Here is a 57,671-nt window from a genome sequence, read left to right on the forward strand (position 1 = left end):
AGCCCCACGCACTATTTCCGTCACGCCCTGAAAATGGTCGTCCACGACAACGGCTAAATTATAAGCAAATAAACCATCGCGACGGTGGATGATGAAATCCTCGCGCGCCAGGCGTTCATCTGCCTGAATGTCGCCCGATAATTGATCGTGGAAACGGGTCACAGGAAAATGCTGGACCAGGCGGACGGCGGCGTTTTCCGGGCCATGACCGAGCGTACGGCAATGGCCGTCATAGACGCCCCCCACGCTCTGAATACGCGCACGGGTACAGGTGCAATAGTACGAAAGCCCTTGCTCATAGAGCCACGCCAGACGTTCGCGATAAGCGTCGTGCCGCTTTGACTGCCAGAGAACCTCACCGTCCCAGTGAAGGCCGTAATGTTCCAGCTGACGCAGGATAGTTTCTGCTGCACCGGGAACTTCACGCGGAGGATCAATATCTTCGATGCGTACACGCCAGATACCCTGGTTTGCACGAGCTTGCAGGTAGCTGCCAAGGGCGGCTATTAAAGAGCCGAAGTGTAATTCACCGGAAGGAGATGGCGCAAAGCGCCCAATATAGTGTGATTCAGACATATCAACAGTAACAAGGCGGGAGAGACTCCCGCCTTTACAGTGAATACAGGGCTGGGATTAACCGGCCATCTGTTTTTCGCGGATTTCAGCCAGCGTTTTACAGTCGATGCACAGATCGGCGGTTGGACGCGCTTCCAGACGGCGAATACCAATTTCAACACCGCAGGATTCGCAGTATCCGAAATCTTCGTCCTCGACCTTTTTCAACGTTTTCTCGATCTTTTTGATCAGTTTGCGTTCGCGGTCACGGTTACGCAGTTCGAGGCTGAACTCTTCTTCCTGAGCGGCACGGTCTACCGGGTCCGGGAAGTTTGCAGCTTCATCCTGCATATGTGTAACGGTGCGATCGACTTCATCCCTGAGTTGATTACGCCATGCTTCAAGAATACGCTTGAAGTGCGACAGCTGGGCTTCGTTCATATACTCTTCGCCCGGTTTCTCTTGATACGGCTCCACCCCAGCGATGGCGAGAATACTCAGGGACGATGTTTTACGGTTTTGCCCTTCTTGCATGTTGCTTCTCCTTAACACGCACTATCGATCCCCGTGTTGGGGGAAAAATCAGGTCGCTATAAATAGCAGATGCTATTCCGAATGGCAATTATCTATACGTAACACTTGACAAGCCTGTGAGGAAAAGCGTATTTGCGCACGCGACCAGAACACATAATAATCAATCGACTACTCCCTTTATAAGACCACGGGGAGAGAGGATCTCAGAGTCATATTATCGGCAGAAAGTTCCGCTTTATAAGCGAAAACCTCCACCCCCTGCTTTTGTGCCTCATTCAACAATTGCGCGTACTTGGGATCGATATGGCGGGCAGGAGAAAATCTTTCAATTGCCGAGTGCAATACTGCAAACAGCAATACGGCGCGCTTGCCCGCCGCCGCTACACTCATCAACTCCCGCAGATGCTTTTGTCCACGCAGCGTTACTGCATCCGGGAAGTAGCCGTTTTCTTGTTCCGCTAACGTCACTGATTTTACTTCAATATAGCACTCAGGCCGATCTTCCGCCTGTAACATAAAGTCAATTCTGCTGCCTTCTTCGCCATATTTCACTTCGCTTTTTTGAACGCTGTAACCCACTAGTTCAGGAATATTCCCTTCGATCAGGGCTTCCTTAACTAATTGGTTCGCTCGCAATGTGTTGACACAAATAAATGCCCCTTGTTGCGTCTGCGTCATCTCCCAGGTATGGGGATATTTGCGTTTAGTATTTTCTGATGTCGAATACCAGATAGTGTCACCCGGGGTTGCGCAACCGGTCATGGCACCGGTATTGGGGCAGTGCAGCGTCAGCTGTTCTCCTTCAGGCGTCACAACGTCCGCGAGAAAGCGTTTGTAGCGTTGAATGAGCGTGGCGTGTTGAAGCGCGGGGCTAAACTTCATCGGAATTCCTTACGGTGTCGCCCAGCGTCCAGCGCTGTACAGGCGTGTATCGGGTGCGTCCTTTTGCAAAGACAGATTCAAAAAGCGCGAACGTCGTCACCGGAAAAGACCAGTGGAAACCCGGCGGCGGAATGGCCACGGCATGGCTGGCGTCGCGCAGCAGGGTAATATGGGGATGAAAAGGCTGCGGGCTTTGGTAGCAACCGCTGCGCGCGGCCTGCGCCCGGAGCATGTTGGCCAGCTGCAACAAACCGCGCGGCGGCTGGCGAGTGCCGAGCCATACCACCCGGGAGCGCAGCCACTGGCCGGCGTCATCCAGGTGCAGTGTAAACCCGGGCTGGCTAATACGTCCGGCCATCGACGCTAAGGCGCGCTGCTTTTCAGCGCTGACATCGCCCAGAAAGGCCAGCGTCAGGTGCAGGTTTGCCGCGACAACAGGTCGGCCTGCTTCCTGCGGGAAATGGCTTGCACGCCAGCGAACAATCTGGCGTTGAATAGTGGGGGGCAGCTCAATGGCGAAAAACAGTCGTTTCGACTCAGACATACAGGGGACTCGGTAATGATATGTGGCGATGCTACAATGTACGCCGACTAATGTTAACCCTCTGGAGCTGTTAGTGTCCTCATTGCCAGTCGCCGTCGTACTTCCTGAGCTGCTTGCTGCTTTACAACATGCCCCGCAGGTATTGCTTAACGCGCCCACGGGGGCGGGGAAATCAACCTGGCTACCGCTACAGATCCTCAAAGAGGCAAACCTCCACGGGAAAATCATCTTGCTGGAGCCGCGAAGACTGGCTGCGCGCAATGTGGCACAGCGTCTGGCAGAGCTGCTGAACGAGAAACCGGGTGAAACGGTAGGCTATCGAATGCGTGCCGAAACCTGTGTTAGCCCGACCACGCGGCTGGAAGTGGTCACCGAAGGCATTCTCACCCGGATGCTGCAAAACGATCCTGAACTCACCGGCATCAGTCTGGTCATTCTGGATGAATTCCATGAACGTAGCCTACAGGCCGATTTGGCCCTGGCGCTGCTGCTGGACGTGCAGCAAGGGCTACGTGACGATCTCAAACTGCTGATTATGTCGGCCACGCTGGATAACGAGCGATTACAGCAAGCCTTACCTGATGCGCCGGTTATCGCCTCTGCGGGGCGTGCTTTCCCGGTTGAACGTCGATATCAGCCGCTGACCACGCATCAGCGCTTTGACGAAGCCGTCGCGATTGCCACCGCAGAGCTACTGCGACAGGAGTCGGGCTCGCTGCTGCTGTTTTTACCCGGCGTGGGGGAAATCCAGCGCGTGCAGGAACAACTGGCAACCCGCGTGGGGAGCGATGTGGTGCTTTGCCCGCTGTACGGGGCGTTGTCGTTAAATGAACAGCGTAAGGCCATTCTTCCGGCCCCTGCCGGGCAGCGTAAAGTGGTGCTGGCAACCAATATTGCAGAAACCAGTTTAACCATTGAAGGCATTCGCCTGGTGGTGGATTGCGCCCAGGAGCGCGTCGCCAGTTTTGATCCGCGTACCGGGCTGACAAAGCTGCTCACGCAGCGGATAAGCCAGGCATCGATGATCCAACGCGCAGGCCGCGCAGGGCGACTGGAGCCCGGGATCTGTTTGCATCTCACCAGCGCAGAGCAGGCCGAGCGTGCGGTGCAGCAAAGTACCCCTGAAATTTTACAAAGCGATCTTTCCGGCCTTGTCATGGATCTGTTGCAGTGGGGCTGCCCGGACCCGGCTCAGTTGACCTGGCTGAACCCGCCACCTGCGGTGAACCTGGCGGCTGCCCGTACCTTGCTGACCCGGCTGGGGGCGCTGGATGGCACCCGCTTAACCACGCAGGGGCAGAAAATGGCCGCGCTGGGCAATGATCCTCGTCTGGCTGCCATGCTGGTGGCGGCAAAAGATGATGATGACATTGCCACGGCGGCAAAGCTGGCGGCGATTCTGGAGGAGCCACCGCGCGGCGGAAACAGCGACCTGGTGATGGCGTTTTCACGCAATCAGCCAAACTGGCAGCAGCGGGCGCAGCAGCTTTGCCGGCGGCTCAACAGCCGTGGCGGAACACCGGACAGAAGTCGTATTGCCAGCGCGCTGGCGCAGGCGTTCCCGGACAGAGTCGCCCGGCGTCGCGGTCTGGACGGGCGTTACCAGCTGGCAAACGGCATGGGAGCGATGCTGGACAGCGATGATGCCCTCACCCGGCACGAATGGCTTATTGCACCCCTATTATTGCAGGGCAGCCAGTCCCCGGATGCGCGGATCCTCCAGGCCATTGCGGTCGATATTGATGCCCTGACGCGGGCGTGTCCACAGCTGCTTCAGCAATCCGATACCGTTGAATGGGATGATGTGCAGGGGACGCTGAAGGCGTTTCGTCGCAGCCAGATAGGCAAGCTCACCCTCGGCGCAAAACCGCTGGCCAAACCGTCCGAAGACGAACTGCATCAGGCAATGCTTAACGGCATTCGGGAAAAGGGGCTGAGCGTGCTGAACTGGACGCCAGAGGCTGAGCAGTATCGCATTCGCCTGCACTGTGCGGCGCAGTGGCTGCCGGAAGATGACTGGCCCGCTGTTGATGATGAAACGCTTCTGGCTTCTCTGGAGCGCTGGCTACTGCCGCAAATGAGCGGTGTACACTCGCTGAAGGCACTAAAAGCTCTGGATGTTAAGGACGCGTTACAGAATTTACTGGACTGGTCATTACGTCAACGTCTGGATAGTGAACTGCCTGGGCATTACACTGTGCCGACCGGAAGCCGGATTGCCATTCGTTATCACGAGGATAATCCCCCTGCGCTGGCCGTCAGGATGCAGGAGATGTTTGGCGAGGCGAACACACCGTCCATTGCGAAAGGGCGTGTGTCACTGGTGCTGGAGCTGCTGTCTCCTGCGCACCGGCCTTTGCAGATAACCCGCGACCTGAGCGCGTTCTGGGCGGGTAGTTACCGTGAAGTGCAAAAAGAGATGAAGGGGCGTTACCCCAAACACGTATGGCCGGATGACCCGGCAAATACGGCACCGACACGGCGGACGAAGAAATATTCGTGAAAGGGGATGATGAGTGCGGCCTGATGCCCTCACCCCGACCCTCTCCCACCGGGAGAGGGAGAAAACAATTTTGAGAGATTTCTTCTTTCACGGTGATGTGGAAGAAAAGAGAATCTGGCCTTTGCGCCTGAATGTTGCGGAGAAAAAGCATGGCGGGGAATGACCGCGAGCCAATAGGACGTAAAGGGAAACCTGCGCGTCCGGCGAAAGAAAAGGTGAGCCGTCGTCGTAAAGATGAAGATTACGATGATGACTATGAAGACGATTATGAGGATGAAGATCCGATGCCGCGTAAAGGAAAAGGCAAAGGGCGTAAGCCTCGTGGAAAACGCGGCTGGTTCTGGCTGTTGGTGAAGCTGTTCATTGTTTTTGTTGTTCTGATGGCTATCTACGGCGTCTATCTGGATCAGAAGATCCGTAGCCGTATCGACGGTAAAGTCTGGCAGTTGCCTGCGGCAGTATATGGTCGCATGGTGAACCTTGAGCCAGATATGTCGATCAGCAAGAATGAGATGGTGAAGCTGCTTGAAGCCACACAGTATCGCCAGGTGTCGAAGATGACTCGTCCTGGCGAATTTACCGTGCAGGCGAAAAGCATCGAAATGATCCGCCGTCCGTTCGATTTCCCGGACAGTAAAGAAGGCCAGGTGCGCGCGCGTCTGACCTTTGATGGCGATCGACTGGACACCATCGAGAACATGGATAGCAACCGCCAGTTCGGTTTCTTCCGACTCGATCCGCGTCTTATCACCATGCTCTCTTCTGCGAATGGCGAACAGCGCCTGTTCGTGGCACGTAACGGCTTCCCGGATCTGCTGGTGGATACACTGCTGGCAACCGAAGACCGTCACTTCTACGAGCATGACGGTATCAGCCTTTACTCCATCGGTCGTGCGGTGCTGGCCAACCTGACAGCCGGACGTACGGTGCAGGGGGCGAGTACTTTGACCCAGCAGCTGGTGAAGAACCTGTTCCTCTCCAGCGAACGCTCCTACTGGCGTAAAGCCAACGAAGCGTACATGGCTGTGTTGATGGATGCGCGCTACAGCAAGGATCGTATTCTTGAGCTGTATATGAACGAGGTGTACCTCGGTCAGAGCGGTGATAACGAAATCCGCGGCTTCCCGCTGGCGAGCCTGTACTACTTTGGCCGCCCGGTTGAAGAGCTGAGCCTCGACCAGCAGGCACTGCTGGTGGGCATGGTTAAAGGTGCATCCATCTATAACCCGTGGCGTAATCCGAAGCTGGCGCTGGAGCGTCGTAACCTGGTGCTGCGTCTGCTGCAACAACAGCAGGTTATCGATCAGGAGCTGTATGACATGCTGAGCGCTCGCCCTCTGGGTGTGCAGCCGCGCGGTGGTGTTATCTCTCCTCAGCCTGCCTTTATGCAGCTGGTTCGCCAGGAATTGCAGAGCAAGCTCGGCGATAAAGTGAAAGATCTCTCCGGCGTGAAGATCTTTACCACCTTCGATTCAGTGGCTCAGGATGCGGCGGAGAAAGCAGCAGTTGACGGCATTCCGGCGCTGAAAAAACAGCGCAAGCTGAGTGACCTTGAAACTGCAATGGTGGTGGTTGACCGTAACACCGGCGAAGTTCGCGCGATGGTGGGCGGGGCAGAGCCGCAGTTTGCGGGCTATAACCGTGCAATGCAGGCGCGTCGTTCGATTGGTTCTCTGGCAAAACCGGCGACCTATCTCACCGCGCTCAGCCAGCCAAATCAGTACCGTCTGAACACCTGGATTGCCGATGCGCCAATCTCCCTGCGCCAGCCTAATGGCCAGGTGTGGTCGCCGCAGAATGATGACAAACAGTTCAGTGGCCAGGTAATGCTGGTGGATGCTCTGACGCGTTCTATGAACGTGCCAACGGTTAACCTGGGTATGGCGCTGGGTCTGCCGGCGATTACGGATACCTGGCAGAAGCTTGGTGTGCCTAAAGAGCAGCTGAACCCGGTTCCGGCGATGATCCTCGGTGCGTTGAACCTGACGCCAATCGAAGTGGCGCAGGCGTTCCAGACTATCGCCAGTGGCGGTAACCGGGCGCAACTTTCCGCCCTGCGTTCAGTCATTGCTGAAGATGGTTCCGTGCTGTATCAGAGCTTCCCGCAGGCGGAGCGCGCGGTTCCGGCGCAGGCAGCCTACATGACACTCTGGACCATGCAGCAGGTAGTACAGCGTGGCACGGGGCGTCAGTTAGGTGCTAAGTACCCTGGCCTGCATCTTGCGGGTAAAACCGGGACCACCAACAACAACGTCGATACCTGGTTTGCCGGTATTGATGGCCGTGAAGTGGTGATCACCTGGGTAGGGCGCGATAACAACCAGCCAACCAAGCTGTACGGCGCGAGCGGGGCAATGTCGATTTACCAGCGTTATCTGGCAAATCAGTCCCCGGTACCGCTGAATCTGGTTGCACCGGAAGATGTCGTTGATATGGGTGTGGATGATTCCGGTAACTTTGTCTGTGGCGGCGGGATGCGTTCATTGCCTGTCTGGACAACGAACCCGGATTCACTGTGCCAGCAGAGCCAGCCTCAGCAGCCTGGTAATCCATTTGATTCGAATTCTCAGCAGCAGCAACCGCAGCAGCAGCAACAACAGCCGCCGCAGCAGCAGAATGAGAAGAAGGACAGCGACGGTGTCGCAGGCTGGATCAAAGACATGTTCGGCAGTAACTAACGCCTTCAATACCCCCTTCCACGGAAGGGGCTATTTTTTTCACCTGTATCCTTCATTTTGTTAACCCCAGTTTTAACTTTGATTAACCCTTCGTTTTCTCTTGATTAATTCTTAAACCCTTAATTCTTGTAGGGCCGCATACTGCTTGCTATACCGCCAGCGTTTCACCTATTATGCTGCGGTCATAATAATAATTATCGTTTACGTTATCATTCACTTTTACATCAGAGATTCAACATGGCGCTTTCCAATACTGCTCAGCCAATCAACACGTCGCTGCGTAAAATCGCAGTTGTCGTAGCCACAGCGGTTGCCGGCATGTCCACTTTTGCACAGGCCGCCGAAACCCCAAATAAAGAAGAAACCATCACTGTGACTGCCGCTCCGGCCACGCAGGAAAGTGCATGGGGTCCAGCTCCAACGATTGCGGCAAAACGCACCGCAACGGCGACCAAAACCGATACACCTATTGAGAAAACCCCGCAGTCTATTTCCGTGGTGACACGTGAAGAGATGGACATGAAACAGCCGGGTACGGTGAAGCAGGCACTGGCCTATACGCCAAGCGTTTTTGCGACTCGCGGTGCATCTACCACTTATGACGTGGTTTCTATCCGTGGTTTCACCACTTCCAGCACCGTCAATACCAACCAATATCTGGATGGGATGAAGCTACAGGGCGATAACTATTCTGAAGCGTCCATGGATCCGTATTTCCTGGAACGCGTTGAACTGCTGCGTGGCCCGACCTCCGTGCTGTACGGCAAAAGCCACCCGGGTGGCGTGGTGAGCATGGTCAGTAAGCGACCAACAACCGAGCCACTGAAAGAAATCCAGTTCAAAATGGGCACCGATAACCTGTGGCAAACCGGGTTCGATTTCAGCGATGCCATTGATGACAACGGCGTGTGGTCCTACCGCCTGACCGGTCTGGGACGCAGTGAAAATGCGCAGCAGGAGATGGTGAAATCCACCCGCTATGCCATTGCGCCTTCCTTCAGCTGGCGCCCGGATGATAAAACAGACTTCACTTTCCTGAGCAACTTCCAGAGCGATCCGGATGCGGGTTATTATGGCTGGTTGCCGCGGGAAGGTACCGTTGTGCCTTACTATGATGCCAACGGCAAAGCGCACAAGCTGCCGACCGATTTTAACGAAGGCGAGGAAGACAACAAAATCTCCCGTCGTCAGAAAATGGTGGGCTACAGCTTCTCGCATCAGTTTGACGACACCTTTACCGTGCGTCAAAACCTGCGTTACACCAAAATCAACACGCTTTATCGTTCTGTCTACGGCAGCGGCTATATTGCACCAGCGCAAATCAGCCGCGCATACGTCCGTTCCGATGAAGATCTTAACTCCTTCACCGTTGATACTCAGCTTCAGTCCAAATTTGCGACCGGCGCCGTTGATCATACCCTGTTAACCGGTGTCGATTACCTTCGTATGCGTAATGACATTGATGCTGACTATGGCACAGCTGACCCGATCAGCATGACCAAGCCTGCGTATGGCAACCCAAATGTTGACGTGTACTACCTGTACAAAGTGCTTAACCGTCAGGAACAAACTGGCCTGTATGCTCAGGACCAGGCTGAATGGGATAAGTGGGTGCTGACCATGGGTGGCCGCTACGACTTCGCTAAAACCTCTGCGCTGACCCGTACCACCGGAACCACCGCAGAAATTAACGATCAGGCATTTACCTGGCGTGGCGGTATTAACTACCTGTTCGACAACGGTATCACGCCGTACTTCAGCTACAGCGAATCCTTCGAGCCGATTTCAGGAACCACGCAGGACGGTAAACCGTTCGATCCGGCGCGCGGCAAGCAGTACGAAGTGGGTGTGAAATACGTACCGAAAGATCTTCCGGTTGTCGTGACGGCGGCGGTATACCAGCTGACCAAAAACAACAACCTGACGGCCGACCCGGCGAACCCGACCAGCGGCTTTAGCGTGCAGGGCGGTGAAATTCGTTCACGTGGTTTCGAACTTGAAGCTAAGGCAGCCGTCAATGCCAACATCGATGTAACGGCATCTTATAGCTACACCGATGCTGAATATACCCACGATACCTGGTATGAAGGCCGTCGTCCGGCGGAAGTACCACGTAACATGGCCTCCCTGTGGGCGGATTATACCTTCCACGAGACGGCACTGAGCGGCCTGACCGTTGGTGCGGGCACCCGTTACATTGGTAACACGGTATCCTACTATTCAGCAGCATCTTCAAAAGCTTACCAGTCATTTAATGTCGCAGGCTATGCCCTGGCGGATGCAACGGTGAAATACGATCTGGCGCGCTTTGGCCTGCCTGGCTCTTCCGTTGGCGTCAACGTGAATAACATCTTTGACCGTGAGTATGTATCCAGCTGCTATAGCGAGTACGCTTGCTACTGGGGCGCAGGACGCCAGGTTGTGGCTACCGCGACCTTCCGCTTCTAATCTCTCTTTGGGCACGGTTTACCGTGCCCTGTTTATTTAAGTTGGCTGACATGCAGGATATTAAGACGCAATCCGACACCACCTTTACGCTCAATAATCTCTCCTTTCGCGTACCCGGGCGCACCTTGCTGCATCCGCTCTCTCTGACGTTCCCCGCAGGTAAAGTCACTGGGCTCATTGGTCACAATGGTTCCGGTAAATCAACGTTACTCAAGATGCTCGGACGCCATCAGCCTCCTTCAGAGGGTGACATTCTGCTGGACGGACAACCGCTTGATAGCTGGAACAGCAAAGCCTTTGCCCGCAAGGTGGCCTATCTGCCGCAGCAGTTGCCGCAGGCGGAAGGGATGACGGTGCGTGAACTGGTGGCGATTGGGCGTTATCCGTGGCACGGCGCGCTCGGGCGTTTTGGCGTGGCCGACAGACAGAAAGTCGAAGAGGCCATCTCACTGGTCGGATTAAAACCGCTGGCGCACCGCCTGGTGGACAGCCTTTCCGGTGGTGAACGTCAGCGCGCGTGGATTGCGATGCTGGTTGCCCAGGACAGCCGCTGCCTGCTGCTTGATGAACCGACCTCTGCGCTGGATATTGCCCACCAGGTCGACGTACTGGCGCTGGTGCATCGCCTAAGCCAGCAGCGTGGTCTGACGGTGATTGCCGTATTGCACGATATCAACATGGCGGCACGTTACTGTGACTATCTTGTCGCCCTGCGTGGTGGCGAGATGATCGCCCAGGGCACGCCGTCTGAACTGATGCGTAGCGAAACGTTAGAGCACATCTACGGTATTCCAATGGGTATTTTGCCTCACCCTGCCGGGGCTGCACCGGTGAGCTTCGTGTACTGATGCTGGATCCAATGATTAGCCGCCGTCGCTTACTGACGGCGATAGCGCTCTCGCCGCTGCTGTTAAAAATGAACACGGCGCGGGCTACCGCTATCGACCCCCATCGTATTGTGGCACTGGAATGGCTGCCGGTTGAGCTGATGCTGGCGCTGGGTGTTACGCCGTATGGCGTTGCTGATATCCCTAACTACAACCTGTGGGTGAACGAACCAAAACTGCCTGCGTCGGTTATTGATATTGGCCTGCGAACGGAGCCAAACCTCGAATTGCTCACACAAATGAAACCCTCGTTTCTGTTCTGGTCTGCGGGTTATGGCCCGTCGGAAGAGACAATGGCGCGCATTGCGCCCGGGCGTGGTTTCTCCTTCAGCGATGGCAAAAAGCCGCTGACGATGGCGAGAAATTCCATCAACGAGATGGCGCACTTCCTGAACCGCGAGGCGGCAGCGAAACAGCATCTCGACGAATTCGACGCTCTGCTCGACAGCCTGAAACCGCGGTTTGCTCGCCGCGGTGAACGCCCGCTTCTGATGGTAACCCTGCTGGATGCCCGTCATATGCTGGTGTTTGGGCAAAATTGCCTGTTCCAGGAAGTGCTTGATAGCTTTGGTATTCGCAACGCCTGGGACGGGGAGATGACCTTCTGGGGGAGTACGACCGTTGGGATCGACCGCCTGGCGGCGTTTCGCGATGTGGATGTGCTGTGCTTTGATCACGGCAACGAACGAGAAATGCAAAAACTGATGTCTACCCCGCTCTGGCAGGCCATGCCGTTTGTACGCGAGCAGCGATTCCAGCGGGTTCCGGCAGTGTGGTTCTACGGTGCAACGCTTTCGGCCATGCATTTTGCCCGTGTACTGGATGGCGCGCTGGGAGGCAAAGCATGAGTTCGCGTATCGCGCGTTTTCCGGCGCTGTTGCTGACGGTCATTTTCCTTGTCGCGCTGGCATTAACCGCCTTCAACCTGTCAACGGCACTCCCGCGAGGGCAGTGGGGCGCTGCGCTGACTGCGCCAGACATCGACAATATTCAGCAAATGCTCTTCCACTACAGCCTGTTGCCGCGTCTGGCCATTTCGCTGTTGGTGGGGGCAGGGCTGGGGCTGGTGGGCGTCTTATTCCAGCAGGTCTTGCGTAACCCACTGGCAGAGCCAACCACGCTTGGCGTGGCGACTGGTGCCCAGCTTGGGATCACCATTACGACACTGTGGGCGTTGCCCGGCGCGCTAACCTCGCAGTTTGCAGCACTGGCAGGTGCATGTGTGGTGGGTGCGCTGGTCTTTGGCGTGGCCTGGGGGAAACGTCTTTCACCGGTTACGTTGATCCTGGCCGGGCTGGTGGTCAGCCTTTACTGTGGGGCGATTAATCAGCTGCTGGTACTGTTCCATCACGACCAGCTGCAAAGCATGTTCTTGTGGAGTACCGGAACCCTCACCCAGACTGACTGGAGCGTTGTTGAGCGCCTGTGGCCGCAGCTGACTGGTGGTGTGCTGCTGACCCTGCTGCTGCTGCGTCCGTTAACGCTGATGGGACTGGATGACGGCGTGGCGCGCAACCTGGGCCTGGCGTTATCGCTGGCGCGTCTGGCGGCACTGACGCTGGCGATTGTGCTCAGCGCGTTGCTGGTCAATGCGGTAGGGATTATCGGTTTTATCGGGCTATTTGCGCCGCTACTGGCGAAAATGCTCGGCGCGCGGCGTCTGCTGGCGCGTCTGATGCTGGCCCCACTGATTGGTGCGCTGATCCTCTGGCTTTCCGATCAAATTATTCTCTGGCTGGCGCGCGTCTGGATGGAAGTGTCCACCGGTTCGGTGACGGCGCTTATCGGCGCGCCGCTGTTGCTGTGGCTGCTGCCGCGCTTGCGAAGCATCAGCGCCCCGGCAATGGATGCGGGCGATAAAGTGTATGCTGAGCGTCAATCGGTGCTGTGGTTTAGCCTGGTGGGCCTGGCCGTGCTGCTGCTGGCTTCCTTTGCAGCGCTCTCTTTGGGGCGCGGTGCAACCGGCTGGCACTGGGCTACCGGTGATTTGCTCAATGAATTGCTGCAATGGCGCTGGCCGCGGATCTTCGCGGCGCTTATTGCAGGAGTGATGCTGGCTGTCGCGGGGTGCATTATCCAGCGTCTGACGGGTAACCCGATGGCAAGCCCGGAAGTGCTCGGTATCAGCTCTGGCGCAGCGTTTGGTGTGGTGCTGATGCTGTTCCTGGTGCCGGGGAATGCATTCGGCTGGTTAATGCCAGCGGGGAGTATTGGCGCAGCAGCCACGCTGCTGGTCATTCTGGTCGCTTCGGGGCGTGGAGGATTTTCTCCTCACCGCATGTTGCTTGCCGGGATGGCGCTCAGCACCGCGTTTACGATGCTGCTGATGATGCTACAGGCGAGCGGCGATCCGCGTATGGCGAAGATCCTGACCTGGATTTCCGGTTCGACCTATAGCGCCACTGGCAGCCAGGTGGTTCACACCGGGCTGGTCATGATTGTGCTGCTGGCAATTGTACCGCTGTGTCGCCGCTGGATGACCATTCTGCCACTGGGCGGTGAAGCCGCCCGTGCGGTGGGGATGGCGCTGACGCCTGCGCGCGTGGCTCTGCTGCTGTTGGCAGCATGTCTGACGGCAACAGCCACCATGACCATTGGTCCATTGAGTTTCGTGGGATTAATGGCGCCGCATATCGCCAGAATGATGGGGTTTCGCAGGACAATGCCGCATATTGTGATGTCTGCTCTCACTGGTGGGGTGATGCTGGTCTTTGCGGACTGGTGCGGCAGGATGGTGCTGTTTCCGTATCAGATCCCGGCAGGACTGCTTTCCACCTTTATCGGTGCGCCGTACTTTATTTATCTGCTGAGAAAGCAGAGTCGGTAGGATGTGTTTCACCCTCTCCCTGTGGGAGAGGGTATCAGGCCGCATATAATTACAACTTCGCAAACACCTTACGTGCTGCGTCGATGGTGTTGTTGATATCTTCTTTGCTGTGCGCCACAGACATAAAGCCTGCTTCAAAGGCAGACGGCGCCAGATACACGCCTTCTTCCAGCATCAGGTGGAAGAAACGCTTAAAGCGTTCAACATCGCACTTCACCACGTCCTGATAAGAGGTCACGGTTTTTGCATCGGTGAAGAAGATCCCAAACATCCCGCCCACGTGGTTCACTACCAATGGAATACCTGTCTCTTCTGCGGCGTTCAGCAGGCCGTTTGCCAGCTGCGTGGTCAGGTCGGTCAAGGTTTTGTGGATACCCGGTTGCGCCACTTCGTTCAGACAGGCGAAGCCCGCGGCCATCGCGATAGGGTTACCAGAGAGCGTACCCGCCTGGTAAACCGGCCCGGTTGGCGCCAGCGCTTCCATCACGTCCTTACGACCACCAAACGCGCCGACCGGCATCCCGCCGCCGATGATTTTGCCAAGGCAGGTCAGGTCTGGTTCAACGTCGTAGTAAGACTGCGCGCCCGCCAGCGCCACGCGGAAACCAGTCATCACTTCATCGATGATCAGCAGTGCGCCGAATTCGTCGCACAGTGCGCGCAGGCCCGGCAGGAAATCAGGCTGAGGTGGGATGCAGTTCATGTTGCCAGCAACCGGTTCAACGATGATGCAGGCAATCTCTTGCGGATATTGCTCGAAAGCTGCGCGAACGGAGCTAAGATCGTTATAGGTGCAGGTCAGAGTGTGTTTGGCGAAGTCGGCAGGTACGCCCGGGGAGTTCGGCTGGCCCAGCGTCAGGGCGCCAGAACCGGCTTTCACCAGCAGACAGTCTGCATGACCGTGGTAGCAGCCTTCAAATTTGATAATTTTGTCGCGGCCGGTAAAACCACGCGCCAGGCGGATAGCGCTCATGGTGGCTTCCGTACCGGAGTTCACCATACGCACCATATCCATTGTCGGCACCAGTTCGGTCACCAGCTCCGCCATTTTGACTTCCATCTCGGTTGGCGCGCCGAAGCTCAGGCCGCGCTGAGCCGCTTCAATGACCGCATTGCGGATAGACGGATGGTTGTGTCCCAGCACCATCGGGCCCCAGGAGCCAACGTAATCAATATAGGCTTTGCCATCGACATCATACAGATACGCGCCGTCAGCACGTTCGATAAACAGCGGCGTGCCGCCTACACCGGTAAAAGCGCGCACAGGCGAGTTCACACCCCCCGGGATAAGCTCGCGGGCTGCACTGTAGAGGTTTTCAGACTTGCTCATTGCGTCATTCCTGGTTCGTAGAAATAAGGTAAGGTGGCTATTCTAAGTGATTCCCGGAAGGTTATGAAATTTTTGCCCCATTAATGCATAAACAATTGTTAAGGATTTTTCAGGGGACGCGGAAGCTGTGTCTGGTAAAATCCTTGCGGCGATTTGTATGATTAAAAAGAACAGGCAATGAAAGCAGACATCCCCTCATTTGAAGAACAACAATTTGCGCGCGCACGGCACCGTATCAGCATCAGGCGGCTGCTCAATCGCGACAAAACACCGCTGGCTATTTTGCTGGCCGCCGCCATGGTGGGTACGCTTGCCGGGCTGGCTGGCGTGGCCTTTGAGAAAGCAGTGAATGCCGTGCTCAACTGGCGCATTGCCACAGTGGCGGGGTATGCGGATAACGGATGGCTGGTCTGGGTGTCGGCGTTTGGTTTGTCTGCCCTTTTTGCCATGGCAGGCTATTTTCTGGTACGCAAATTTGCACCAGAGGCCGGTGGTTCGGGTATTCCTGAGATTGAAGGGGCGCTTGAAGAGCTGCGTCCGGTGCGCTGGTGGCGGGTGATCCCGGTTAAATTTATCGGTGGCATGGGCACTCTGGGGGCAGGAATGGTGCTCGGACGAGAGGGGCCAACGGTACAGCTCGGTGGGAACGTAGGGCGCATGGTGGGCGACATGTTCCGGATGCGCAGCGCCGAAGCACGCCATACATTGCTGGCAACCGGGGCCGCAGCCGGGCTATCCGCAGCGTTCAATGCGCCGCTGGCCGGGATCCTGTTCATTATTGAAGAGATGCGCGCCCAGTTTCGCTACAACCTGATCTCAATTAAAGCGGTGTTTACTGGCGTTATTATGTCGAGCATTGTCTTTCGCATTTTTAACGGCGAAGGTGCGGTGATTGAGGTGGGTAAACTCACCAATGCGCCGGTGAATACCCTGTGGCTCTATCTGGTGCTCGGCATGATTTTTGGTGTTGTCGGCCCGTTGTTTAACACCCTTATCTTACGCGCACAGGATATGTTCCAGCGTATTCACGGCGGAAATACTACCAAATGGGTTCTGGTGGGTGGCCTGCTCGGCGGGATGTGCGGCATCCTCGGCGTGATTGAACCGAACGCCGCTGGCGGTGGTTTTGGCCTGATCCCCATCGCGGCGGCGGGTAATTTCAGCGTTGGACTGCTGCTGTTTATGTTTATCTCACGCGTAATCACTACGATTCTTTGCTTCTCCTCCGGTGCGCCGGGAGGTATTTTTGCGCCAATGCTGGCGCTCGGCACCCTGCTTGGGACGGCTTTTGGCACAGCCGCCGCCGCGGGATTCCCGGCGTATCACCTTGATGCGGGAACATTCGCGGTTGCCGGAATGGGGGCGCTGCTGGCTGCTTCCTTGCGCGCGCCGTTGACCGGGATCGTGCTGGTTCTGGAAATGACAGACAATTACCAGCTCATTTTGCCAATGATCATTACCTGTCTCGGGGCGACACTATTAGCCCAATTCCTTGGTGGAAAACCGCTATACTCCACCATTCTTGCTCGTACCCTGGCAAAACAAGAGGCAGAACAGGCCTCGACGCAGAATACTTGAATGAATTACCAGGGTATTAGATAATGAAAAAAAGAATTGGGTGATTTTTGCCCAATCGCAGTAAGCAGTATTCATGGGAGCATAAGATGAGTGATGACGTAGTCGCTGTGCCGCTGGAATTTACCGAAGCCGCAGCCAACAAAGTGAAAACCCTGATTGCCGACGAAGACAATCCGGATCTGAAACTGCGTGTATATATTACCGGTGGCGGCTGTAGCGGCTTCCAGTATGGTTTTACCTTTGACGACCAGGTTAACGATGGTGATATGACTATCGAGAAACAGGGCGTTGCGCTGGTGGTTGACCCGATGAGCCTGCAATATCTGGTGGGCGGTGCGGTTGATTACAGCGAAGGTCTGGAAGGTTCGCGCTTTGTGGTAACGAACCCGAACGCGACAAGCACCTGTGGGTGTGGTTCTTCTTTCAGTATCTAAGACAAAAACGGTAACCTGATGGTTACCGTTTTGCTTTTACCTGCCATTCTCATCCAGCGCAAATGTTGGCAATTTAAGGTGCCAGCGTATTGCCGCTAAACGTATACCCAGCGTCACCACCATCCCCAGCATGGCTGAGATTTCCAGCGGTAAAGCAAAGGTATAGTAGGCCGTAGCGTGAACAATTCCGCCAGCAATGCAGGCTGTTGCGTAGATTTCTGTTCGCAGGATCATCGGGATTTCACGTGCCAGAATATCGCGGATGATCCCGCCGCCTACACCCGTTAAAACGCCCATGCAGATAGCGACCATTGGCCCCGTGCCCGCATTGAAGGCTTTATTGACGCCAATCCCGACAAACACCGCAAGACCCACGGCATCCAGTACCGGCAGTATCCATTTAGGCAGCCTGCGCGGCTGGCGCACCAGCGCAATCGTGAGCAGGCAAGTGACCATCGCCACCACCAGATCGGTAGGATCTTTTACCCAAAACACCGGGCCATTAGCCAGTGCCATATCGCGGATCGTTCCTCCGCCGACAGCCGTCACCACGCCCAATACCAGCACGCCAAACGGATCCATGCGTAATTTCCCGGCCAGCAGAACGCCGGAGATAGCAAAAACGGCTGTGCCAAGTATATCCAGCCAATACACGAGCATCGTTAAATCCTCGAACTGTTCAGGTCTATATCTACGTTAATGACTCTGTGCCAGTGCGGCGCAGAGCTGTTTTGCGGCGAGGATAATACGCGGGCTGGCGCGTTCAAACCAGTCACTGTTTAGTGGTATCACCGGTATTTTTAACTGGCCCTGCCAGAATTTTTCAACTTTAGGAATTTCGCTTGCACTCCCGACCACCACAATGGCCTGCGGTTGTCGCGCCAGAACTTGTTCCCGGCTGACCTGAGGCCATGGCACCCGGCTCGCAGCAAAGATATTTTCACCGCCACAGACCTCCAGCACCTGATTCTGGATAGAGCCTTGCCCGGTGGTAAACAGCGGCTGGCTACCAAATTGCAGGAAGACGCGTTTTTTCGTGGTCGTATCGTATTTCGCTTTTAATGCAGCATAGTCGCGAAGCATATTTTGAGCGGCAAGCTCAGCTTTTTGCGGCGCAGGGCTAAAAGGTGCCAGGTCGCGCAGCGCCTGAGCAACTTGCTCAATGCTGACCGCATCAATCCACATCACCTTAATTCCCAGCGAGCTCAGCTGGTTGACTTGCCGCTCTGCATTACCCCCGAGCCAGGCTAATACCACGTCTGGTTTAAGCGCCACAATGCGTTCAAGGTTCATACCTTGCCATGTCGAGACTTGCTCGATGCCTGCGGCCTGTGGGGGATAATCCGAAAAACTGCTTACGCCAACGGGCGTGATCCCGGCCGCAAAGGCCAGCTCAGTATTGGCGGGGGAGAGCGTAATCACACGCGGCGCAGCGTAAAGCCATGCCGGTGCGAGCAGAAGCAGGGCGCCCAGCGCCCTAAGGGTGTTCTTACCCACGTGCCAGTTTCTGCACCAGGGTTTCTACCATCACGGTAGATTGTTTTGCCGCAACGGCCAGGAACTCATCAAAGCTCAGGTGAGACTGCTGATCGGCAACGTCGGAGATGGCACGAACCACCACGAACGGTACGCTGAAGTTATGGCAAACGTGCGCAATGGCAGTGGCTTCCATCTCAACGGCAACCGCCTGAGGGAAGTTGTGACGAATTTTCGCCAGACCCACGGAACCGTTGATGAACGCATCACCGCTGACAATCAGACCGCGCACGGCGTTGAGGTTCAGTTCGGCAATGCAGCTTTCTGCTGCAGCAACCAGTTTGTCATCCGCTTTAAAACCTGCCGGGCAACCCGGAAGCTGACCATATTCGTAACCAAAGGCGGTGACATCGGCATCGTGGTAACGCGCTTCATCGGAGACCACAATATCACCCACTTTCAGCGTTGGCGCCAGGCCACCCGCAGAACCGGTGTTAATGATGACATCTGGCTTGCAGCGTTCCAGCAACAGTGTCGCGCCAAGCGCAGCAGCAACTTTACCGATGCCTGATTTCAGCAGAGCAACCTCAACACCATTCAGCTGGCCGGTATAGATCTCACAACCACCAAGAGAGAGGGTCTGACGGTTCTCAATTTTGTCACGCAGCAGCGTAACTTCTTCTTCCATTGCACCAATAATGCCGATTTTCATAGATTTACTCGCGATGTGCCTTGTTAAGATGCATAGTCTATCATGGGCTTTAGTGGAAGCGCATTTCTCACGCGGGGGAGCACATGGCGCAGATCGATTTTCGCACCAAAATTAACTGGCATCGCCGTTTCCGTTCTCCGCAAGGAGACAAGAGTGAACACGAGATCCTGCGCATTTTTGAAAGCGATCGTGGGCGTATCATTAACTCGCCCGCGATACGTCGCCTACAACAAAAAACCCAGGTGTTCCCGCTCGAACGTAACGCGGCAGTGCGCACCCGGCTGACGCACTCGATGGAAGTGCAGCAGGTGGGGCGCTACATTGCCAAAGAGATTTTAAGCCGTCTCAAAGAGCAGCGATTGCTGGAAACGTATGGCCTTGATGAGTTGACTGGCCCGTTTGAAAGCATCGTCGAGATGGCCTGCCTGATGCACGATATCGGGAACCCGCCCTTCGGCCATTTCGGTGAAGCCGCCATTAATGACTGGTTCAAACAGCGTCTTTTCCCCTCTGATGCAATAAGCCAGCCGCTAAGCGATGACCGTTGTATTGTCCGGGACCTGCGTTTACGAGAGGGCGAAGAAGCGCTTAACGAACTGCGACGTAAGGTTCGCCAGGATCTGTGCCACTTTGAAGGGAATGCGCAGGGCATCCGGCTGGTGCATACCCTGATGCGCATGAACCTGACCTGGGCGCAGGTGGGGTGCATCCTTAAATATACGCGCCCGGCGTGGTGGATGGGTGAACCCCCGGTATCACACAGTTATTTGATGAAAAAACCGGGCTATTATTTATCCGAAGAAGTTTATATTGAACGGCTGCGTAAAGAACTTTTACTGACGCCAAATGGCCGCTTTCCCTTAACCTGGATTATGGAAGCCGCAGACGATATTTCCTATTGCGTGGCCGACCTTGAAGATGCCGTTGAGAAAAGAATATTCAGCGTTGAGGAACTTTATCAGCATCTTCATGAAGCCTGGGGAAAACATGAAAAAGGTTCTTTGTTTGCTCAGGTTGTCGAAAATGCATGGGAAAAATCACGCTCAAATTCACTGAGCCGCAGCACAGAAGACCAGTTCTTTATGTATTTGCGGGTCAACACGCTAAATAAGTTGGTTCCCTACGCGGCCTCACGTTTTATTGATAATCTGCCGTTGATTTTTAGCGGGGAATTCAATCATGCGCTGCTGGAGGACGATAGCGATTTTAGCCAACTTCTTGAACTGTATAAGAATGTGGCCATGCGCCATGTGTTCAGCCATCCCGATGTTGAACAACTCGAGTTACAGGGTTATCGGGTGATCAGTGGTCTGCTGGAAATTTATCGGCCGTTGCTACAATTATCGGTCGACGAATTTAGCGAGCTGGTGGAAAAAGAACGCGTGCGTCGTTTACCGATTGAATCCCGGTTGTTCCATAAACTTTCGACCCGGCATCGTCTTGCTTATGTTGAGGCGATTAGCAAGATAGACCGCCATTCTGCTCAGTGGCCAGTGCTGGAATATTATTATCGCTGCCGCCTTATTCAGGACTATATCAGCGGGATGACGGATTTGTATGCCTGGGATGAATACCGCAAGCTGATGGCGGTCGAATAAATGCGGAGTTTTGTAAAGACGGCCAATAAATTTTTACTTTTTCCATAAACTTCATCCCGGAACTAAGCGGTATAAAACGAATCTGAGTTACACAGCAATTTTGCGTTATCTGTAAATCGAGATTGAGAAACATGAAAAAAACCACATTAGCAATGAGTGCACTGGCTCTGAGTTTAGGTTTAGCGCTGTCTCCTCTGTCTGCTTTTGCAGCCGAGACCGCGTCTTCGGCAGCAACCGCGCAGCAGATGCCAAGCCTGGCACCGATGCTCGAAAAAGTGATGCCATCGGTGGTGAGTATTAACGTTGAGGGCAGCACGACCGTCAACACGCCGCGGATGCCGCGTAACTTCCAGCAGTTCTTTGGCGATAACTCGCCGTTCTGCCAGGACGGTTCGCCATTCCAGAGCTCCCCGTTCTGTCAGGGCGGTGGCGCGGGCGATGACAGCCAGGGCGGTAACGGTGGCGCCCAGCAACAGAAATTTATGGCGCTTGGATCGGGTGTCATCATTGACGCAGCAAAAGGCTATGTCGTCACCAACAACCACGTTGTTGATAACGCCAGTAGCATCAAAGTTCAGTTGAGCGATGGGCGTAAGTTTGATGCGAAAGTCGTGGGTAAAGATCCGCGTTCTGATATCGCGCTGATCCAGATTCAGGATCCGAAAAACCTGACGGCGATTAAAATTGCCGACTCCGATGCACTGCGCGTTGGTGATTACACCGTGGCTATCGGTAACCCATTCGGTCTGGGTGAAACCGTGACCTCGGGTATTGTCTCAGCGCTCGGTCGTAGCGGCCTGAATGCGGAAAACTACGAGAACTTTATCCAGACGGATGCGGCGATTAACCGCGGTAACTCCGGTGGCGCGCTGGTTAACCTCAACGGTGAACTGATTGGTATCAACACCGCGATTCTGGCACCAGACGGCGGTAACATCGGTATCGGCTTTGCTATCCCGAGTAACATGGTGAAAAACCTGACCGCGCAGATGGTGCAGTATGGTCAGGTGAAACGCGGTGAACTGGGTATCCTCGGGACTGAGCTGAACTCTGAGCTGGCAAAAGCGATGAAAGTTGATGCCCAGCGCGGCGCATTCGTAAGCCAGGTGATGCCGAACTCGTCCGCCGCGAAAGCGGGTATCAAGGCGGGTGATGTCATTACTTCCCTGAACGGAAAACCTATCAGTAGCTTCGCCGCACTGCGTGCAGAAGTGGGTTCAATGCCGGTGGGCAGCAAAATTACCCTCGGCCTGCTGCGTGATGGCAAACCTGTAAACGTAAGCCTTGAGTTGCAGCAGAGCAGCCAGAACCAGGTTGACTCCAGCACCATTTTCAGCGGCATTGAAGGCGCTGAAATGAGCAACAAGGGCGAGGATAAAGGTGTGGTGGTGAACAACGTGAAAGCGAATTCACCGGCTGCCCGTATCGGCCTGAAAAAAGGCGATGTGATCATGGGTGCGAACCAGCAACCCGTGAAAAACATCGCTGAATTGCGCAAAATTCTCGACAGCAAACCTTCAGTGCTGGCGTTGAATATTCAGCGTGGCGACTCCTCACTCTATCTGCTGATGCAGTAATCCCCCTAAGCCCCTGCTCGTTGCTGAGCAGGGGTTTTCTCGTTTCTGTGACCCTTTCCACAAGTCCATACTTATTCCCCTGACTTTGTGCATTCGCACAATGCGGCAGTGATTGAACTCCCCTATGCTTGAGCTCTGCTCACAGGAGGGTTACATGGCTGGCTGGCATCTTGATACCAAAATGGCGCAGGATATCGTGGCGCGCACCATGCGCATCATTGATACCAATATCAACGTAATGGATGCCCGTGGGCGCATTATCGGCAGTGGCGATCGTGAACGCATTGGGGAATTGCACGAAGGTGCGCTGCTGGTGCTCTCTCAGGGGCGCGTGGTGGATATCGACGATGCGGTGGCGAAACACCTCCATGGCGTTCGCCAGGGCATTAACTTACCGCTGCGACTTGAAGGCGAAATTGTCGGGGTGATTGGCCTGACCGGGGAACCGGAATCGCTGCGTAAATATGGCGAACTGGTCTGCATGACGGCAGAAATGATGCTTGAGCAGTCGCGCCTCATGCACCTGCTGGCGCAGGACAGCCGGTTGCGCGAAGAGCTGGTCATGAATCTTATTCAGGCGGAGGAGCACACCCCTGCACTCAGCGAGTGGGCGCAGCGTCTGGGCATTGATCTTAATCAGCCGCGCGTAGTGGCGGTGATTGAGGTGGACAGCGGCCAGCTTGGCGTGGACAGCGCCATGGCGGAGCTACAGCAGTTGCAAAATGCGCTGGCAACACCAGAGCGCAACAACCTGGTGGCGATTGTTTCCCTGACCGAGATGGTCGTGCTCAAACCCGCGCTCAATCAGTTTGGCCGCTGGGATGCAGAAGATCACCGTCGCCGGGTTGATCAACTTATCGCCCGGATGAAAGAGAACGGCCAGCTTCGTTTTCGCGTTGCGCTTGGGAACTACTTTACCGGACCGGGCAGCATTGCCCGTTCGTGGCGAACCGCACGCACTACTATGATGGTGGGCAAGCAACGAATGCCCGAGAGCCGTAGCTACTTCTATCAGGATCTGATGCTGCCAGTCTTGCTCGACAGCCTGCGCGGTGGCTGGCAGGCCAATGAACTGGCGCGCCCGTTAGTGCGACTGAAAGCAATGGATAACAACGGCTTGCTGCGCCGTACATTGCAGGCATGGTTTCGCCATAACGTGCAGCCACTGGCAACATCGAAAGCGCTGTTTATCCATCGTAATACGCTGGAATACCGGCTTAACCGGATCTCGGAACTGACGGGGCTGGATCTGGGGAATTTTGACGACAGGCTGCTGCTGTATGTGGCGTTACAGTTAGATGAGCAGAGATGAGGGTTTCACCCTCTCCCTGTGGGAGAGGGCCGGGGTGAGGGCATCAGGCCGCACCCAACTTATTTATTGCGAGTTAACTTCTCAAGATCGGCTTCAATTTCGCTGATCTTGTTAGTGACGACGCTTTCCAGATGACGCAGGTCATCAAGGATCTTACGTTTGAGATCGACTTCGGTGCGATCGCGCTGGCAGATCTGATCGAGTTCATCGATCACATAGCGCAGGTTCGGGCTAATTTCCTGAACCTCTTTGTATCCCTGACCGATGCCATCGGCCACGACGGTCTTACGCTGGCGTGGGTATTTGAACTTCACGCTCTTGGCGAAAAACTCTCCTTTATCTTTGTGAAAATAGATTTTCAAAATATCGTTATTGGCTTCCTGACGGAGGCTGTAACGATCAATTTCATCAGGATTGGTAATGCCCAGACTTTTCAGATTATCGTACATAGCGGTACCCTTGATCTCAACATAACCTTTGAATAATTAACGAAAAAATCTATTTTCGCCACCCTCAGATACAAAAAAAAGCGGGGTTGCCCCCGCTTTTTGTTATACCCGATTAATCGATGGTGCGCAGCAGTTCGTTGATACCCACTTTGCCGCGCGTTTTCGCATCGACTTTCTTCACGATAACCGCGCAGTAAAGGCTGTATTTGCCATCTTTTGACGGCAGGTTACCGGAAACAACTACGGAGCCCGCTGGGACGCGACCGTAATGCACTTCGCCGGTTTCACGGTCATAAATGCGGGTGCTCTGGCCGATGTAAACGCCCATGGAGATAACAGAGCCTTCTTCCACGATCACGCCTTCAACCACTTCAGAGCGTGCGCCGATGAAGCAGTTGTCTTCGATGATGGTTGGGTTCGCCTGGAGAGGCTCCAGAACGCCACCGATGCCCACGCCGCCGGACAGGTGGACGTTTTTACCGATCTGCGCGCAAGAACCCACTGTTGCCCAGGTATCCACCATGGTGCCTTCGTCAACGTAAGCACCGATGTTCACGTAGGATGGCATCAGCACGGTGTTGCGTGCGATGAATGCGCCCTGACGAACTGCCGCTGGTGGAACCACGCGGAAACCTTCTTTCTGGAAGCGCGCTTCGTCGTAGTCAGCGAATTTCATCGGGACTTTATCGAAGTAGCGGCTTTCTGCTCCGTCGATAACCTGGTTATCGTTGATACGGAAAGAGAGCAGCACGGCTTTTTTCAGCCACTGATGAGTTACCCACTGACCGTTGATCTTTTCTGCTACACGCAGTGCACCGGAATCCAGCAGGGAAATCACCTGGTTAACGGCTTCACGGGTAACGGTATCCACATTTGCCGGGGTAATCTCGGCGCGACGCTCAAAAGCGGACTCAATAACGTTCTGTAACTGCTGCATTGTTTACTCTTTCCATTTCACTAAAAAACACGTCACCCTTTATCGTTTGGATTGAGGGCTGCTGTCAACCGTTGTTGCACTTCAAGTTGCAGGTCATTATTAAGGGCACGCCGGTCGGCGGTCGCGATTATAAATAAATCTTCTACTCGCTCGCCAATGGTTGTAATTCTGGCCCCGTGAAGCGAAATTCCCAGATCGGCAAAAACCTGGCCTACGCGGGCGAGTAGCCCTGGCTGGTCGAGCGCGATCAGCTCCAGGAACGATTTACGATCGGTATGGGTCGGCAGGAAATTGACCTCGGTATCGACGGTAAAGTGCCGTAATTTCGCGGGCTGACGGCGCGGCTGCGGCGGCTGCCAGCTGTGCTGGGTAATCGCCTGCTCCAGGCCAAAGCGTATCCCTTCGTGCCTGTCCGGCGACAACGGGCTGCCATCCGGCTCCAGCACAATAAAGGTGTCCATCGCCATGCCGTCGCGGGTGGTAAAAATCTGCGCGTCGTGAACGCTCAGGTTTCGCCTGTCTAGCTCGGCGCAGACGGCGGCAAACAGATAGGCTCGGTCCGGGCTCCAGATAAAGATCTCCGTACCGCCGCGCGTGGCCTGCGGGCTAAGCAGGATCATCGGCTTCGACAAGTCGTGCTTTAGCAGATGCCGTGCGTGCCACGCCAACTGGTTTGGGCTGTGGCGGACAAAGTAGTTGGCACGACAGCGCGCCCATATCTGATGCAACGCCTCTTCATCAATGTTATCCATCCGCAGCAACGCCAGCGCCTGTAGCTGGTGATGGCGCACCCGCTCGCGCATATCCGGGGTATTTTGCATTCCGCGGCGCAGCTGTTTCTCGGTGGCGAAGTAGAGTTCGCGCAGCAGGCTTTGCTTCCAGCTGTTCCACAGCGTTTCGTTGGTGGCACAGATATCTGCCACCGTCAGGCAGACCAGATAGCGCAGGCGGTTTTCCGTCTGCACCTCTTCGGCGAACTGCTTAATCACTTCAGGATCCTGGATATCACGGCGCTGGGCGGTGACCGACATCAGCAGGTGGTGGCGTACCAGCCAGGCCACAAGCTGCGTTTCTCGTGAATTGAGTCCATGCAGTTCGGCAAATTTCAGGACATCCTGCGCCCCGAGTACCGAGTGGTCGCCACCACGGCCTTTAGCAATGTCGTGGAACAGGGCGGCAATCAGGATAAGTTCCGGGTGCGACAGGCGTGGCCACAGCTCAACGCACAGTGGATGACGAGAACGGGTCTCTTCCTGAGCAAAGCTTTCCAGCTTGAGCATGACGCGTATCGTGTGTTCATCCACCGTGTAGGCATGGAAAAGATCGAACTGCATCTGGCCGACGATATGTGACCACTGGGGCATGTAGGCCCACAATACACTGTGACGGTGCATTGGCAGCAGGCCACGGCTCACTGCACCCGGATGACGGAGCATACTGAGGAACAGTGAACGCGCTTCCGGGATATAGCACAGGGGCTGTGTCAGATGACGACGGGCATGGCGCAGATGACGCAGGGTTGTGGAGTAGATCCCGGTGATCGCGCTGTTACGAACCATGGTGTAGAACATGCGCAGGATCGCTTCTGGCTCACGAATGAACAGCGTTTCGTCGCGCAGATCGATAAGTGTGCCGCGCAGCTGGAATTCGTCATCAATCGGGCGCGGTTTTTCGTCTGCCGTCAGCGCCAGGATCGCCTCATCGAACAGTTGCAACAGCATCTGGTTCAGCTCGGTGACGCGGCGAGTCACACGGAAGAAATCCTTCATCATATGCTCGACCGGCTCGTTGCCTTCACCGCTGTAGTTCAGGCGCTGGGCAACGCTGAGCTGGCGATCAAACAGCAGGCGGTTGTCATAGCGATTCAGTTCCAGATGCAGGGCAAAGCGGATACGCCAGAGCAGGTGCAGACATTCATTCAGTTCATTACGTTCGGCTTCGGTCAAAAAGCCGAACCCTACCATTTCATCCAGTGAGGTCGCGCCGAAATGGCGCCGGGCCACCCACTGCAACGTGTGGATGTCGCGCAGGCCGCCAGGGCTACTTTTGATATCGGGCTCGAGGTTATAGCTGGTGCCGTGGTAGCGCTGATGGCGCTGGTTTTGCTCTTCGACCTTCGCGGCAAAGAACTTTTCAGATGGCCAGAAGCCGTCGCTGAAAATGTGTTTCTGTAGTTCCAGGAATAGCGCAACATCGCCAATCAACAGGCGGGTTTCAATCAGATTAGTGGCAACGGTAAGGTCAGATAACCCTTCGAGCAGGCACTCTTCAAGTGTGCGCACGCTATGACCGACTTCCAGCTTCACATCCCAGAGCAGCGTCAACAGCTCGCCAATTTTTTGCGCCTGGTCGTCCGGCAGCTTCTTGCGGCTTAAGATCAGCAGGTCGATATCGGAAAGCGGATGAAGTTCACCCCGGCCATAGCCCCCTACGGCCACCAGTGCGACATCGCTAATCTGCCCGAAACCGTAATCGATCCATAAACGTTGCAGCAGCTGGTCGATAAATTCGGTTCGCGCTTCTATCAACTGTTCGGCAGAGATACCCGCGTCGAAAGCACTGCCCAGCCAGCGCTGGAAGACATCCATATGCGCTTTGATGTCGGCACAGGTCAGCTCACGCTGCGGCCAGACGCCGGGGTTATCGGGCTGATCGGGGAGGGTGGGAAGTGCTGTGTTAGCATACTGTTCGGGTAAAAGATTACTCATCGCGTGCCACCCATAAGAAAAAGCTATCACCATTAAAAAAGCCGGCATTTGCCGGCTTTTTATCATTCGTTGTGCGTCAGTATCGCCGGGATGGTGTCATCCTTGCGCAACGTCATAATTTCGCAGCCGTTGTCTGTCACCACAATAGTATGCTCGTACTGCGCAGACAAGCTTCTGTCTTTGGTTTTCACCGTCCAGCCATCTTTCATGGTACGGATGCGGTAGTCGCCGGAGTTGACCATCGGTTCAATGGTGAAGGTCATCCCTTTTTGCAGCACCACACCACCGTCATCGGCATCATAGTGCAGAACCTGTGGTTCTTCGTGGAAGACGCGACCAATGCCGTGACCGCAATATTCGCGAACCACAGAGAAGCCTTCGGCTTCAACGAATTTCTGAATAGCCGCGCCAATGGTGCGCAGACGGATGCCCGGCTTAACCATTTTCAGCGCCAGGTAGAGGCTTTCCTGCGTTACTTTGCACAGGCGCTCACCCAGAATAGTTGGTTTGCCGACGATGAACATCTTTGAGGTGTCACCGTGATACTCGTCTTTAATAACGGTGACGTCGATGTTGACGATGTCGCCATCTTTCAGCAGCTTTTCGTCATCCGGAATACCGTGGCAAACCACTTCATTAATAGAGATGCAGACGGATTTCGGGAAACCGTGATAGCCGAGGCAGGCGGAGACTGCCTGCTGTTCGTTCACGATATAGTCATTACAAATACGATCCAGCTCGCCGGTGCTGACGCCAGGTTTCACAAACGGCTCGATCATTTCAAGCACTTCAGCGGCCAGACGACCGGCGACGCGCATCTTTTCAATTTCTTCAGGTGTCTTAATAGAGATAGCCATGTAATCTGTCCATCGGTGTCGATTTTTTCGACAATACTAGTTCAAGTGTCGTCAATGGTATCAGTCAGGCGCACCCCGTGCCAAATTGAGAATCATTAACAGCACACTCAGCCAACAACTGTTGGTGTCTGGCCGTGTTTTGTGGTATAAAGCGCGCCGGACTTCCGATCCATTTCAGATACACAGGCTGGACGGAAGCGACAAATCTCACTTTGTGTAATAACACACACGTATCGGCACATGTTCCGGGGTGCCCTTTGGGGTCGGTAACATGGGATACGTGGAGGCATAACCCCAACTTTTAATATAGAGGTTTTAAACATGGCAACTGTTTCCATGCGCGACATGCTCAAGGCTGGTGTTCACTTTGGTCACCAGACCCGTTACTGGAACCCGAAAATGAAGCCTTTCATCTTCGGCGCACGTAACAAAGTTCACATCATCAACCTTGAGAAAACTGTACCAATGTTCAACGAAGCCCTGGCTGAGCTGAACAAGATCTCTTCCCGTAAAGGTAAGATTCTGTTCGTTGGTACTAAGCGCGCTGCAAGCGAAGCTGTGAAAGATGCTGCTAACAGCTGCGATCAGTTCTTCGTGAACCATCGCTGGTTGGGCGGCATGCTGACCAACTGGAAAACCGTTCGTCAGTCAATCAAACGCCTGAAAGATCTGGAAACCCAGTCTCAGGACGGTACTTTCGACAAGCTGACTAAGAAAGAAGCGCTGATGCGTACTCGTGAACTGGACAAGCTGGAAAACAGCCTGGGCGGTATCAAAGATATGGGCGGCCTGCCAGACGCGCTGTTCGTAATCGATGCAGACCACGAGCACATCGCAATCAAAGAAGCTAACAACCTGGGTATCCCAGTATTCGCTATCGTTGATACCAACTCCGATCCGGACGGTGTTGACTTCGTTATCCCGGGTAACGACGATGCAATCCGTGCTGTTAGCCTGTACCTGAGCGCTGTAGCTGCTACCGTTCGTGAAGGCCGTTCCCAGGATCTGGCTTCTCAGGCGGAAGAAAGCTTCGTAGAAGCTGAATAATAAGGTTTCACCCCTTATTAGTACCGTGTATGAATAGGGGCCAATTATCGGCCCCTTTTTTCAATTTATACTGTTTGGCTTCTGGCCGGGCAGTTCACATCTCCCGAGGATTTAAGAATGGCTGAAATTACCGCATCCCTGGTAAAAGAGCTGCGCGAGCGTACTGGCGCAGGCATGATGGATTGCAAAAAAGCGCTGACTGAAGCGAACGGCGACATCGAGCTGGCAATCGAAAACATGCGTAAATCCGGTGCGATCAAAGCAGCTAAAAAAGCAGGCAACGTTGCTGCTGACGGCGTGATCATCACTAAGATCGACGGCACCTACGGCATCATTCTGGAAGTTAACTGCCAGACTGACTTCGTTGCTAAAGATGGCGGTTTCCAGGCATTTGCGAACAAAGTACTGGACGCAGCTATTGCTGGTAAAATCACTGACGTTGAAGTTCTGAAAGCACAGTTCGAAGAAGAACGTGTTGCTCTGGTTGCTAAGATCGGTGAGAACATCAACATTCGTCGCGTTTCTTCTCTGGAAGGTGACGTTCTGGGTTCATACCAGCACGGTGCTCGCATCGGTGTTCTGGTTGCTGCTAAAGGCGCTGACGAAGAGCTGGTTAAACAGCTGGCAATGCACATCGCTGCAAGCAAGCCAGAATTCGTTAAACCAGAAGACGTGTCTGCTGAAGTGGTAGAAAAAGAATACCAGGTTCAGCTGGATATCGCGATGCAGTCTGGTAAGCCAAAAGAAATCGCAGAGAAAATGGTTGAAGGCCGCATGAAGAAATTCACCGGCGAAGTTTCTCTGACTGGCCAGCCTTTCGTAATGGATCCAAGCAAGTCTGTTGCTCAGCTGCTGAAAGAGCACAACGCTGACGTAACTGGCTTCATCCGCTTCGAAGTGGGCGAAGGCATCGAGAAAGTTGAGACTGACTTCGCAGCAGAAGTTGCTGCAATGTCCAAGCAGTCTTAATGATTGAAAAGGAGCCGCCTGAGGGCGGCTTCTTTTTGTCACCCGTCATACAAAATCAGACAGGTTACTGTATCCCTGCGCTGGTTTGCGACATAACATGTCGCCAGAATTAACCCCATCTTAATCGTTGACAGTCTCAGGAAAGAAACATGGCTACCAATGCAAAACCCGTGTACAAACGCATTCTGCTTAAGCTGAGTGGCGAAGCGCTGCAGGGAACGGAAGGCTTCGGTATTGACGCAAGCATCCTTGACCGCATGGCGCAGGAAATCAAAGAGCTGGTTGAACTGGGCATCCAGGTCGGTGTGGTCATTGGTGGTGGTAATCTTTTCCGTGGCGCTGGTCTGGCGAAAGCAGGTATGAACCGCGTTGTGGGCGACCACATGGGGATGCTGGCAACCGTGATGAATGGCCTGGCAATGCGTGATGCGCTGCATCGTGCCTACGTGAATGCCCGCCTGATGTCCGCTATTCCCCTGAATGGCGTGTGCGATAACTACAGCTGGGCGGAAGCGATTAGCCTGCTGCGTAACAACCGCGTGGTGATCCTCTCCGCCGGTACGGGTAACCCGTTCTTTACTACCGATTCCGCAGCCTGCCTGCGCGGTATCGAAATCGAAGCCGACGTGGTGCTGAAAGCGACCAAAGTCGATGGCGTGTTTACTGCCGATCCGGCAAAAGATCCGTCTGCTACCATGTACGATCAGCTGAGCTACAGCGAAGTACTGGATAAAGAGCTGAAAGTAATGGATCTTGCCGCCTTCACGCTGGCTCGCGACCATAAACTGCCAATTCGTGTCTTCAATATGAACAAGCCTGGCGCGCTGCGTCGCGTGGTAATGGGCGAAAAAGAAGGCACTTTGATCACGGAATAATTTCCGTTGGCGATAAATACAGGTAAGATTCCGCTTTAATTTGTAGTGGTATCTTACCTGGGCGCGCCTTTGGCGTTGTCATGAATTAAACGCGACTATACTTAGCACACCTGTAGCAGCTGTGCTGGCGGATAGTCTGCCTGAGACAAGTTTTCAAGGATTCGTAACGTGATTAACGACATCAGAAAAGATGCTGAAGTACGCATGGACAAATGCGTAGAAGCGTTCAAAAACCAAATCAGCAAAATTCGTACTGGCCGCGCTTCCCCAAGCCTGCTGGATGGCATCGTGGTGGAATACTACGGCACGCCAACCCCACTGCGTCAGCTGGCTAACGTCACTGTTGAAGACACCCGTACGCTGAAAATAAACGTATTCGACCGTTCTATGGGCCCGGCAGTAGAAAAAGCGATTATGGCTTCCGATCTGGGTCTGAACCCAAGCTCTGCGGGCACTGATATCCGTGTTCCACTGCCTCCACTGACGGAAGAGCGTCGTAAAGACCTGATCAAAGTTGTTCGTGGCGAAGCTGAGCAGGGTCGTGTTTCCGTGCGTAACGTGCGTCGCGACGCGAACGATAAAGTTAAAGCATTGCTGAAAGACAAAGAAATCAGTGAAGATGACGATCGTCGTTCCCAGGACGACGTACAGAAACTGACTGACGCAGCCATCAAGAAAATTGATGCGGCGCTGGCAGATAAAGAAGCGGAACTGATGCAGTTCTGATTTCTGTCGTACACTGACAAACGCCGTTCAGAGAGCCTAAGTGGCTTGCTGGCGGCGTTTTGCTTTTATCTGGTCTAACATTTTCCGGGCATCTCATGAAGCATTTAACTCTCCTCGGCTCAACCGGCTCTATTGGTTGCAGCACTCTCGACGTTGTTCGCCATAATCCTGACATCTACACCGTGACTGCCCTCGTGGCCGGAAAGAACGTGCAGCGTATGGTTGAGCAGTGTCTGGAGTTTGCGCCTCGCTATGCGGTAATGGATGACGAGAGCAGTGCTCGGCAGGTGAAAGCCTTGCTGGAAGAGAAGGGCAGTCGTACCGAAGTGTTGAGCGGGCAGCAGGCGGCTTGCGAAATGGCTGCGCTGGATGAAGTTGATCAGGTGATGGCGGCAATCGTCGGCGCGGCAGGGCTTCTGCCGACGCTTGCCGCTATTGATGCCGGTAAAACGGTATTGCTGGCAAATAAAGAGTCATTGGTGACCTGCGGGCGTCTGTTTATGGATGCTGTAAAACAGCGCGGGGCGCGTCTTTTGCCGGTAGACAGCGAGCACAACGCGATTTTTCAGAGTTTACCTCAACCTTTTCAACAGAACCTGGGGTACGCTGACCTGGAGCAAAATGGCGTTGTGTCGATTCTGCTTACCGGGTCTGGTGGCCCGTTCCGGGAAACTCCACTGTCTGAACTGCGCGCAATGACGCCGGATCAGGCGTGTCGTCATCCGAACTGGTCGATGGGGCGTAAGATCTCCGTTGATTCTGCCACCATGATGAACAAAGGTCTGGAATACATTGAAGCTCGCTGGCTGTTTAACGCATCGGCGAAACAGATGGAAGTGCTGATCCACCCGCAATCGGTGATTCACTCGATGGTGCGTTATCAGGATGGGAGCGTACTGGCACAATTGGGCGAGCCGGATATGCGTACACCTATCGCGCACTCAATGGCGTGGCCAAATCGTGTGAAATCGGGCGTAAAACCCCTCGATTTTTGCAAGTTAGGCTCACTGACCTTCAGCGAGCCCGACTATGACCGCTACCCGTGTCTGAAACTTGCCATGAATGCGTTTGACCAGGGGCAAGCGGCGACGACAGCACTCAATGCAGCCAATGAAATTACCGTTGAGGCATTTCTGAATCAGCAAATCCGCTTTACCGATATCGCGGCACTGAATTTGTCGGTGCTTGAGATGATGGATTTGCGTGAACCACAGAGTGTGGAAGAGGTACTGGCGGTGGATGAACAGGCTCGTATTATTGCGCGTAAACAGGTGACACATCTCGCAAGCTGGTGATAAAGCAACCACTAGTGGTCGTGCTATTTGTTAGCGTAGGGCTTCAGTGATATAGTCTGCGCCACCTGATCGCAGGAATTTGACTTTATGTGGTCAGGTAAGCCGTGGTTTGACACGGCTTTTTTATGTATAGGCTTCAGTATTCCTGAGTACCGTTAAATCCTTTTCAGGGACTAAAAACGCGTTATGTTGTCTGCGAATCAACCAATAAGCGAAAACTTGCCAGCTCATGGCTGCCGTCATGTAGCAATCATCATGGATGGCAATGGCCGCTGGGCGAAAAGACAAGGGAAGATAAGAGCCTTTGGGCATAAAGCCGGGGCGAAATCCGTTCGCCGCGCCGTTTCTTTTGCCGCCAATAACGGCATTGATGCGTTAACGCTCTATGCTTTTAGCAGTGAAAACTGGAATCGACCTGCGCAGGAAGTTAGTGCGTTGATGGAATTGTTTGTGTGGGCGCTCGACAGCGAAGTAAAAAGCCTGCATCGCCACAACGTCCGCCTGCGTATTATTGGCGAAACCAGTCGTTTTAACTCACGTTTGCAGGAACGAATTCGTAAAGCAGAAGCGTTGACTGAAAATAATACCGGTCTGACGCTCAATATCGCGGCGAATTACGGCGGACGCTGGGATATTATCCAGGGTGTTCGGCATTTGGCCGAACAGGTTCAGGAAGGGCTGTTGAGACCCGACCAAATTGATGAAGAGGCGCTGGGTCAGCAAATCTGCATGAATGAACTGGCTCCCGTGGATTTGGTAATTAGGACAGGGGGGGAGCATCGCATAAGTAACTTTTTGCTTTGGCAAATAGCCTATGCCGAACTTTACTTTACGGATGTTCTCTGGCCCGATTTTGATGAACAAGACTTTGAAGGTGCGCTGCATGCCTTTGCCAATCGAGAGCGTCGTTTCGGTGGCACCGAGCCTGGTGGCGACAACGCCTGATGGGGGTAGCTTTTGCTGAAGTATCGCCTGATTTCCGCTTTTGTATTAATACCCATTGTCATTGCGGCGCTGTTTTTACTGCCCCCAGTGGGATTCGCGATTGTTACGCTGGTGGTGTGTATGCTCGCCGCGTGGGAATGGGGACAGTTTAGCGGCTTTACTTCGCGCACTCAGCGGGTATGGCTGGCGGTGATCTGTGGCTTTATTCTGGCCCTGATGCTGTTTACGTTGCCTGAATATCATCATGATATTCATCAACCGCTTGTTGCTGGCGCGCTTTGGGTGTCGCTGGGCTGGTGGGTCGCCGCGCTGTTACTGGTGCTTTTTTATCCAGAATCCGCGGCACTATGGCGTAATTCTAAAGTTTTACGCCTTATTTTTGGCCTGCTCACAATTGTTCCTTTTTTCTGGGGTATGCTCGCGCTGCGCGCATGGCACTATGACGACAACCACTACAGCGGCGCGCTATGGCTGCTCTACGTGATGATTCTCGTCTGGGGGGCTGACTCAGGTGCTTATATGTTTGGTAAACTGTTTGGCAAACATAAACTCGCACCGAAAGTCTCTCCGGGGAAAACCTGGCAAGGATTCATCGGCGGCTTGTTTACGGCAGCGATTATCTCCTGGGGCTACGGCGTCTGGGCGAATCTTGAGGTTGCACCGTCAACCTTGCTGGTATGCTCTATTTTCGCTGCACTGGCCTCTGTTTTGGGTGATTTAACCGAAAGCATGTTTAAGCGCGAAGCAGGGATCAAAGATAGTGGTCACCTTATCCCAGGACATGGCGGTATACTGGATCGCATTGACAGCCTGACAGCGGCTGTTCCAGTGTTTGCTTGCCTGCTTTTACTGGTATTTGGGACGATTTAACGGAAGGTTTTATGCTGAGCATTCTCTGGAATCTGGCGGCGTTCATTGTTGCACTGGGTGTACTGATTACCGTGCATGAATTTGGCCATTTCTGGGTTGCTCGTCGTTGCGGTGTGCGGGTCGAGCGATTTTCCATTGGTTTTGGTAAATCGCTCTGGAAGCGCACCGACAAGCAAGGCACCGAGTTTGTCCTCGCACTTATTCCCCTGGGCGGTTATGTCAAAATGCTCGACGAACGTGTCGAGCCTGTCGCCCCTGAACTTCGACACAGCGCGTTTAACAACAAAACGGTTGGACAACGCGCCGCCATCATTGCTGCCGGGCCGGTAGCTAATTTCATCTTTGCTATTTTCGCCTACTGGCTGGTGTTTATCATCGGCGTCCCTGGCGTTCGTCCGGTTGTGGGTGAAATTGCTGCCGACTCCATCGCGGCGAGTGCGCAAATTACACCAGGGATGGAACTTAAAGCGATTGATGGCATCGAAACCCCTGATTGGGATGCCGTGCGACTGCAACTGGTAGCCAAAATCGGTGATGCGCAGACCACTGTCAGCGTGTCGCCATTTGGTTCTGACCAGCGGCAGGACAAAGTGCTGGATTTACGTCACTGGAGTTTTGAGCCTGACAAAGAGGACCCGGTCTCTGCACTGGGGATTCGACCGCGCGGCGCGCAGATCGAACCGGTATTAGCCGAAGTACAGGCGAATTCGGCTGCGAGCAAAGCGGGTTTGCAAGCGGGCGACAGGATCGTTAAAGTCGATGGTCAGCCATTAACACAGTGGATGACCTTTGTTAATCTGGTGCGCGATAATCCAGGCACTTCACTCGCACTGGAAGTAGAAAGGCAGGGGAGTCCGCTTTCACTGACGCTTATCCCGGATACCAAATCGGGCGGCAAAAAGGCAGAAGGGTTTGCAGGCGTTGTGCCGAAAGTCATCCCACTGCCAGATGAGTACAAGACAATACGCCAGTATGGGCCGTTCAGCGCCATCCTTGAAGCCACGGATAAAACATGGCAACTGATGAAGCTAACGGTCAACATGTTGGGGAAATTGATAACCGGTGATGTGAAACTGAACAACCTCAGTGGGCCAATATCTATTGCTCAGGGGGCTGGGATGTCAGCGGAATTCGGGGTGATTTACTATCTCATGTTCCTCGCGCTCATTAGCGTGAACCTTGGGATAATCAACCTGTTCCCGCTTCCCGTATTAGACGGGGGTCATCTGCTGTTTTTAGCGATTGAAAAGCTAAAAGGCGGACCGGTATCCGAGCGAGTTCAAGACTTTAGTTATCGCATTGGCTCGATTTTGCTGGTGCTGTTAATGGGGCTTGCACTTTTCAATGATTTCTCTCGGTTGTAAGAGAGTGTTAGGAAGAACGCATAATAACGATGGCGATGAAAAAGTTGCTCATAGCGTCGCTGCTGTTTAGCAGCGCCACCGTATACGGTGCTGACGGGTTCGTAGTGAAAGATATTCATTTCGAAGGCCTCCAGCGTGTCGCCGTTGGTGCGGCCCTCCTCAGTATGCCTGTACGCCCCGGCGATACGGTTAATGATGATGATATCAGTAACACCATCCGTGCTCTGTTTGCCACTGGCAACTTTGAGGACGTTCGCGTTCTGCGCGATGGTGATACGCTGCTGGTTCAGGTAAAAGAACGCCCAACGATCGCCAGTATCACTTTCTCCGGTAACAAATCGGTTAAAGATGACATGCTCAAGCAAAACCTTGAAGCATCTGGTGTCCGTGTTGGTGAATCTCTGGACCGCACCACCCTTTCCGATATTGAGAAAGGCCTGGAAGATTTCTACTACAGCGTCGGTAAATACAGTGCCAGCGTGAAAGCGGTCGTGACTCCGCTGCCACGTAACCGTGTAGACCTGAAGCTGGTATTCCAGGAAGGTGTTTCTGCGAAGATCCAACAGATCAACATCGTAGGGAACCATGCTTTCAGTACCGACGAACTGATCTCAACCTTCCAGCTGCGCGACGAAGTGCCGTGGTGGAACGTTGTTGGCGATCGTAAATACCAGAAACAGAAACTGGCGGGTGACCTTGAAACCCTGCGCAGCTACTACCTGGATCGCGGTTATGCCCGTTTCAACATTGACTCTACTCAGGTCAGTCTGACTCCGGACAAGAAAGGTATCTACATTACGATTAACATCACTGAAGGCGAGCAGTACAAGCTTTCAGGTGTTGAAGTGAGTGGGAACCTGGCGGGGCACTCTGCTGAGATTGAGTCTCTGACTAAAATTCAGCCGGGCGAGCTGTATAGCGGCGCTAAAGTGACCAAAATGGAAGACAGCATTAAGAAGCTGCTCGGCCGTTATGGTTATGCGTACCCGCGTGTACAAACTCAGCCTGAAATCAACGACACGGATAAGACCGTTAAACTGCGCGTAAATGTGGATGCGGGTAACCGTTTCTACGTGCGTAAGATCCGTTTCGAAGGCAACGATACCTCCAAAGATTCCGTACTGCGCCGCGAAATGCGTCAGATGGAAGGTGCATGGCTGGGTAGCGACCTGGTAGACCAGGGTAAAGAGCGTCTGAACCGTCTGGGTTACTTTGAAACGGTTGATACCGATACTCAACGCGTACCGGGCAGCCCTGATCAGGTTGATGTTGTCTATAAAGTCAAAGAACGTAACACCGGTAGCTTTAACTTCGGTGTGGGTTACGGTACTGAAAGCGGCGTGAGCTTCCAGGTAGGTGTCCAGCAGGATAACTGGCTGGGTACAGGTTACTCCGTTGGTATCAACGGCACCAAAAACGACTACCAGACCTATTCTGAATTCTCTGTTACTAACCCATACTTCACCGTTGACGGTGTAAGCCTGGGTGGTCGTATCTTCTATAACGACTTTAAAGCAGATAACGCAGACCTGTCCTCCTATACCAACAAGAGTTACGGTGTAGATGGTACGCTCGGCTTCCCGATCAACGAATACAACACCCTGCGTACAGGTTTAGGCTACGTGCATAACGACCTGTCTAACATGCAACCGCAGGTGGCAATGTGGCGTTATCTGGACTCCATCGGGCAGTCAACCAGCAAGACCGGTGACAACAACGGTTTTGCGGCAGATGACTTCACCTTTAACTATGGCTGGACATATAACCGTCTTGACCGTGGCTACTTCCCGACGGAAGGTTCTCGCGTCAACCTGAACGGTAAAGTTACCGTGCCGGGTTCCGATAACGAGTTCTACAAAGTAACGCTGGATACCGCGTCTTACTTCCCAATCGATGATGACCATAAGTGGGTTATTCTGGGTCGTACCCGTTGGGGTTATGGCGATGGTTTAGGTGGCAAAGAACTGCCATTCTATGAAAACTTCTATGCGGGTGGTTCCAGCACCGTACGTGGCTTCCAGTCCAACAACATTGGTCCGAAAGCGGTCTATTACGGTGGGAACAAATCGGATAACTGTAATAAATCCTCGTCAACGGAAGTCTGTAGCTCCAATGATGCGGTGGGCGGTAACGCTATGGCGGTTGCCAGCCTGGAGTTCATTACTCCAACGCCGTTTATCAGTGACAAGTATGCAAACTCCGTACGTACATCCGTATTCTGGGATGCGGGTACAGTTTGGGATACTAACTGGGAAAATACCGCTCAGATGCGTGCAGAAGGCATTCCGGACTACAGCGATCCGAGCAATATTCGCATGTCTGCGGGTATCGCATTACAATGGATGTCACCGCTGGGGCCGTTGGTCTTCTCATACGCCCAGCCGTTTAAGAAATATGATGGAGATAAGTCGGAACAGTTCCAGTTTAACATTGGTAAAACCTGGTAATAATCCGCAGCAATGGAATGCACTGGCAGTGTAGCGCTGACAACCGGCGATCGGTAAACGGTCGCCTTGCCACGCAAAGAACGGTACCTTGAGGTACCAATGGGATGGTAAGGAGTTTATTGTGAAAAAGTGGTTATTAGCTGCAGGTCTCGGTTTAGCGATGGTAACTTCTGCTCAGGCAGCAGACAAAGTTGCAATCGTCAATATGGGTAGCTTGTTCCAGCAGGTTGCGCAGAAAACAGGCGTTTCCGCAACTCTGGAAAACGAGTTCAAAGGCCGTGCAAGCGAACTGCAAGGTATGGAAAACGATCTTCAGTCCAAGATGCAGCGTTTGCAGCGTGATGGTTCTACCATGAAAGCAGCCGATCGCAGCAAAATGGAAAAAGACGTAATGGCTCAGCGCCAGACTTTCTCCCAGAAAGCACAAGCTTTCGAGCAGGATCGTCAGCGTCGTTCTAACGAAGAACGCGGTAAACTGGTGACTCGCATTCAGACCGCTGTTAAAGCCGTTGCCGCCGATCAGGGTATCGATCTGGTTGTAGATGCGAATGCCGTTGCTTACAACAGCAACGATGTTAAAGACATCACCGCTGATGTTCTGAAACAGGTTAAATAAGTAATGCCTTCTATTCGACTGGCTGATTTAGCTCAGCAGTTGGATGCAGAATTACACGGTGATGGCGATCTCGTCATCACCGCTGTTGCGTCCATGCAATCTGCTAAAACTGGCAACATTACCTTCATGGTAAGCCCTAAGTACCGTGAACATCTGGCTCAATGCCAGGCGTCTGCCGTTGTTCTGACGCAGGACGATCTTCCGTTTGCCACAGGCGCTGCGCTGGTAGTGAAAAATCCCTACCTGACGTATGCACGCATGGCTCAAATTCTTGATACCACGCCGCAGCCGGCACAGAACATTGCTGCCAGTGCAGCAATTGATTCAACGGCGCAGCTGGGTAACAACGTTTCAATTGGCGCAAACGCCGTTATCGAATCCGGGGTTGTGCTCGGTGATAACGTGGTGATTGGCCCGGGTTGTTTCGTTGGGAAAAATACGAAAATTGGTGCGGGTTCCCGTTTATGGGCCAATGTGTCCGTTTACCACGAAGTCGAGATCGGCGAAAATTGCCTCGTTCAGTCCAGTACCGTGATCGGTTCTGACGGATTCGGTTATGCCAACGATCGTGGTAACTGGGTTAAGATCCCGCAGCTTGGTCGCGTGATTATCGGCGATCGTGTTGAGATCGGTGCCTGTACCACCATTGACCGTGGCGCGCTTGACGACACCATTATTGGTAACGGTGTTATCATCGATAACCAGTGTCAGATTGCACATAACGTTGTGATTGGCGACAATACTGCCGTTGCTGGTGGCGTCATTATGGCGGGCAGCCTTAAAATTGGTCACTACTGTATGATTGGTGGTGCCAGCGTGATTAACGGGCATATGGAAATATGCGACAAAGTCACGGTGACCGGAATGGGCATGGTGATGCGTCCTATCACTGAGCCAGGCGTCTATTCCTCTGGTATCCCGCTACAGCCTAATAAGGTGTGGCGCAAAACCGCAGCTCTGGTGATGAATATTGATGATATGAGCAAGCGACTCAAGGCTCTTGAGCGCAAGATCGATCAACAAGACTAAGCGTTCATCCAATAAACGCTAAATTTCCCGGCCTGTCGGCTTTCTTATAAACCGGCAGGCCGTGTTATTATTGCTATTCAGTACATTTTGACAGGAAGAGTATTTTGACTACTGACACTCATACTCTGCATATTGAAGAGATTTTAGAACTTCTGCCGCACCGCTACCCATTCTTGCTGGTAGACCGTGTGCTGGATTTTGAAGAAGGTCGTTTTCTGCGCGCAGTGAAAAATGTCTCCGTTAATGAGCCATTCTTCCAGGGGCACTTCCCTGGTAAACCTATCTTCCCGGGTGTGTTGATCCTGGAAGCGATGGCACAGGCTACTGGTATTCTGGCGTTTAAAAGCGTTGGTAAGCTGGAGCCTGGTGAGCTGTATTACTTCGCGGGTATCGATGAAGCACGCTTTAAGCGTCCAGTCGTGCCTGGTGATCAGATGATCATGGAAGTCACTTTTGAAAAAACACGCCGCGGCCTGACTCGCTTCAAAGGTGTAGCTCTGGTTGACGGTAAAGTTGTTTGCGAAGCGACAATGATGTGCGCGCGTAGCCGGGAGGCCTGATACGTGATTGATAAATCCGCCTTTATTCATCCTACCGCTATTGTGGAAGTCGGCGCCATTATTGGTGCTAACGCTCACATTGGCCCGTTTTGTATTGTTGGACCCCATGTCGAAATTGGTGAGGGTACAGTACTGAAATCTCATGTTGTGGTGAATGGTCATACGACTATTGGCTGCAATAACGAGATCTATCAGTTCGCCTCCATCGGCGAAGTTAACCAGGATCTGAAATATGCTGGTGAATCGACCCGTCTGGAAATCGGCGATCGTAACCGTATTCGCGAAAGCGTCACCATTCATCGTGGAACAGTACAGGGTGGTGGATTGACGAAGGTGGGCAGCGACAACCTGTTTATGGTTAATGCACACATCGCGCATGACTGTACTGTGGGTGACCGCTGTATTCTTGCCAACAACGCAACGCTGGCAGGACACGTATCGGTTGATGATTTCGCAATTATTGGCGGCATGACCGCAGTTCATCAGTTCTGCATCATTGGTGCACACGTGATGGTCGGCGGTTGCTCCGGCGTGGCGCAAGACGTCCCGCCGTATGTAATTGCGCAGGGCAACCATGCAACGCCGTTTGGCGTTAACATCGAAGGCCTCAAGCGTCGTGGTTTCAGCCGCGAAGCCATTACAGCCATCCGTAACGCGTACAAACTGCTGTACCGTAGCGGTAAAACGCTGGAAGAGGCGAAGCCGGAAATTGCCGAGCTGGCGAATAAGTACCCTGAAGTGAACGAGTTCATGGAATTCTTTGAGCGTTCAACGCGTGGTCTGATTCGTTAATGGTCGACAGTCGTCCGCTTACGATAGCCCTGGTCGCCGGAGAAACCTCCGGCGATATTCTTGGTGCAGGTCTTATCCGCGCACTCAAGGCGCGTGTACCCAATGCTCGCTTTGTTGGCGTAGCAGGCCCGCTGATGCAGGCTGAAGGCTGTGAAGCCTGGTATGAAATGGAAGAACTGGCGGTGATGGGCATTGTTGAAGTGCTCGGTCGTTTACGCCGTCTTCTGCATATTCGTGCCGATCTCACCCGCCGTTTTACCGACCTCAAACCTGATGTGTTTGTCGGTATCGATGCGCCTGATTTCAACATTACCCTTGAAGGGAACCTGAAAAAACAGGGCATCAAAACCATTCACTATGTCAGTCCGTCCGTCTGGGCGTGGCGACAGAAACGTGTTTTCAAAATTGGTAGATCCACCAATCTGGTGCTGGCTTTTCTGCCTTTCGAAAAAGCGTTTTATGACAAATTTAATGTCCCGTGTCGTTTTATCGGTCATACCATGGCGGATGCTATGCCGCTTGAGCCAGATAAAAATGCGGCGCGCGACGTTCTGGGCATTGCGCATGATGTGCACTGTCTGGCGTTATTGCCAGGAAGCCGGGGCGCTGAAGTGGAAATGCTCAGTGCCGATTTCCTGAAAACGGCGCAGATTCTTCGCCAGACATACCCTGACCTTGAAGTGGTTGTGCCACTGGTTAATGCTAAGCGCCGCGAACAGTTTGAGCGTATTAAAGCCGACGTTGCGCCCGATCTCCGTGTTCACATGCTGGACGGGAAGGGGCGTGAAGCGATGGTCGCCAGCGATGCCGCACTGCTGGCATCTGGCACGGCTGCGCTGGAGTGTATGCTGGCGAAATGCCCGATGGTGGTGGGCTATCGCATGAAGCCATTCACCTTCTGGCTGGCAAAACGTCTGGTGAAAACCGACTACGTTTCATTACCAAACCTGCTTGCCGGGCGCGAGTTGGTGAAAGAGCTATTGCAGGATGAGTGCCAGCCACAGGCGTTGGCCGATGCGCTATTGCCGCTTCTTGCAGACGGTAAAACCAGCCACCAGATGCATGATACATTCCGGGAATTGCATCAGAAGATCCGCTGTAATGCCGATGAGCAAGCGGCTGACGCGGTGCTGGAGCTAGCAAAATGATGGAATTTATTTACCCGCACACGCATCTCGTTGCCGGTGTGGATGAAGTCGGACGCGGTCCGTTGGTTGGAGCGGTGGTCACCGCAGCGGTGATCCTCGATCCTGCGCGTCCGATTATTGGCCTGAACGACTCAAAAAAACTGTCTGAAAAGCGCCGGTTGGCGTTGTTTGACGAGATTAAAGAACATGCGCTGGCCTGGAGTCTGGGGCGCGCAGAGCCGCATGAGATCGATGAACTGAACATCCTGCACGCCACCATGCTGGCGATGCAGCGTGCGGTGGCAGGCCTGAAAATTGCTCCCGAATACGTTTTGATCGACGGTAACCGCTGCCCAGCATTGCCTGTGCCATCCATGGCGGTCGTCAAAGGTGATAGCCGGGTAGCAGAAATCAGTGCGGCATCTATCATTGCCAAAGTGACACGCGATGCCGAAATGGCCGCGCTGGACCTCACTTATCCCCAGTATGGTTTTGCCCAGCACAAGGGATATCCAACCGCTTTCCATCTGGAAAAGCTGGCTGAACATGGCGCAACTGAACATCATCGGCGCAGTTTTGGCCCGGTGAAACGTGCGCTGGGACTGGTGTCCTGAATCAAGACGCAAGCAATTAAGTAACGCGGAATCTGAAGATGGCTGAACCACGTTTCGTACACCTGCGGGTGCATAGCGACTACTCCATGATCGATGGGCTGGCAAAGACCGGGCCGCTGGTGAAAAAGGCGGCCGCTCTGGGTATGCCTGCGCTGGCGATCACCGATTTTACCAACCTGTGTGGCCTGGTGAAGTTCTACGGAACGGCGCATGGCGCAGGGCTAAAACCTATCGTCGGGGCGGATTTTCATGTGCAGAGCGAACTGCTTGGCGATGAAATGACGCAGATAACCGTGCTGGCTATGAACAACACGGGTTATCAGAACCTCACTTTGCTTATCTCAAAAGCGTATCAGCGCGGTTATGGCGCGTTGGGGCCATGGATTGACCGCGACTGGCTGGCTGAGCTGAACGAAGGTTTGCTGCTGATTTCAGGCGGCCGCATGGGTGATGTCGGACAGAGCCTTCTGCGTGGCAATACTGCACTGGTTGATCAGTGCGTTGCATTCTATGAAGAGTATTTCCCGGATCGCTACTATCTGGAGCTGATCCGTACCGGGCGTGCGGACGAAGAGAACTATCTTCATGCGGCGGTTGCACTTGCCGAAGAGCGTGGTTTGCCCGTTGTGGCCACTAACGATGTGCGTTTTCTTGAGCCGGGTGACTTTGACGCCCACGAAATTCGCGTCGCTATCCACGATGGTTTTACCCTCGACGACCCAAAACGTCCGCGTAACTACTCGTCGCAGCAGTACATGCGCGACGAAGACGAGATGTGCGAGCTCTTCTCTGATATCCCGGAAGCGCTGGAAAACAGCGTGGAGATTGCCAAACGCTGTAATGTTACCGTGCGTCTGGGTGAATATTTCCTGCCGCAGTTCCCGACAGGCGACATGACCACGGAAGATTTCCTGGTTGTGAAATCGAAAGAAGGCCTGGAAGAACGTCTGGAATTCCTGTTCCCGGATGAAGCCGTCCGCAAAGAGAAACGTCCGCCTTATGATGAGCGTCTGGATATTGAACTCCAGGTGATCAACCAGATGGGCTTCCCGGGTTACTTCCTGATCGTTATGGAGTTTATCCAGTGGTCGAAAGATAACGGCGTGCCGGTAGGTCCGGGACGTGGTTCCGGTGCGGGCTCACTGGTTGCTTACGCGCTCAAAATTACCGACCTCGATCCGCTGGAATTTGACCTGCTGTTCGAACGTTTCCTTAACCCGGAACGTGTCTCCATGCCTGACTTCGACGTTGACTTCTGTATGGAGAAACGCGACCAGGTTATCGAACACGTGGCGGACATGTATGGCCGTGATGCGGTATCGCAGATTATTACCTTCGGTACCATGGCGGCGAAAGCGGTTATCCGCGACGTGGGCCGTGTACTGGGCCATCCGTATGGCTTCGTTGATCGTATCTCGAAACTGGTCCCGCCCGATCCGGGCATGACGCTGGCGAAAGCGTTTGAAGCCGAACCGCAGCTGCCGGAAATCTACGAAGCTGACGAAGAGGTCAAAGCGCTGATCGATATGGCGCGCAAGCTGGAGGGCGTCACGCGTAACGCCGGTAAACATGCAGGTGGTGTGGTTATCGCGCCCACCAAAATTACCGACTTTGCACCGCTCTATTGTGACGAAGCTGGCCAGCACCCGGTTACCCAGTTTGACAAAAACGACGTGGAATACGCGGGGCTGGTGAAGTTCGACTTCCTCGGCCTGCGTACGTTGACGATCATCGACTGGGCGCTGAAGATGATCAACCCGCGCCGCGAAAAGCAAGGTCTTGAGCCAATAGACATTGCCGCCATCCCACTGGATGACAAGAAAAGTTTCGATATGCTGCAGCGCTCGGAAACCACGGCGGTTTTCCAGCTTGAATCCCGCGGTATGAAAGACCTGATCAAGCGTCTGCAACCCGACTGCTTCGAAGATATGATCGCACTGGTGGCCCTGTTCCGTCCGGGCCCACTGCAATCAGGGATGGTAGATAACTTTATCGACCGTAAGCACGGGCGCGAAGAGATTTCCTATCCTGACGTGCAGTGGCAGCACGAGTGTCTGAAGCCGGTACTGGAGCCGACGTATGGCATTATCCTGTATCAGGAACAGGTTATGCAGATTGCCCAGGAGCTTTCCGGCTATACCCTTGGCGGCGCAGATATGCTGCGTCGTGCGATGGGTAAGAAAAAGCCGGAGGAGATGGCCAAGCAGCGCGGCACCTTTGAAGAAGGGGCAAAAAGCCGCGGTGTTGACGGCGAACTGGCGATGAAAATCTTCGACCTGGTGGAAAAATTCGCCGGGTACGGATTTAACAAATCTCACTCTGCCGCCTATGCTTTGGTTTCGTACCAGACGCTGTGGCTGAAAGCGCACTATCCGGCTGAATTTATGGCGGCGGTAATGACTGCCGATATGGACAACACCGAGAAGGTGGTTGGCCTGGTAGACGAATGCTGGCGCATGGGGCTTAAGATCCTGCCGCCGGATATCAACTCTGGTCTGTACCATTTCCACGTTAACGAACACGGGGAAATTGTATACGGGATCGGCGCGATCAAAGGTGTGGGTGAAGGCCCGATCGAGGCGATCATCGAAGCGCGTAACAACGGCGGTTATTTCCGTGAGTTGTTCGATCTTTGCGCCCGTACCGACACCAAAAAACTGAACCGCCGCGTGCTTGAAAAACTGATCATGTCTGGCGCGTTCGACAGACTCGGGCCGCACCGTGCGGCGCTGATGAACTCGCTCGGCGATGCGTTGAAAGCAGCCGATCAGCACGCAAAAGCGGAAGCCATTGGCCAGGCAGATATGTTTGGCGTACTGGCAGAAGAGCCAGAGCAGGTTGAGCAGTCGTATTCCAACTGCCAGCCGTGGCCAGAACAGGTCGTACTGGATGGGGAGCGTGAAACCTTAGGTTTGTACCTGACGGGTCACCCAATCAACCAGTACATCAAAGAAATTGAGCGCTATGTCGGAGGCAACAGGCTAAAAGACATGCATCCGACAGATCGTGGTAAAATCACCACGGCTGCGGGGCTCGTGATTGCTGCAAGGGTTATGGTCACCAAGCGCGGCAATCGAATCGGCATCTGTACGTTGGATGACCGTTCCGGGCGTCTGGAGGTGATGTTGTTCACCGACGCGCTGGATAAATACCAGCATTTGCTGGAAAAAGACCGCATACTTATCGTCAGCGGACAGGTCAGCTTTGATGACTTCAGCGGGGGGCTTAAAATGACCGCCCGCGAAGTGATGGACATTGACGAAGCCCGGGAAAAATATGCTCGCGGGCTTGCTATCTCGCTGACGGACAGGCAAATTGATGACCAGCTTTTAAACCGACTCCGTCAGTCTCTGGAACCCCACCGCTCGGGGACCATTCCAGTACATCTCTACTATCAGAGGGCGGATGCACGTGCGCGGTTGCGCTTTGGTGCAACGTGGCGTGTCTCTCCGAGCGATCGTTTACTTAACGATCTCCGTGGCCTCATTGGTTCGGAGCAGGTGGAACTGGAGTTTGACTAATACAGGAATACTATGAGTCTGAATTTCCTTGATTTCGAACAGCCGATTGCAGAGCTGGAAGCGAAAATCGATTCTCTGACCGCGGTTAGCCGTCAGGATGAAAAACTGGATATTAACATCGACGAAGAAGTGCATCGTCTGCGCGAAAAAAGCGTAGAACTGACGCGCAAAATCTTTGCCGATCTCGGCGCATGGCAGATTGCCCAGCTGGCGCGTCACCCACAGCGTCCGTACACCCTGGATTATGTCCGCCTGGCGTTTGATGAGTTTGACGAACTGGCAGGCGATCGCGCTTATGCCGACGACAAAGCTATCGTTGGTGGAATCGCCCGTCTGGACGGACGCCCGGTGATGATCATTGGTCATCAGAAAGGTCGTGAAACCAAAGAAAAAATTCGCCGTAACTTCGGGATGCCTGCACCAGAAGGCTACCGTAAAGCCCTGCGTCTGATGGAGATGGCTGAGCGTTTTAACATGCCAATCATCACCTTCATCGACACCCCGGGTGCTTACCCTGGCGTGGGCGCTGAAGAGCGCGGTCAGTCTGAAGCCATTGCACGCAACCTGCGTGAAATGTCTCGTCTGAGCGTTCCGGTCATCTGTACCGTTATCGGTGAAGGTGGTTCCGGCGGCGCACTGGCAATTGGCGTGGGCGATAAAGTGAATATGCTGCAATACAGCACCTATTCTGTTATCTCCCCGGAAGGCTGTGCATCTATTCTGTGGAAGAGTGCGGACAAAGCGCCTCTGGCTGCCGAAGCGATGGGCATCATTGCTCCGCGTCTGAAAGAGCTGAAGCTTATCGACTCCGTTATCCCAGAGCCTCTGGGTGGCGCGCACCGTAAGCCGGAAGTGATGGCTGCTTCCCTGAAAGCACAGCTGCTGGCAGACCTGGCAGACCTCGATGTGCTCAGCAAAGAAGACCTGCTGAACCGCCGTTATCAGCGTCTGATGACCTACGGTTACGCATAATCTTCACAATTATCTGAAAAGCCGCACAATGTTGCGGCTTTTTTTATACCTGCGGTTTACCCTGGCTATGCTTAGCTAATGTTTTTCAAGGAGGTAAACCATGAACATTATTGCCATCATGGGGCCACATGGCGTCTTTTATAAAGACGAGCCCATCAAGGAGCTGGAGCAGACACTACAGTCTCGCGGATACCAGCTTATCTGGCCGCATAACAGCGCAGATCTGCTGAAGTTCATTGAGCACAACCCGCGTATCTGCGGTGTTATCTTTGACTGGGATGAGTACGACCTGGAGTTGTGCAGCGAAATTAACAAGCTTAACGAATATCTTCCGCTGTATGCCTTTATCAATACCCATTCCACGATGGACGTCAGCGCACATGATATGCGTATGGCTTTGTGGTTCTTTGAGTATTCACTCGGCGTTGCGGAAGATATTGCGACCCGCATTCAGCAATACACCCGTGAGTACCTCGACAACATTACGCCGCCGTTCACCCGGGCGCTGTTCACATATGTGAAAGAAGGTAAATACACATTCTGTACGCCAGGCCACATGGCGGGAACGGCGTATCAGAAAAGCCCGGTAGGCTGTCTGTTCTATGATTTCTTTGGTGGAAATACCCTTAAGGCGGATGTGTCGATTTCGGTCACTGAACTGGGATCTCTGCTTGATCACACTGGCCCGCATCTTGAGGCCGAAGAGTATATTGCGCGCACTTTTGGGGCTGAACAGAGCTACATGGTGACCAACGGCACCTCGACGTCGAATAAAATCGTCGGTATGTATGCCGCACCCGCCGGAAGTACGCTGCTGATTGACCGTAACTGCCATAAATCGCTGGCCCATTTATTGATGATGAGCGATGTCGTCCCGCTCTGGCTATCGCCCACGCGTAATGCGCTCGGTATTTTGGGGGGGATCCCGCGCCGTGAATTTAGTCATACGGCCATTGAAAACAAGGTGGCCTCAGTTTCCGGTGCAAGCTGGCCCGTTCACGCAGTGATAACCAACTCGACTTACGACGGCCTGCTGTACAACACCAACTGGATCAAGCAAACGCTGGATGTTCCCTCGATACACTTTGATTCCGCCTGGGTGCCTTACACCAACTTCCACCCGATCTATGCGGGAAAAAGCGGAATGAGCGGTGAGCGTGTGCCAGGGAAAGTGTTCTTCGAAACGCAGTCGACCCACAAAATGTTGGCTGCGTTTTCTCAGGCTTCGCTTATCCACATCAAGGGCGAGTATGACGAAGAGACATTCAACGAAGCCTTTATGATGCACACCACCACGTCGCCAAGCTATCCACTGGTGGCCTCTATTGAAACGGCGGCGGCAATGCTGCGTGGCAATCCGGGCAAGCGTTTGATCAATCGTTCGGTGGAACGGGCGCTGCATTTCCGCAAAGAAGTTCAGCGTCTGAAAGAGGAGGCCGACGGCTGGTTCTTTGACATCTGGCAGCCGGAGGAGATTGAGGAGGCAGAGTGCTGGCCGGTTTCCCCTGGCGAAAACTGGCACGGATTCCGCGATGCGGATGCTGACCACATGTTCCTCGACCCGGTAAAAGTGACGATCCTGACTCCGGGTATGGATGAACAAGGCAATATGAGCGATGAAGGGATCCCCGCTGCGCTGGTGGCGAAATTCCTTGATGAGCGCGGAGTGGTGGTAGAGAAAACCGGGCCGTATAACCTGCTATTCCTGTTCAGTATAGGGATCGATAAAACCCGCGCGATGGGGCTGCTGCGGGGGCTGATGGAGTTTAAACGCGCTTACGATCTGAACCTGCGGGTCAAAAACATGCTGCCGGATCTCTACGCGGAAGATCCTGATTTCTACCGCAATATGCGTATTCAGGATCTGGCTCAGGGGATCCACAAACTGATCCGCCAGCACGATCTGCCGCGTCTGATGTTGCAGGCTTTTGACGTTCTGCCGGAAATGAAGCTGACGCCGCATAATGCCTGGCAGCGTCAGGTCAAAGGCGAGGTGCAAACCGTCGAACTGGAAAACCTGGTCGGGCGAGTGTCGGCCAATATGATCCTGCCTTATCCGCCGGGTGTTCCACTTCTGATGCCGGGTGAGATGATCACCGAAGAGAGCCGGGCGGTACTCGATTTTCTGCTGATGCTGTGTTCTGTAGGCCGGCACTATCCGGGCTTTGAAACGGACATCCACGGTGCGAAACGTGATGAACAGGGCGTTTACTGGGTCAGAGTCCTAAAATAAGTGGGACTACTTGCGTGGTCCGGGTTTTCGGTTGTAACGTTTTGGCTTCATAAAAAGGAGAAGCTATGCTGGGTTTAAAACAGGTTCATCATATAGCGATCATTGCGACCGATTACGGGAAAAGTAAGTCTTTTTACTGCGATATTCTGGGCTTTACGCTGTTGAGCGAAGCCTATCGCGAGGAGCGTGACTCCTGGAAAGGCGATCTTGCGTTAAACGGGCAGTATGTGATTGAGCTGTTTTCTTTTCCTTTCCCGCCAGCACGCCCCTCGCGCCCAGAGGCCTGTGGTCTTCGGCATCTCGCCTTTAGCGTAGGTGATATCGATAATGCGGTGAAGCACCTTGAAACCCACGGTGTGAAATGCGAGGCGATTCGCATCGATCCTTTTACGGATAAGCGATTTACCTTCTTCAACGACCCGGATGGTCTGCCGCTGGAGCTTTACCAGCAGTAATATCCGTCATGTGTGATAATGCCCGTCTTGTTCGGGCATTTTTTTGCGCAAACCTTTTATGACCTTACCTGCGATCGCTCATGCTGTTTCACCGTACCGCCAGCTGCTGGTGGGGTTTAGCGGTGGGCTGGATTCAACCGTTCTGCTTCATCGCCTTAAATGCTGGCGCGATCAAGAGCCTGACGTCCAGATCAGGGCGAAACATATTCATCATGGGTTGAGCCCCCATGCGGATGCCTGGGTGGCGCATTGCGAGGCGCTGTGCGCAGCATGGGCGATTCCGCTGAGCGTTGAGCGGGTGATACTCAAGGATGAAGGGCTGGGCATCGAGGCGCAAGCGCGTAAAGCCCGTTACGCTGCTTTTGCCGGTGCAATTCAACCGGGTGAAGCGCTGGTAACGGCGCAGCATCTGGACGATCAATGCGAAACCTTTTTGCTCGCGCTTAAGCGTGGAAGCGGCCCGGCGGGATTGTCCGCCATGCCTGAGCGGGCGGATTTTGCTGGCACCGTGTTAATTCGCCCATTACTGGGTGAGACGCGTGCCTCGCTGGAATCCTGGGCCCGGAAGAATGACCTGCGCTGGATTGAAGATGAAAGCAATCAGGACGACAGCTATGACCGTAACTTCCTGCGTCTTCGTGTTTTGCCGCAGCTGACTGAGCGTTGGGGGCATTTTGCCGAAGCCACGGCGCGTAGCGCGATGCTGTGCGCTGAACAGGAAAGTCTGCTGGACGAGTTGCTGAGTGAAGAGTTGGCTGAGCTGATCTCTGCTGATGGCGCGCTGTCTATCGCACCAATGGAAACACTGAGTGCAGTACGCCGTGCAGCCCTGCTGAGACGCTGGCTGGCATCGCATAACGCCCCAATGCCATCGCGGGCAATGCTGAACCGTCTCTGGGACGAGGTTGCTCAGGCGCGTGACGATGCCACACCTTGTCTGCATCTGAATGGGTTTGAGGTAAGACGCTATAAAGGGCAGCTCTGGTGGATTAAATCAACCCCTTCACTGTCTGATGTGGTGCTCGACTGGCCACGTTCTGGCGAAGTGCTGGTGTTGCCCTATGGCGCGGGAAAAGTTTCCCTGGCGAATGCGGGCCATGTGCGTCTACCGAAAAACGATGAACCTGTTACCGTACGCTTTAAAACCCGTGGGATGCTGCATATTGTTGGAAGAAACGGCGGGCGTAAGCTGAAAAAGATATGGCAGGAGTGCAATGTTCCACCCTGGCACCGTGATGCCACGCCTTTGCTTTTCTACGGTGAAACGCTGATTGCGGCTGCGGGTGTCTTTATTACCGAAGAGGGCTGGGCAGAAGAGGGGGTGTGTTTTGAATGGCACGCGTAACGGGCAGCCAGGCTGCCCGTTAAGGGTAATCAGGACTCGCTCACCACGACAGTGCCGATTTCCGGGTGGCTGAAGCTGGCAATTTTGTCCAGGCGAAGCTCACGCGTTGCTCCGGCATCTTCAACTATCAGATATTCCACATTTTTTCGTGAAACCAGGTCGCTGGCTTTCGCCTTCAATACTTCGCCATCTTTTAGCTCCAGCGTCAGTATTAAATGATGCTGGCAGGCGAGTTCGAGGTTGTCATAGTCATCACAATTGATGGGTTGATAAGTATCATTCATCGACATAATCGCTCACCAGTAAATTCGCCGCAGCATATGCTGCTTTTTCCCTGACCGATTCTGAAAGGCTCTCATCAGAGGCCACTTCATTAAGCACTTTCAATACACAGCCCAACGCGTCCGGGATGTATCCCAGATCCCCGCTGGCGATTTCCGCATACCTTTTGCGAATTAACTCACAATAATTATTCACATCCCCTCCCGCCAGCGCACTGACTTACTGTGAGATATCATTAAGCCTACGAAGATAAACTCGGTTTAGCAAGGTGACTATACCATACTCATTCAAGCAATATCAGCGCCTTGATAGTGATGCATTCATCACCTGGTAACAGCCTTTTCGCGCTATTTTCGCTACAATGTGCGCCTGATTCGAAAGGAGTTCTCTCATGGCGCTGAAAGCGACAATTTATAAAGCTGTGGTCAATGTGGCGGATCTTGACCGCAACCAGTTTCTCGATGCGTCATTGACGCTGGCGCGTCACCCTTCTGAAACTCAGGAACGCATGATGCTGCGCCTGCTGGCATGGATTAAGTATGCCGATGAGCGTCTGCAATTTACGCGTGGCTTGAGCGCGGAGGACGAGCCAGAAGCCTGGCTGCGCAACGATCACCTGGGTATCGATTTGTGGATTGAACTCGGCCTGCCGGATGAGCGTCGTGTGAAAAAGGCCTGTACCCAGTCCGCTGAAGTGGCGTTGTTCGCGTATAATCAGCGAGCTGCGGAGATCTGGTGGCAGCAAAGCAAGAATAAGTGCGGACAGTTTAAAAATCTCACTGTCTGGTATCTGGATGATGAGCAACTGGCCCAACTGAGCGAGTTTGCCAGCCGTACGATGGTATTGCAGGCGACGATTCAGGACGGCGCAATCTGGCTTTCTGATTCTCAGAATAATCTGGAAATTCATCTCGCGGCGTGGCAACCCTCCGCATGATTGTCTTATCCCGGAATGTCAGTATTCCTGATAACGAGCTGGAGATCACTGCGATCCGTGCTCAGGGTGCCGGTGGGCAACATGTCAATAAGGCTTCAACGGCCATCCATTTGCGCTTTGACATCCGGGCCTCCAGCCTGCCAGAGTATTATAAAGAAAGTCTGCTTGCCGCCAGCCATCATCTGATTACCAGCGATGGCGTGATTGTGATTAAAGCGCAGGAGTACCGCAGCCAGGAGTTAAACCGGGAAGCGGCGATCTCCAGGCTGGTAGCAGTCATTAAAGAGTTAACCGCAGTACAGAAAAGCCGCCGGGCTACGCGACCAACCCGCGCATCAAAAGAGCGCCGGTTGTCGTCGAAGGCGCAAAAATCCACAGTGAAGGCACTACGCGGTAAAGTTCGTCGCCCCACAGAGTGACGAAAAGGAACATTATTTTTCATAAGGATGTCATTGTGAAAAAAGCACTATTGTCAGCATTGGCAGTGAGTACGCTCTTTGCACTTTTCGGGTGTAACAACCGTGCGGAAACGCAGGCATTACAGCCAACGCAGTCTGAAGAATTAAAACCGATGCAGCAGAGCTGGCGCGGTGTACTGCCGTGCGCTGATTGTGAAGGTATCGAAACCTCGCTATTCCTGGAAAAAGACGGTACCTGGGTCATGAACCAGCACTATCAGGGCGCGAAAGGTCCTTCTTCCTTCGCCACCTATGGCACATGGGCACGCACCGCTGAGAAACTGGTCCTGACGGATACGACAGGGGAGAAAACCTGGTTCCGCCCTAAAGGTGAAGGGATGGAGATGCTCGATCGTGAAGGCAATCCGATTGAGTCGCAGTTCAACTACACGCTGGCCCCTGTAAAAGCGGCACTCCCGGCCACGCCGATGGCGATGCGGGGGATGTATTTCTACATGGCTGATGCGGCGATATTTACCGACTGTGCGACAGGTAAGAAAGTCAGCGTGGCGAACAATGCCCAGCTGGAGCGTGATTTTGCAGTAGCGCGTGGCAATGACAGTAAACCGGTATTACTGACGGTTGATGGTCATTTTACGATGGAGCCAAACCCGGATAGCGGGGAGATGGTGAAAACGCTGGTGGCGGATAAAGACGCGAAATTCCTGGCGGGCAAAAATTGCAGCAGCAAATAAGCTGAGTTAATCCATTAAAAAACCCCGCATGTGCGGGGTTTTTTGTTTCTTAACCTTTGATGGCTTTTACCAGGTAATCAAGGATTTCACCGGTCTTGATCATCTGCTTCTCGCCGTTGCGACGGTATTTGTATTCAATATCATCGCTGTCGAGGTTACGGTCGCCGATAACCACAGTATGTGGAATACCGATCAGCTCCATGTCAGCAAACATCACGCCAGGACGCTCTTTACGGTCGTCCATCAGCACTTCAATACCCTGCGCGCGCAGCTCGCCGTACAGTTTTTCGGCCAGCTCCTGCACACGGTAAGACTTGTGCATGTTCATTGGCAGAATCGCTACCTGGAATGGTGCGATGTTATCTGGCCAGACGATGCCACGCTCGTCGTAGTTCTGCTCAATCGCCGCCGCGACCACACGCGTCACCCCGATACCGTAGCAACCCATGGTCAGAACCTGGTTACGACCATCTTCACCCTGAACGGCTGCATTCATCGCGCGGGAGTATTTATCACCCAGCTGGAAGATGTGGCCCACTTCGATGCCACGTTTGATCATCAGAGTACCCTGGCCATCCGGGCTTGGGTCACCGGCAACCACATTACGAATATCTGCCACTTCTGGCGTCGCAACATCGCGATCCCAGTTGATGCCGAAGTAGTGCTTACCATCGATGTTTGCGCCAGCGGAGAAGTCGCTCATTGCCGCAACTGTACGGTCAACAACCACCGGGATTGGCATATTCACTGGACCCAGGGAACCTGGACCTGCGTTTACAACCGCGCGGATTTCCGCTTCTGTTGCGAAAGTCAGCGGGCTGGCAACCTGCGACAGTTTCTCGGCTTTTACTTCGTTCAGTTCGTGATCGCCGCGAACCAGCAGGGCAACCAGCGGGCTCTTGCTGCCTTCAACCGCTTTCACCAGCAGGGTTTTAACCGTTTTCTCGATCGGCAGATTGAATTGTTCCACCAGTTCGGCAATGGTTTTCGCGTTTGGCGTATCAACCAATTTCATCTCTTCAGTAGCTGCGGCGCGTGGTGCTTTTGGTGCCAGGGCTTCAGCAAACTCGATGTTAGCGGCGTAATCAGAGGAGTCAGAGAAGATAACATCGTCTTCACCGCTCTGAGCCAGTACCTGGAATTCATGCGATGCGCTACCACCGATAGAGCCGGTATCAGCTTGTACCGCACGGAAATCCAGACCCATGCGGGAGAAGATTTTGCTGTACGCTTCGTACATCTTGTCGTAAGTCTCTTGCAGAGATTCCTGAGACGTGTGGAAAGAGTACGCATCTTTCATCAGGAATTCGCGGGAGCGCATTACGCCAAAGCGCGGGCGCACTTCGTCACGGAATTTGGTCTGGATCTGGAAGAAGTTCAGCGGCAGCTGTTTATAAGAGCTCAGCTCATTACGGATAAGATCGGTAATGACTTCTTCATGCGTTGGGCCGAGGACAAACGGACGATCGCCGCGATCGGCAATACGCAGCAGTTCAGGACCGTACTGTTCCCAGCGACCGCTCTCCTGCCACAGCTCAGAGGGCTGAACTACCGGCATTAACACCTCGATAGCACCGGCGTTGTTCATCTCTTCACGCACGATGTTTTCGACTTTTTTCAGGACGCGCACGCCGGTCGGCAGCCAGGTGTATAACCCGGAGGCCAGCTTGCGGATCATCCCGGCGCGCAGCATCAGCTGGTGGCTGATCACCTCGGCGTCGGCAGGTGTCTCCTTCAGAGTGGAGAGCAGATATTGGCTAGTACGCATGTTGTTACGGTTCCGTTTCGACGAGTAGGACAGACTGAATGCTCAACCTGACACAAAAAAAGTGGTTTAGTTTACCAGTGTGGCAAAGATGCCAAAAGAGAGGAAAATAAAATTACCTGGGTTCCAGGGCAAAGACTTCAAATCCCGCCTCAGTCACGCGCCAGCGAACGTTAAAATCCAGCAGCCACACGGCATAGGTTTTCCCGGTTTCCTCTCCCTTACGGTAAGCCGGACGTGGATCCTGAGCCAGAACGTCAACGATAAAATCGCGCAGGCGAGGATAGCGCTTTTCCAGCAGCGTTATCTGGGCGGTTAACTCTGGTGTGAAGTGAACGGGCATATCTGCCTGCGGTGCTTCCTGGGCATAGCTTGCGCGCGCATCCGGCAGGGCTTCAGCAAAGGGCAGGTAAGGCTTGATGTCTATAACTGGGGTGCCATCCACAAGATCAAGGCTTCCTAATTCCAGTATGACCTGATCTTTCTGCGTCCGAATGCCTTTCAGCTCGACCAGAGACATGCCAATGGGGTTCGGGCGGAAGGTGGAGCGGGTCGCGAACACGCCCATTCTGGCATTTCCACCCAGACGCGGAGGGCGAACGGTTGGACGCCAGCCACCTTCCATCGTCTGGTGAAAGACAAATACAACCCATAAGTGGCTGAATGCCTCGAGCCCGCGTACCGCATCGGCCTGATTATAAGGCGCGATGAAGTGAAGTTCGCCGCCGCGGCTTTTGACCAGACCAGGCTGGCGCGGCACGGCGAACTTCTCTTTATAAGGTGAGCGGATAATGCCTATCTGCTCGAACTGAAATGAACTCATTTCGCCGAAATGGTAAGCGCAGTACCAAGACAAACCGCCTGACGGTAGCAGCCTGGTGTACCGCTGGTCACTTCACAGCTGTG

General features: G+C 53.8%; 51 protein-coding genes (2 of these 51 running past the window's edge). 34 read left to right on the forward strand and 17 right to left on the reverse strand.

The features are described from left to right. The 4 genes from gluQRS to thpR all read right to left on the reverse strand — a co-directional run. Nucleotides 1–576 carry the 5' portion of a tRNA glutamyl-Q(34) synthetase GluQRS gene (gene gluQRS, locus HV107_RS14445; RefSeq protein WP_182059615.1) on the reverse strand. 315 nt of this gene lie to the left of the window's left edge, so only the first 576 of its 891 coding nucleotides appear in the window; its start codon is at nt 574–576; its stop codon lies off the left edge, out of view. A gap of 57 nt (nt 577–633) precedes the next feature. Further along, nucleotides 634–1,089, reverse strand: a complete 456-nt coding sequence (dksA, locus tag HV107_RS14450; RefSeq protein ID WP_001155232.1) for an RNA polymerase-binding protein DksA — start codon at nt 1,087–1,089, stop codon at nt 634–636. Between the two features lie 177 nt (nt 1,090–1,266). Beyond that, a complete protein-coding gene (gene sfsA / locus HV107_RS14455; RefSeq protein ID WP_182059616.1) occupies nt 1,267–1,971 on the reverse strand; it encodes a DNA/RNA nuclease SfsA in 705 nt (234 codons plus the stop codon). Continuing rightward, on the reverse strand, nt 1,961–2,515 hold the full coding sequence (thpR, locus tag HV107_RS14460; RefSeq protein ID WP_182059617.1) for an RNA 2',3'-cyclic phosphodiesterase: 555 nt from the start codon (nt 2,513–2,515) through the stop codon (nt 1,961–1,963). Before thpR ends, sfsA begins: the two co-directional genes overlap by 11 nt. Before the next feature lie 73 nt (nt 2,516–2,588). Here thpR and hrpB point away from each other — a divergent pair, with 73 nt between their 5' ends. The 6 genes from hrpB (at nt 2,589) to fhuB (ending at nt 13,858) form a co-directional block, all read left to right on the forward strand. Next, nucleotides 2,589–5,018: an ATP-dependent helicase HrpB gene (gene hrpB, locus HV107_RS14465; protein ID WP_182059618.1), complete on the forward strand. Its 2,430-nt coding sequence runs from the start codon at nt 2,589–2,591 to the stop codon at nt 5,016–5,018. Between the two features lie 149 nt (nt 5,019–5,167). Next, entirely contained in the window at nt 5,168–7,696 is a 2,529-nt protein-coding gene (mrcB, locus tag HV107_RS14470; RefSeq protein WP_182059619.1) for a bifunctional glycosyl transferase/transpeptidase, read from the forward strand. Between the two features lie 237 nt (nt 7,697–7,933). Continuing rightward, on the forward strand, nt 7,934–10,144 hold the full coding sequence (gene fhuA, locus HV107_RS14475) for a ferrichrome porin FhuA (protein ID WP_182059620.1): 2,211 nt from the start codon (nt 7,934–7,936) through the stop codon (nt 10,142–10,144). 50 nt (nt 10,145–10,194) lie between these two features. Then, nucleotides 10,195–10,992 (forward strand): Fe3+-hydroxamate ABC transporter ATP-binding protein FhuC, encoded by a 798-nt coding sequence (fhuC, locus tag HV107_RS14480; protein WP_182059621.1) that lies wholly within the window; start codon nt 10,195–10,197, stop codon nt 10,990–10,992. Then, nucleotides 10,992–11,879, forward strand: coding sequence for a Fe(3+)-hydroxamate ABC transporter substrate-binding protein FhuD (gene fhuD, locus HV107_RS14485; protein WP_182059622.1), 888 nt, complete (start codon nt 10,992–10,994; stop codon nt 11,877–11,879). The genes fhuC and fhuD overlap by 1 nt, the downstream gene beginning before the upstream one ends. Beyond that, nucleotides 11,876–13,858 carry a Fe(3+)-hydroxamate ABC transporter permease FhuB gene (gene fhuB, locus HV107_RS14490; protein WP_182059623.1) on the forward strand — a complete coding sequence of 661 codons (1,983 nt, stop codon included), beginning with the start codon at nt 11,876–11,878 and terminating at the stop codon, nt 13,856–13,858. The genes fhuD and fhuB overlap by 4 nt, the downstream gene beginning before the upstream one ends. Before the next feature lie 49 nt (nt 13,859–13,907). On the opposite strand, the gene hemL is transcribed toward fhuB, so the two are convergent. Further along, the gene (gene hemL, locus HV107_RS14495) at nt 13,908–15,188 is read right to left on the reverse strand and encodes a glutamate-1-semialdehyde 2,1-aminomutase (RefSeq protein WP_182059624.1); all 1,281 of its coding nucleotides are present in this window, start codon (nt 15,186–15,188) and stop codon (nt 13,908–13,910) included. Between the two features lie 177 nt (nt 15,189–15,365). Here hemL and clcA point away from each other — a divergent pair, with 177 nt between their 5' ends. Continuing rightward, a complete protein-coding gene (gene clcA / locus HV107_RS14500) occupies nt 15,366–16,766 on the forward strand; it encodes a H(+)/Cl(-) exchange transporter ClcA (RefSeq protein ID WP_182059625.1) in 1,401 nt (466 codons plus the stop codon). 86 nt (nt 16,767–16,852) lie between these two features. Next, entirely contained in the window at nt 16,853–17,200 is a 348-nt protein-coding gene (gene erpA / locus HV107_RS14505) for an iron-sulfur cluster insertion protein ErpA (protein WP_014068960.1), read from the forward strand. A 36-nt stretch (nt 17,201–17,236) separates the two neighbouring features. Here the strand turns inward: erpA and HV107_RS14510 are convergent, their stop codons facing one another. The 3 genes from HV107_RS14510 to mtnN are packed head-to-tail and all read right to left on the reverse strand — an operon-like array spanning nt 17,237 to nt 19,388. Next, on the reverse strand, nt 17,237–17,860 hold the full coding sequence (locus tag HV107_RS14510) for a TRIC cation channel family protein (protein WP_182059626.1): 624 nt from the start codon (nt 17,858–17,860) through the stop codon (nt 17,237–17,239). A gap of 36 nt (nt 17,861–17,896) precedes the next feature. Further along, a complete protein-coding gene (gene btuF, locus HV107_RS14515) occupies nt 17,897–18,697 on the reverse strand; it encodes a vitamin B12 ABC transporter substrate-binding protein BtuF (RefSeq protein ID WP_182059627.1) in 801 nt (266 codons plus the stop codon). Continuing rightward, nucleotides 18,690–19,388, reverse strand: coding sequence for a 5'-methylthioadenosine/S-adenosylhomocysteine nucleosidase (mtnN, locus tag HV107_RS14520; protein WP_166717914.1), 699 nt, complete (start codon nt 19,386–19,388; stop codon nt 18,690–18,692). The genes btuF and mtnN overlap by 8 nt, the downstream gene beginning before the upstream one ends. A gap of 83 nt (nt 19,389–19,471) precedes the next feature. On the opposite strand from mtnN, the gene dgt reads away from it, so the two are divergent. The 3 genes from dgt to cdaR all read left to right on the forward strand — a co-directional run bounded on the left by dgt (nt 19,472) and on the right by cdaR (nt 23,875). Then, a complete protein-coding gene (gene dgt, locus HV107_RS14525) occupies nt 19,472–20,986 on the forward strand; it encodes a dGTPase (protein WP_182059628.1) in 1,515 nt (504 codons plus the stop codon). A gap of 131 nt (nt 20,987–21,117) precedes the next feature. After that, on the forward strand, nt 21,118–22,563 hold the full coding sequence (gene degP, locus HV107_RS14530) for a serine endoprotease DegP (protein WP_182059629.1): 1,446 nt from the start codon (nt 21,118–21,120) through the stop codon (nt 22,561–22,563). A 154-nt stretch (nt 22,564–22,717) separates the two neighbouring features. Then, nucleotides 22,718–23,875, forward strand: a complete 1,158-nt coding sequence (gene cdaR, locus HV107_RS14535; protein WP_014068966.1) for a DNA-binding transcriptional regulator CdaR — start codon at nt 22,718–22,720, stop codon at nt 23,873–23,875. A gap of 59 nt (nt 23,876–23,934) precedes the next feature. Here the strand turns inward: cdaR and HV107_RS14540 are convergent, their stop codons facing one another. The 4 genes from HV107_RS14540 to map all read right to left on the reverse strand — a co-directional run bounded on the left by HV107_RS14540 (nt 23,935) and on the right by map (nt 28,826). Further along, complete coding sequence (locus HV107_RS14540; protein WP_010426739.1) at nt 23,935–24,324, reverse strand: DUF3461 family protein; 390 nt, start codon at nt 24,322–24,324, stop codon at nt 23,935–23,937. A gap of 112 nt (nt 24,325–24,436) precedes the next feature. After that, nucleotides 24,437–25,261, reverse strand: a complete 825-nt coding sequence (dapD, locus tag HV107_RS14545) for a 2,3,4,5-tetrahydropyridine-2,6-dicarboxylate N-succinyltransferase (RefSeq protein ID WP_014068967.1) — start codon at nt 25,259–25,261, stop codon at nt 24,437–24,439. A gap of 32 nt (nt 25,262–25,293) precedes the next feature. After that, nucleotides 25,294–27,969 (reverse strand): bifunctional uridylyltransferase/uridylyl-removing protein GlnD, encoded by a 2,676-nt coding sequence (glnD, locus tag HV107_RS14550; RefSeq protein WP_182059630.1) that lies wholly within the window; start codon nt 27,967–27,969, stop codon nt 25,294–25,296. Nucleotides 27,970–28,031: 62 nt separating this feature from the next. Then, entirely contained in the window at nt 28,032–28,826 is a 795-nt protein-coding gene (gene map, locus HV107_RS14555) for a type I methionyl aminopeptidase (RefSeq protein ID WP_182059631.1), read from the reverse strand. Nucleotides 28,827–29,147: 321 nt separating this feature from the next. On the opposite strand from map, the gene rpsB reads away from it, so the two are divergent. The 20 genes from rpsB (at nt 29,148) to tilS (ending at nt 52,628) form a co-directional block, all read left to right on the forward strand. Further along, the gene (gene rpsB / locus HV107_RS14560) at nt 29,148–29,873 is read left to right on the forward strand and encodes a 30S ribosomal protein S2 (protein ID WP_003856207.1); all 726 of its coding nucleotides are present in this window, start codon (nt 29,148–29,150) and stop codon (nt 29,871–29,873) included. Nucleotides 29,874–29,990: 117 nt separating this feature from the next. After that, nucleotides 29,991–30,842 carry a translation elongation factor Ts gene (gene tsf, locus HV107_RS14565; protein WP_032616612.1) on the forward strand — a complete coding sequence of 284 codons (852 nt, stop codon included), beginning with the start codon at nt 29,991–29,993 and terminating at the stop codon, nt 30,840–30,842. A gap of 149 nt (nt 30,843–30,991) precedes the next feature. After that, a complete protein-coding gene (gene pyrH / locus HV107_RS14570; RefSeq protein ID WP_006173609.1) occupies nt 30,992–31,717 on the forward strand; it encodes a UMP kinase in 726 nt (241 codons plus the stop codon). 168 nt (nt 31,718–31,885) lie between these two features. Then, on the forward strand, nt 31,886–32,443 hold the full coding sequence (gene frr / locus HV107_RS14575) for a ribosome recycling factor (protein WP_182059632.1): 558 nt from the start codon (nt 31,886–31,888) through the stop codon (nt 32,441–32,443). Between the two features lie 95 nt (nt 32,444–32,538). After that, on the forward strand, nt 32,539–33,738 hold the full coding sequence (gene ispC, locus HV107_RS14580; protein WP_182059633.1) for a 1-deoxy-D-xylulose-5-phosphate reductoisomerase: 1,200 nt from the start codon (nt 32,539–32,541) through the stop codon (nt 33,736–33,738). Between the two features lie 186 nt (nt 33,739–33,924). Next, a complete protein-coding gene (ispU, locus tag HV107_RS14585; RefSeq protein ID WP_182059634.1) occupies nt 33,925–34,683 on the forward strand; it encodes a (2E,6E)-farnesyl-diphosphate-specific ditrans,polycis-undecaprenyl-diphosphate synthase in 759 nt (252 codons plus the stop codon). Between the two features lie 12 nt (nt 34,684–34,695). Further along, nucleotides 34,696–35,553, forward strand: a complete 858-nt coding sequence (cdsA, locus tag HV107_RS14590) for a phosphatidate cytidylyltransferase (RefSeq protein ID WP_182059635.1) — start codon at nt 34,696–34,698, stop codon at nt 35,551–35,553. Nucleotides 35,554–35,564: 11 nt separating this feature from the next. After that, on the forward strand, nt 35,565–36,917 hold the full coding sequence (gene rseP, locus HV107_RS14595; RefSeq protein ID WP_182059636.1) for a sigma E protease regulator RseP: 1,353 nt from the start codon (nt 35,565–35,567) through the stop codon (nt 36,915–36,917). Between the two features lie 29 nt (nt 36,918–36,946). Continuing rightward, nucleotides 36,947–39,364, forward strand: coding sequence for an outer membrane protein assembly factor BamA (gene bamA / locus HV107_RS14600; protein WP_182059637.1), 2,418 nt, complete (start codon nt 36,947–36,949; stop codon nt 39,362–39,364). A 121-nt stretch (nt 39,365–39,485) separates the two neighbouring features. Next, on the forward strand, nt 39,486–39,980 hold the full coding sequence (gene skp, locus HV107_RS14605) for a molecular chaperone Skp (protein WP_182059638.1): 495 nt from the start codon (nt 39,486–39,488) through the stop codon (nt 39,978–39,980). A gap of 3 nt (nt 39,981–39,983) precedes the next feature. Continuing rightward, the gene (lpxD, locus tag HV107_RS14610; RefSeq protein ID WP_182059640.1) at nt 39,984–41,009 is read left to right on the forward strand and encodes a UDP-3-O-(3-hydroxymyristoyl)glucosamine N-acyltransferase; all 1,026 of its coding nucleotides are present in this window, start codon (nt 39,984–39,986) and stop codon (nt 41,007–41,009) included. Nucleotides 41,010–41,113: 104 nt separating this feature from the next. Beyond that, nucleotides 41,114–41,569: a 3-hydroxyacyl-ACP dehydratase FabZ gene (gene fabZ / locus HV107_RS14615; protein ID WP_007373234.1), complete on the forward strand. Its 456-nt coding sequence runs from the start codon at nt 41,114–41,116 to the stop codon at nt 41,567–41,569. Nucleotides 41,570–41,572: 3 nt separating this feature from the next. Further along, nucleotides 41,573–42,361, forward strand: coding sequence for an acyl-ACP--UDP-N-acetylglucosamine O-acyltransferase (gene lpxA, locus HV107_RS14620; RefSeq protein WP_182059642.1), 789 nt, complete (start codon nt 41,573–41,575; stop codon nt 42,359–42,361). Continuing rightward, nucleotides 42,361–43,509: a lipid-A-disaccharide synthase gene (gene lpxB / locus HV107_RS14625; RefSeq protein ID WP_182059644.1), complete on the forward strand. Its 1,149-nt coding sequence runs from the start codon at nt 42,361–42,363 to the stop codon at nt 43,507–43,509. The genes lpxA and lpxB overlap by 1 nt, the downstream gene beginning before the upstream one ends. Next, a complete protein-coding gene (rnhB, locus tag HV107_RS14630) occupies nt 43,506–44,102 on the forward strand; it encodes a ribonuclease HII (protein ID WP_014068980.1) in 597 nt (198 codons plus the stop codon). The genes lpxB and rnhB overlap by 4 nt, the downstream gene beginning before the upstream one ends. Before the next feature lie 38 nt (nt 44,103–44,140). Next, on the forward strand, nt 44,141–47,623 hold the full coding sequence (gene dnaE, locus HV107_RS14635; RefSeq protein WP_182059647.1) for a DNA polymerase III subunit alpha: 3,483 nt from the start codon (nt 44,141–44,143) through the stop codon (nt 47,621–47,623). A gap of 12 nt (nt 47,624–47,635) precedes the next feature. Then, a complete protein-coding gene (accA, locus tag HV107_RS14640) occupies nt 47,636–48,595 on the forward strand; it encodes an acetyl-CoA carboxylase carboxyl transferase subunit alpha (RefSeq protein WP_182059649.1) in 960 nt (319 codons plus the stop codon). Nucleotides 48,596–48,695: 100 nt separating this feature from the next. Continuing rightward, the gene (locus HV107_RS14645; RefSeq protein WP_182059651.1) at nt 48,696–50,828 is read left to right on the forward strand and encodes a lysine decarboxylase LdcC; all 2,133 of its coding nucleotides are present in this window, start codon (nt 48,696–48,698) and stop codon (nt 50,826–50,828) included. Nucleotides 50,829–50,893: 65 nt separating this feature from the next. Continuing rightward, complete coding sequence (locus tag HV107_RS14650) at nt 50,894–51,283, forward strand: VOC family protein (protein WP_182059653.1); 390 nt, start codon at nt 50,894–50,896, stop codon at nt 51,281–51,283. A 58-nt stretch (nt 51,284–51,341) separates the two neighbouring features. After that, complete coding sequence (gene tilS, locus HV107_RS14655) at nt 51,342–52,628, forward strand: tRNA lysidine(34) synthetase TilS (RefSeq protein ID WP_182059655.1); 1,287 nt, start codon at nt 51,342–51,344, stop codon at nt 52,626–52,628. A gap of 29 nt (nt 52,629–52,657) precedes the next feature. Here tilS and rof read toward each other — a convergent pair whose 3' ends face one another. Together rof and HV107_RS14665 are read right to left on the reverse strand one after the other, a co-directional pair. Continuing rightward, nucleotides 52,658–52,918 carry a Rho-binding antiterminator gene (gene rof, locus HV107_RS14660; protein WP_010426685.1) on the reverse strand — a complete coding sequence of 87 codons (261 nt, stop codon included), beginning with the start codon at nt 52,916–52,918 and terminating at the stop codon, nt 52,658–52,660. Beyond that, on the reverse strand, nt 52,905–53,105 hold the full coding sequence (locus HV107_RS14665) for a YaeP family protein (RefSeq protein ID WP_006173580.1): 201 nt from the start codon (nt 53,103–53,105) through the stop codon (nt 52,905–52,907). Before HV107_RS14665 ends, rof begins: the two co-directional genes overlap by 14 nt. 196 nt (nt 53,106–53,301) lie before the next feature. On the opposite strand from HV107_RS14665, the gene HV107_RS14670 reads away from it, so the two are divergent. From HV107_RS14670 to nlpE, 3 genes are read left to right on the forward strand one after another with little or no spacing between them, the layout of a single operon-like run. After that, on the forward strand, nt 53,302–53,847 hold the full coding sequence (locus HV107_RS14670) for a YaeQ family protein (RefSeq protein ID WP_182059657.1): 546 nt from the start codon (nt 53,302–53,304) through the stop codon (nt 53,845–53,847). Further along, nucleotides 53,844–54,266, forward strand: coding sequence for an alternative ribosome rescue aminoacyl-tRNA hydrolase ArfB (arfB, locus tag HV107_RS14675; RefSeq protein WP_182059659.1), 423 nt, complete (start codon nt 53,844–53,846; stop codon nt 54,264–54,266). The genes HV107_RS14670 and arfB overlap by 4 nt, the downstream gene beginning before the upstream one ends. Before the next feature lie 35 nt (nt 54,267–54,301). Continuing rightward, entirely contained in the window at nt 54,302–55,000 is a 699-nt protein-coding gene (gene nlpE / locus HV107_RS14680) for an envelope stress response activation lipoprotein NlpE (RefSeq protein WP_182059662.1), read from the forward strand. Between the two features lie 49 nt (nt 55,001–55,049). Here nlpE and proS read toward each other — a convergent pair whose 3' ends face one another. The 3 genes from proS to rcsF all read right to left on the reverse strand — a co-directional run. Continuing rightward, on the reverse strand, nt 55,050–56,768 hold the full coding sequence (gene proS / locus HV107_RS14685) for a proline--tRNA ligase (RefSeq protein ID WP_182059664.1): 1,719 nt from the start codon (nt 56,766–56,768) through the stop codon (nt 55,050–55,052). A 112-nt stretch (nt 56,769–56,880) separates the two neighbouring features. After that, the gene (gene tsaA, locus HV107_RS14690) at nt 56,881–57,588 is read right to left on the reverse strand and encodes a tRNA (N6-threonylcarbamoyladenosine(37)-N6)-methyltransferase TrmO (protein ID WP_182059667.1); all 708 of its coding nucleotides are present in this window, start codon (nt 57,586–57,588) and stop codon (nt 56,881–56,883) included. Then, on the reverse strand, nt 57,585–57,671 hold the final stretch of the coding sequence (gene rcsF / locus HV107_RS14695) for an Rcs stress response system protein RcsF (protein WP_014068991.1). 318 nt of this gene lie beyond the right edge of the window; the window shows 87 of its 405 coding nt (coding positions 319–405); the start codon falls outside the window, past its right edge; its stop codon occupies nt 57,585–57,587. Before rcsF ends, tsaA begins: the two co-directional genes overlap by 4 nt.

Origin of the sequence: Enterobacter sp. RHBSTW-00175 (assembly GCF_013927005.1) — a bacterium.
Taxonomy (GTDB): domain Bacteria; phylum Pseudomonadota; class Gammaproteobacteria; order Enterobacterales; family Enterobacteriaceae; genus Enterobacter.

Bases quoted from the DNA above. Each gene is read 5' to 3' on its own strand.
- dgt (WP_182059628.1), top strand. From the start codon at position 19,472: ATGGCGCAGATCGATTTTCGCACCAAAATTAACTGGCATCGCCGTTTC.
- glnD (WP_182059630.1), bottom strand. From the start codon at position 27,969: ATGAGTAATCTTTTACCCGAACAGTATGCTAACACAGCACTTCCCACC.
- mrcB (WP_182059619.1), top strand. From the start codon at position 5,168: ATGGCGGGGAATGACCGCGAGCCAATAGGACGTAAAGGGAAACCTGCG.
- HV107_RS14670 (WP_182059657.1), top strand. From the start codon at position 53,302: ATGGCGCTGAAAGCGACAATTTATAAAGCTGTGGTCAATGTGGCGGAT.
- map (WP_182059631.1), bottom strand. From the start codon at position 28,826: ATGGCTATCTCTATTAAGACACCTGAAGAAATTGAAAAGATGCGCGTC.
- tsf (WP_032616612.1), top strand. From the start codon at position 29,991: ATGGCTGAAATTACCGCATCCCTGGTAAAAGAGCTGCGCGAGCGTACT.
- dnaE (WP_182059647.1), top strand. From the start codon at position 44,141: ATGGCTGAACCACGTTTCGTACACCTGCGGGTGCATAGCGACTACTCC.
- dksA (WP_001155232.1), bottom strand. From the start codon at position 1,089: ATGCAAGAAGGGCAAAACCGTAAAACATCGTCCCTGAGTATTCTCGCC.
- tilS (WP_182059655.1), top strand. From the start codon at position 51,342: ATGACCTTACCTGCGATCGCTCATGCTGTTTCACCGTACCGCCAGCTG.
- ispU (WP_182059634.1), top strand. From the start codon at position 33,925: ATGTTGTCTGCGAATCAACCAATAAGCGAAAACTTGCCAGCTCATGGC.
- proS (WP_182059664.1), bottom strand. From the start codon at position 56,768: ATGCGTACTAGCCAATATCTGCTCTCCACTCTGAAGGAGACACCTGCC.
- rseP (WP_182059636.1), top strand. From the start codon at position 35,565: ATGCTGAGCATTCTCTGGAATCTGGCGGCGTTCATTGTTGCACTGGGT.
- lpxB (WP_182059644.1), top strand. From the start codon at position 42,361: ATGGTCGACAGTCGTCCGCTTACGATAGCCCTGGTCGCCGGAGAAACC.
- arfB (WP_182059659.1), top strand. From the start codon at position 53,844: ATGATTGTCTTATCCCGGAATGTCAGTATTCCTGATAACGAGCTGGAG.
- fhuA (WP_182059620.1), top strand. From the start codon at position 7,934: ATGGCGCTTTCCAATACTGCTCAGCCAATCAACACGTCGCTGCGTAAA.
- HV107_RS14540 (WP_010426739.1), bottom strand. From the start codon at position 24,324: ATGTACGATAATCTGAAAAGTCTGGGCATTACCAATCCTGATGAAATT.
- fhuC (WP_182059621.1), top strand. From the start codon at position 10,195: ATGCAGGATATTAAGACGCAATCCGACACCACCTTTACGCTCAATAAT.
- sfsA (WP_182059616.1), bottom strand. From the start codon at position 1,971: ATGAAGTTTAGCCCCGCGCTTCAACACGCCACGCTCATTCAACGCTAC.
- accA (WP_182059649.1), top strand. From the start codon at position 47,636: ATGAGTCTGAATTTCCTTGATTTCGAACAGCCGATTGCAGAGCTGGAA.
- cdaR (WP_014068966.1), top strand. From the start codon at position 22,718: ATGGCTGGCTGGCATCTTGATACCAAAATGGCGCAGGATATCGTGGCG.
- bamA (WP_182059637.1), top strand. From the start codon at position 36,947: ATGGCGATGAAAAAGTTGCTCATAGCGTCGCTGCTGTTTAGCAGCGCC.
- thpR (WP_182059617.1), bottom strand. From the start codon at position 2,515: ATGTCTGAGTCGAAACGACTGTTTTTCGCCATTGAGCTGCCCCCCACT.
- hemL (WP_182059624.1), bottom strand. From the start codon at position 15,188: ATGAGCAAGTCTGAAAACCTCTACAGTGCAGCCCGCGAGCTTATCCCG.
- fhuD (WP_182059622.1), top strand. From the start codon at position 10,992: ATGCTGGATCCAATGATTAGCCGCCGTCGCTTACTGACGGCGATAGCG.
- tsaA (WP_182059667.1), bottom strand. From the start codon at position 57,588: ATGAGTTCATTTCAGTTCGAGCAGATAGGCATTATCCGCTCACCTTAT.
- degP (WP_182059629.1), top strand. From the start codon at position 21,118: ATGAAAAAAACCACATTAGCAATGAGTGCACTGGCTCTGAGTTTAGGT.
- ispC (WP_182059633.1), top strand. From the start codon at position 32,539: ATGAAGCATTTAACTCTCCTCGGCTCAACCGGCTCTATTGGTTGCAGC.
- erpA (WP_014068960.1), top strand. From the start codon at position 16,853: ATGAGTGATGACGTAGTCGCTGTGCCGCTGGAATTTACCGAAGCCGCA.
- mtnN (WP_166717914.1), bottom strand. From the start codon at position 19,388: ATGAAAATCGGCATTATTGGTGCAATGGAAGAAGAAGTTACGCTGCTG.
- rof (WP_010426685.1), bottom strand. From the start codon at position 52,918: ATGTCGATGAATGATACTTATCAACCCATCAATTGTGATGACTATGAC.
- dapD (WP_014068967.1), bottom strand. From the start codon at position 25,261: ATGCAGCAGTTACAGAACGTTATTGAGTCCGCTTTTGAGCGTCGCGCC.
- fhuB (WP_182059623.1), top strand. From the start codon at position 11,876: ATGAGTTCGCGTATCGCGCGTTTTCCGGCGCTGTTGCTGACGGTCATT.
- clcA (WP_182059625.1), top strand. From the start codon at position 15,366: ATGAAAGCAGACATCCCCTCATTTGAAGAACAACAATTTGCGCGCGCA.
- pyrH (WP_006173609.1), top strand. From the start codon at position 30,992: ATGGCTACCAATGCAAAACCCGTGTACAAACGCATTCTGCTTAAGCTG.
- HV107_RS14645 (WP_182059651.1), top strand. From the start codon at position 48,696: ATGAACATTATTGCCATCATGGGGCCACATGGCGTCTTTTATAAAGAC.
- lpxD (WP_182059640.1), top strand. From the start codon at position 39,984: ATGCCTTCTATTCGACTGGCTGATTTAGCTCAGCAGTTGGATGCAGAA.
- HV107_RS14510 (WP_182059626.1), bottom strand. From the start codon at position 17,860: ATGCTCGTGTATTGGCTGGATATACTTGGCACAGCCGTTTTTGCTATC.
- HV107_RS14650 (WP_182059653.1), top strand. From the start codon at position 50,894: ATGCTGGGTTTAAAACAGGTTCATCATATAGCGATCATTGCGACCGAT.
- rnhB (WP_014068980.1), top strand. From the start codon at position 43,506: ATGATGGAATTTATTTACCCGCACACGCATCTCGTTGCCGGTGTGGAT.
- rpsB (WP_003856207.1), top strand. From the start codon at position 29,148: ATGGCAACTGTTTCCATGCGCGACATGCTCAAGGCTGGTGTTCACTTT.